49 protein-coding genes, 2 tRNA genes and 2 pseudogenes (2 of these 53 running past the window's edge) are annotated in these 56658 nt (G+C 68.2%); 19 read left to right on the top strand and 34 right to left on the bottom strand.

Annotation, left to right across the window (positions count from 1 at the left end; genetic code table 11):
• The 5 genes from gspG to ACFE71_RS00530 form a co-directional block, all read right to left on the bottom strand.
• Positions 1-133, bottom strand: partial view of a type II secretion system major pseudopilin GspG gene (gene gspG / locus ACFE71_RS00550; protein WP_375426861.1) — the start only. The gene continues 317 nt to the left of window position 1, outside the view; the window shows 133 of its 450 coding nt (coding positions 1-133); its start codon is at positions 131-133; its stop codon lies off the left edge, out of view.
• A gap of 2 nt (positions 134-135) precedes the next feature.
• Complete coding sequence (gene gspF, locus ACFE71_RS00545; RefSeq protein ID WP_375426860.1) at positions 136-1362, bottom strand: type II secretion system inner membrane protein GspF; 1227 nt, start codon at positions 1360-1362, stop codon at positions 136-138.
• The gene (locus ACFE71_RS00540) at positions 1355-2911 is read right to left on the bottom strand and encodes a GspE/PulE family protein (RefSeq protein ID WP_375426893.1); all 1557 of its coding nucleotides are present in this window, start codon (positions 2909-2911) and stop codon (positions 1355-1357) included. The genes gspF and ACFE71_RS00540 overlap by 8 nt, the downstream gene beginning before the upstream one ends.
• A 235-nt stretch (positions 2912-3146) precedes the next feature.
• Positions 3147-5351 carry a type II secretion system secretin GspD gene (gene gspD / locus ACFE71_RS00535; protein ID WP_375426859.1) on the bottom strand — a complete coding sequence of 735 codons (2205 nt, stop codon included), beginning with the start codon at positions 5349-5351 and terminating at the stop codon, positions 3147-3149.
• Positions 5348-6169 (bottom strand): type II secretion system protein N, encoded by an 822-nt coding sequence (locus ACFE71_RS00530; protein WP_375426858.1) that lies wholly within the window; start codon positions 6167-6169, stop codon positions 5348-5350. Before ACFE71_RS00530 ends, gspD begins: the two co-directional genes overlap by 4 nt.
• A 115-nt stretch (positions 6170-6284) precedes the next feature.
• On the opposite strand from ACFE71_RS00530, the pseudogene ACFE71_RS00525 reads away from it, so the two are divergent.
• Positions 6285-6941 (top strand): annotated as a pseudogene (locus ACFE71_RS00525) (prolyl hydroxylase family protein).
• Positions 6942-6983: 42 nt separating this feature from the next.
• Here the strand turns inward: ACFE71_RS00525 and ACFE71_RS00520 are convergent.
• From ACFE71_RS00520 to lon, 5 genes are all read right to left on the bottom strand, one after another.
• The gene (locus ACFE71_RS00520; protein ID WP_375426857.1) at positions 6984-9734 is read right to left on the bottom strand and encodes a TonB-dependent receptor domain-containing protein; all 2751 of its coding nucleotides are present in this window, start codon (positions 9732-9734) and stop codon (positions 6984-6986) included.
• Between the two features lie 61 nt (positions 9735-9795).
• A complete protein-coding gene (locus ACFE71_RS00515) occupies positions 9796-11415 on the bottom strand; it encodes a hypothetical protein (RefSeq protein WP_375426856.1) in 1620 nt (539 codons plus the stop codon).
• 414 nt (positions 11416-11829) lie between these two features.
• Positions 11830-11904: transfer RNA gene (locus ACFE71_RS00510), tRNA-Val, on the bottom strand.
• A gap of 54 nt (positions 11905-11958) precedes the next feature.
• The gene (locus ACFE71_RS00505) at positions 11959-12231 is read right to left on the bottom strand and encodes an HU family DNA-binding protein (RefSeq protein ID WP_375426855.1); all 273 of its coding nucleotides are present in this window, start codon (positions 12229-12231) and stop codon (positions 11959-11961) included.
• 146 nt (positions 12232-12377) lie between these two features.
• The gene (lon, locus tag ACFE71_RS00500) at positions 12378-14804 is read right to left on the bottom strand and encodes an endopeptidase La (RefSeq protein ID WP_375426854.1); all 2427 of its coding nucleotides are present in this window, start codon (positions 14802-14804) and stop codon (positions 12378-12380) included.
• 107 nt (positions 14805-14911) lie between these two features.
• Here lon and ACFE71_RS00495 point away from each other — a divergent pair, with 107 nt between their 5' ends.
• The gene (locus ACFE71_RS00495) at positions 14912-16597 is read left to right on the top strand and encodes a M1 family metallopeptidase (RefSeq protein WP_375426853.1); all 1686 of its coding nucleotides are present in this window, start codon (positions 14912-14914) and stop codon (positions 16595-16597) included.
• On the opposite strand, the gene ACFE71_RS00490 is transcribed toward ACFE71_RS00495, so the two are convergent.
• The 7 genes from ACFE71_RS00490 to ACFE71_RS00460 form a co-directional block, all read right to left on the bottom strand.
• Entirely contained in the window at positions 16594-17052 is a 459-nt protein-coding gene (locus ACFE71_RS00490) for a DUF2243 domain-containing protein (RefSeq protein WP_375426852.1), read from the bottom strand. The genes ACFE71_RS00495 and ACFE71_RS00490 overlap by 4 nt on opposite strands.
• A complete protein-coding gene (locus tag ACFE71_RS00485; RefSeq protein ID WP_375426851.1) occupies positions 17042-17323 on the bottom strand; it encodes a hypothetical protein in 282 nt (93 codons plus the stop codon). Before ACFE71_RS00485 ends, ACFE71_RS00490 begins: the two co-directional genes overlap by 11 nt.
• A gap of 44 nt (positions 17324-17367) precedes the next feature.
• Positions 17368-18633 (bottom strand): ATP-dependent Clp protease ATP-binding subunit ClpX, encoded by a 1266-nt coding sequence (gene clpX, locus ACFE71_RS00480; RefSeq protein WP_375426850.1) that lies wholly within the window; start codon positions 18631-18633, stop codon positions 17368-17370.
• Between the two features lie 113 nt (positions 18634-18746).
• Positions 18747-19436, bottom strand: coding sequence for an ATP-dependent Clp endopeptidase proteolytic subunit ClpP (gene clpP / locus ACFE71_RS00475; RefSeq protein ID WP_375426849.1), 690 nt, complete (start codon positions 19434-19436; stop codon positions 18747-18749).
• 56 nt (positions 19437-19492) lie between these two features.
• Positions 19493-20425, bottom strand: a complete 933-nt coding sequence (locus ACFE71_RS00470; RefSeq protein ID WP_375426892.1) for a glycosyltransferase family 2 protein — start codon at positions 20423-20425, stop codon at positions 19493-19495.
• A gap of 121 nt (positions 20426-20546) precedes the next feature.
• Positions 20547-22202, bottom strand: a complete 1656-nt coding sequence (gene tig, locus ACFE71_RS00465; protein ID WP_375426848.1) for a trigger factor — start codon at positions 22200-22202, stop codon at positions 20547-20549.
• A 72-nt stretch (positions 22203-22274) separates the two neighbouring features.
• Positions 22275-22359: transfer RNA gene (locus ACFE71_RS00460), tRNA-Leu, on the bottom strand.
• A gap of 117 nt (positions 22360-22476) precedes the next feature.
• Here ACFE71_RS00460 and ACFE71_RS00455 point away from each other — a divergent pair.
• From ACFE71_RS00455 to ACFE71_RS00445, 3 genes are read left to right on the top strand one after another with little or no spacing between them, the layout of a single operon-like run.
• Positions 22477-22614 carry a hypothetical protein gene (locus tag ACFE71_RS00455; RefSeq protein WP_375426847.1) on the top strand — a complete coding sequence of 46 codons (138 nt, stop codon included), beginning with the start codon at positions 22477-22479 and terminating at the stop codon, positions 22612-22614.
• An 11-nt stretch (positions 22615-22625) separates the two neighbouring features.
• Positions 22626-22958: a hypothetical protein gene (locus tag ACFE71_RS00450; protein ID WP_375426846.1), complete on the top strand. Its 333-nt coding sequence runs from the start codon at positions 22626-22628 to the stop codon at positions 22956-22958.
• 20 nt (positions 22959-22978) lie between these two features.
• Positions 22979-23182, top strand: coding sequence for a hypothetical protein (locus ACFE71_RS00445; RefSeq protein ID WP_375426845.1), 204 nt, complete (start codon positions 22979-22981; stop codon positions 23180-23182).
• A gap of 17 nt (positions 23183-23199) precedes the next feature.
• Here the strand turns inward: ACFE71_RS00445 and ACFE71_RS00440 are convergent, their stop codons facing one another.
• The 8 genes from ACFE71_RS00440 to gatC form a co-directional block, all read right to left on the bottom strand.
• Positions 23200-23814, bottom strand: coding sequence for a hypothetical protein (locus tag ACFE71_RS00440; protein ID WP_375426844.1), 615 nt, complete (start codon positions 23812-23814; stop codon positions 23200-23202).
• A 2-nt stretch (positions 23815-23816) separates the two neighbouring features.
• The gene (locus ACFE71_RS00435; protein WP_375426843.1) at positions 23817-24992 is read right to left on the bottom strand and encodes a M48 family metalloprotease; all 1176 of its coding nucleotides are present in this window, start codon (positions 24990-24992) and stop codon (positions 23817-23819) included.
• Between the two features lie 8 nt (positions 24993-25000).
• Positions 25001-25762: a hypothetical protein gene (locus ACFE71_RS00430; protein ID WP_375426842.1), complete on the bottom strand. Its 762-nt coding sequence runs from the start codon at positions 25760-25762 to the stop codon at positions 25001-25003.
• 98 nt (positions 25763-25860) lie between these two features.
• Positions 25861-27333, bottom strand: coding sequence for an Asp-tRNA(Asn)/Glu-tRNA(Gln) amidotransferase subunit GatB (gene gatB / locus ACFE71_RS00425; protein WP_375426841.1), 1473 nt, complete (start codon positions 27331-27333; stop codon positions 25861-25863).
• On the bottom strand, positions 27330-27743 hold the full coding sequence (locus ACFE71_RS00420) for a type II toxin-antitoxin system VapC family toxin (RefSeq protein ID WP_375426840.1): 414 nt from the start codon (positions 27741-27743) through the stop codon (positions 27330-27332). Before ACFE71_RS00420 ends, gatB begins: the two co-directional genes overlap by 4 nt.
• On the bottom strand, positions 27740-28045 hold the full coding sequence (locus ACFE71_RS00415; RefSeq protein ID WP_375426839.1) for a hypothetical protein: 306 nt from the start codon (positions 28043-28045) through the stop codon (positions 27740-27742). Before ACFE71_RS00415 ends, ACFE71_RS00420 begins: the two co-directional genes overlap by 4 nt.
• A 40-nt stretch (positions 28046-28085) precedes the next feature.
• A complete protein-coding gene (gatA, locus tag ACFE71_RS00410; protein WP_375426838.1) occupies positions 28086-29570 on the bottom strand; it encodes an Asp-tRNA(Asn)/Glu-tRNA(Gln) amidotransferase subunit GatA in 1485 nt (494 codons plus the stop codon).
• Positions 29570-29857, bottom strand: a complete 288-nt coding sequence (gene gatC / locus ACFE71_RS00405; protein ID WP_375426837.1) for an Asp-tRNA(Asn)/Glu-tRNA(Gln) amidotransferase subunit GatC — start codon at positions 29855-29857, stop codon at positions 29570-29572. Before gatC ends, gatA begins: the two co-directional genes overlap by 1 nt.
• Before the next feature lie 66 nt (positions 29858-29923).
• On the opposite strand from gatC, the gene ACFE71_RS00400 reads away from it, so the two are divergent.
• Both ACFE71_RS00400 and ruvX read left to right on the top strand, forming a co-directional pair.
• The gene (locus tag ACFE71_RS00400) at positions 29924-31039 is read left to right on the top strand and encodes a DUF3089 domain-containing protein (RefSeq protein WP_375426836.1); all 1116 of its coding nucleotides are present in this window, start codon (positions 29924-29926) and stop codon (positions 31037-31039) included.
• Complete coding sequence (ruvX, locus tag ACFE71_RS00395) at positions 31036-31503, top strand: Holliday junction resolvase RuvX (RefSeq protein WP_375426835.1); 468 nt, start codon at positions 31036-31038, stop codon at positions 31501-31503. Before ACFE71_RS00400 ends, ruvX begins: the two co-directional genes overlap by 4 nt.
• A 4-nt stretch (positions 31504-31507) precedes the next feature.
• Here ruvX and ACFE71_RS00390 read toward each other — a convergent pair whose 3' ends face one another.
• Positions 31508-32179: an energy transducer TonB gene (locus ACFE71_RS00390; protein ID WP_375426834.1), complete on the bottom strand. Its 672-nt coding sequence runs from the start codon at positions 32177-32179 to the stop codon at positions 31508-31510.
• A gap of 162 nt (positions 32180-32341) precedes the next feature.
• On the opposite strand from ACFE71_RS00390, the gene ACFE71_RS00385 reads away from it, so the two are divergent.
• A complete protein-coding gene (locus tag ACFE71_RS00385) occupies positions 32342-33766 on the top strand; it encodes an aldehyde dehydrogenase family protein (RefSeq protein WP_375426833.1) in 1425 nt (474 codons plus the stop codon).
• A 297-nt stretch (positions 33767-34063) separates the two neighbouring features.
• Positions 34064-34234, top strand: a complete 171-nt coding sequence (locus ACFE71_RS00380; protein WP_375426832.1) for a hypothetical protein — start codon at positions 34064-34066, stop codon at positions 34232-34234.
• A gap of 9 nt (positions 34235-34243) precedes the next feature.
• On the opposite strand, the gene ACFE71_RS00375 is transcribed toward ACFE71_RS00380, so the two are convergent.
• Positions 34244-34843 (bottom strand): helix-turn-helix transcriptional regulator, encoded by a 600-nt coding sequence (locus tag ACFE71_RS00375; protein ID WP_375426831.1) that lies wholly within the window; start codon positions 34841-34843, stop codon positions 34244-34246.
• 117 nt (positions 34844-34960) lie between these two features.
• Here ACFE71_RS00375 and ACFE71_RS00370 point away from each other — a divergent pair, with 117 nt between their 5' ends.
• From ACFE71_RS00370 to ACFE71_RS00360, 3 genes are all read left to right on the top strand, one after another.
• Positions 34961-35137 (top strand): hypothetical protein, encoded by a 177-nt coding sequence (locus ACFE71_RS00370; protein ID WP_375426830.1) that lies wholly within the window; start codon positions 34961-34963, stop codon positions 35135-35137.
• A complete protein-coding gene (locus tag ACFE71_RS00365; protein ID WP_375426829.1) occupies positions 35134-35436 on the top strand; it encodes a hypothetical protein in 303 nt (100 codons plus the stop codon). Before ACFE71_RS00370 ends, ACFE71_RS00365 begins: the two co-directional genes overlap by 4 nt.
• A 189-nt stretch (positions 35437-35625) precedes the next feature.
• The gene (locus ACFE71_RS00360) at positions 35626-36663 is read left to right on the top strand and encodes a DNA topoisomerase IB (RefSeq protein ID WP_375426828.1); all 1038 of its coding nucleotides are present in this window, start codon (positions 35626-35628) and stop codon (positions 36661-36663) included.
• A gap of 129 nt (positions 36664-36792) precedes the next feature.
• Here the strand turns inward: ACFE71_RS00360 and putA are convergent, their stop codons facing one another.
• Positions 36793-39864 carry a bifunctional proline dehydrogenase/L-glutamate gamma-semialdehyde dehydrogenase PutA gene (putA, locus tag ACFE71_RS00355; protein WP_375426827.1) on the bottom strand — a complete coding sequence of 1024 codons (3072 nt, stop codon included), beginning with the start codon at positions 39862-39864 and terminating at the stop codon, positions 36793-36795.
• 122 nt (positions 39865-39986) lie between these two features.
• On the opposite strand from putA, the gene ACFE71_RS00350 reads away from it, so the two are divergent.
• From ACFE71_RS00350 to ACFE71_RS00340, 3 genes are all read left to right on the top strand, one after another.
• Positions 39987-40421, top strand: a complete 435-nt coding sequence (locus tag ACFE71_RS00350) for a MaoC family dehydratase (RefSeq protein ID WP_375426891.1) — start codon at positions 39987-39989, stop codon at positions 40419-40421.
• A gap of 118 nt (positions 40422-40539) precedes the next feature.
• The gene (locus tag ACFE71_RS00345) at positions 40540-41715 is read left to right on the top strand and encodes an acetyl-CoA C-acyltransferase (protein WP_375426826.1); all 1176 of its coding nucleotides are present in this window, start codon (positions 40540-40542) and stop codon (positions 41713-41715) included.
• 365 nt (positions 41716-42080) lie between these two features.
• Entirely contained in the window at positions 42081-42557 is a 477-nt protein-coding gene (locus tag ACFE71_RS00340) for a pyridoxamine 5'-phosphate oxidase family protein (protein ID WP_375426825.1), read from the top strand.
• A 38-nt stretch (positions 42558-42595) separates the two neighbouring features.
• Here ACFE71_RS00340 and ACFE71_RS00335 read toward each other — a convergent pair whose 3' ends face one another.
• The gene (locus tag ACFE71_RS00335) at positions 42596-43801 is read right to left on the bottom strand and encodes a polyhydroxyalkanoate depolymerase (RefSeq protein WP_375426824.1); all 1206 of its coding nucleotides are present in this window, start codon (positions 43799-43801) and stop codon (positions 42596-42598) included.
• Between the two features lie 116 nt (positions 43802-43917).
• On the opposite strand from ACFE71_RS00335, the gene ACFE71_RS00330 reads away from it, so the two are divergent.
• Together ACFE71_RS00330 and ACFE71_RS00325 are read left to right on the top strand one after the other, a co-directional pair.
• Entirely contained in the window at positions 43918-45699 is a 1782-nt protein-coding gene (locus ACFE71_RS00330) for an ABC transporter transmembrane domain-containing protein (protein WP_375426823.1), read from the top strand.
• A gap of 32 nt (positions 45700-45731) precedes the next feature.
• Positions 45732-46399 (top strand): annotated as a pseudogene (locus tag ACFE71_RS00325) (hypothetical protein).
• Here the strand turns inward: ACFE71_RS00325 and ACFE71_RS00320 are convergent.
• Positions 46400-46702, bottom strand: a complete 303-nt coding sequence (locus tag ACFE71_RS00320) for a hypothetical protein (protein WP_375426822.1) — start codon at positions 46700-46702, stop codon at positions 46400-46402. It abuts the pseudogene before it with no gap.
• A 142-nt stretch (positions 46703-46844) separates the two neighbouring features.
• The gene (locus ACFE71_RS00315; protein ID WP_375426821.1) at positions 46845-49070 is read right to left on the bottom strand and encodes a ribonuclease R family protein; all 2226 of its coding nucleotides are present in this window, start codon (positions 49068-49070) and stop codon (positions 46845-46847) included.
• A gap of 134 nt (positions 49071-49204) precedes the next feature.
• On the opposite strand from ACFE71_RS00315, the gene glpD reads away from it, so the two are divergent.
• Positions 49205-50671 (top strand): glycerol-3-phosphate dehydrogenase, encoded by a 1467-nt coding sequence (glpD, locus tag ACFE71_RS00310; protein WP_375426820.1) that lies wholly within the window; start codon positions 49205-49207, stop codon positions 50669-50671.
• Between the two features lie 113 nt (positions 50672-50784).
• Here glpD and aspS read toward each other — a convergent pair whose 3' ends face one another.
• Positions 50785-52566 carry an aspartate--tRNA ligase gene (aspS, locus tag ACFE71_RS00305; RefSeq protein WP_375426819.1) on the bottom strand — a complete coding sequence of 594 codons (1782 nt, stop codon included), beginning with the start codon at positions 52564-52566 and terminating at the stop codon, positions 50785-50787.
• Positions 52567-52735: 169 nt separating this feature from the next.
• Between aspS and rnd the strand changes: the two genes are divergently transcribed.
• On the top strand, positions 52736-53908 hold the full coding sequence (gene rnd / locus ACFE71_RS00300; protein ID WP_375426818.1) for a ribonuclease D: 1173 nt from the start codon (positions 52736-52738) through the stop codon (positions 53906-53908).
• On the opposite strand, the gene ACFE71_RS00295 is transcribed toward rnd, so the two are convergent.
• Both ACFE71_RS00295 and ACFE71_RS00290 read right to left on the bottom strand, forming a co-directional pair.
• Entirely contained in the window at positions 53905-55407 is a 1503-nt protein-coding gene (locus ACFE71_RS00295; protein WP_375426890.1) for a Ppx/GppA family phosphatase, read from the bottom strand. The two genes, rnd and ACFE71_RS00295, sit on opposite strands and share 4 nt — an antisense overlap.
• 5 nt (positions 55408-55412) lie before the next feature.
• Positions 55413-56658: the 3' portion of an RNA degradosome polyphosphate kinase gene (locus ACFE71_RS00290; RefSeq protein ID WP_375426817.1), read on the bottom strand. The gene runs 920 nt beyond the window's last position; the window shows 1246 of its 2166 coding nt (coding positions 921-2166); its start codon lies off the right edge, out of view — the gene reads right to left on this strand; it ends in the stop codon at positions 55413-55415.

Below are 56658 nucleotides of genomic sequence, written 5' to 3'. Positions count from 1 at the left end.
CGCCGGAGGGCAGGACGTTGAGCGCGACGATCGTGGCGAGCAGGCCGATGATGACGACCACCACCATGAGTTCCACGAGGGTGAAACCGCTCTCGCGACGGTGGCGCTTCTTGGGATCGGTACGCTGGGACATGTTCACTGACCGGCTAGAGTGTTGAGTTGGAGGATCGGCAGCAGGATCGACAGCACGATGGTCGCGACGATGCCGCCCATCAGCACGATGATCGCGGGCTCGAGGAGCGAGAGCGCCGTCGCGGTGAAACGGTCGAACTCCTTTTCCAGGTAATCGGCGGAGCGTTCGAGCATCTCGTCGAGCCGTCCCGCCGCTTCCCCGCTCGCGGCGAGATACGTCAGCAGCGGGGGAAAGACGCCGGTGCGGCGCATCGCGGTCGACAGGCTGCCGCCGCCGCGGATGTTTTCGACGATCTCGTCGGAGGCGGCGCGCAGGCGGCGATTGTGGATGGTGCCCGCGGTCAGCGTCAGCCCCTCGAGCAGCGGCAGCCGGCTGGCGACCATCGTGCCGAGCGTCCGCGCAAGCCGGGCGGCGTGGAGGTCGCGGATCAGCCGGCCGAGCAACGGCAGCCGCAGCATCCGGCTGTCGAAGGACAGGCGGATGGCCGGGTTCTTGAGCGCGTACCAGGTCCCTAAAGTCACCAAGGTCACGCCAAGGATCAGCAGCCACCAATAGCCGACCAAGAAGTCGGACAGGGCGATGACCATCCGGGTCAGGAGGGGCAGCTCCTGGCCCACGGTGTCGAACTGTTCGACGACCTGCGGCACGACGAACATCATCAGCGCCAGCACGACGCCCATCGCGACGACCGCCAGGATGATGGGATAAGCAAGTGCTGTCAGTATCTTGCCGCGTATTTCGGCCTGACGTTCGAGGAGCGCGGAGAGGCGTTCGAGGATGGTCGGGAGCGTCCCCGAGCTCTCGCCGGCCGCGACCATCGCGCGGTAGAGCGGGGGAAAGGACTTGGGCGCGCGGGCCATCGCGTCGGCGAGACGACGACCCTCGACGACGCCGGCATGGACCTGGGCGACGATCGCGCGGACGCTTTCCTGCTCGGTCTGGCGGGTGATGGTGCGGAGCGACTCCTCGAGCGGAGAGACGCTGTTGAGCGTGGCGAGCTGGCGGGTGAAAAGGGTCAGCTGCTTTCCCGACATCTTGGCTGCGCCGAGCTGGAGCCCGAAGAGCGGGCGGCCCTTGGCGGGCGGCGGCGCGGTGCCCGGCTCGATACGGACGACATACAGCCGCTTGGCGTCGAGCGCCGATCGCGCCGCGTCGAGCGTGGCGGCGGCGAGATGCCCCCGCCGCTCCTGCCCGCGCGTGTCGATCGCAAGATAGTCGAAGTCAGCCATCGACGGCGACCAGTTCGGGGACGACGTCCGGCACGTCGGTCGCATCGCGGCGGGCCACGCGGACGGCCTCCTCCGGGGTCGTGACCCCGCGTCGCACCAGCTCGCGCGCCGCGCTCGCCAGCGTGTCGCTGCGGGCGAAGGCGTGGGCGGCGATCGCGGCCTCGTCGCCGGTCTCGTTGATCAAGCGGCGGATCGTGTCGTCGACGCGCACCACCTCGAACACGCCGACGCGGCCTTTATAGCCGGTCTGGTTGCAGGTGGCGCACCCGGTCGGTTGGTAGACGACCGCGTCGGGTTCGATCCCGATCATCGGCGCGATCGTATCGCGGGCGGGAACGGCGCGGCGGCAGTCGGGGCACAGCCGGCGGACGAGGCGCTGCGCGATGACCGCGCGGAGCGTCGAGGCGAGCAGGAACGGCTCGACCTTCATGTCGCGCATCCGCGTGATCGCGCCGACCGCGTCGTTCGTGTGCACCGTCGACAGGACGAGATGCCCCGTGAGCGATGCCTGGACCGCGATCTCGGCGGTCTCGCGGTCGCGGATCTCGCCGACCATCACGACGTCCGGATCCTGGCGCAGGATCGCGCGCAGGCCCGCCGCGAAGGTCAGCCCGACCTTGGGATTGACCTGCGTCTGACCGACGCCGTCGACCGCGTACTCGACCGGGTCCTCGACCGTCAGGATATTGCGGCTGCCGTCGTTCAGGCGACGGAGCGCGGAATAGAGCGTGGTGGTCTTGCCCGATCCGGTCGGCCCGGTGACGAGCAGCACACCGTTGGGCTCGGCGAGCACGTCGGCCAGCACGCGCTCGACCGCGGGGGTGAGGCCCAGCGCCTCCATGTCGATGCCGGCATTGTCCTTGTCGAGGATGCGGAGAACGACGCGCTCACCCGCGCGGCTGGGAAGCGTCGAGACACGCACGTCGAGGAGCTTGCCCCCGAGCGTCAGGCCCATGCGCCCGTCCTGCGGCACGCGCCGCTCGGCAATGTCGAGGCGCGACATGACCTTGATGCGGCTGACCACGACGGGTGCGACGTGCGGCGGCATGCGGAGCGTCTCGCGCAGCACGCCGTCGATCCGCATGCGGACGACGAGACCGGACTCGTAGGGTTCGATATGGATGTCCGACACGCCGTTCCGCGCGGCGTCGGCGATGACGCCGTTGATCAGGCGAATGGCGGGGGCGTCGTCGGCGGTGTCGAGCAGGTCCTCGGCGGTCGGCAGGTCGCCCGCGAGCAGGTCGAGCTCGTCGCCCATCCCGACCGCAGCGAGCGCGTTGGCCTGGCCGTCCATCGCATACGCGTCGGATAGCAGGCGGTCGAAGGCGGGGGCGTCGACAATCTCAACGTCGAACGGTCGCGCGAGATGGCGGCGGAGCTCGATCAGCGCGCGCGGGTCCGCACCCTCGCGCAGGCCGATCGTGAGCGGGCCGTCGACTCCCGTGTGACGCAGCACGGTGCCGAAGCGGCGAGCGAACAGATACGGGATCGCCGGGACCGGAACGATCGGCGCGACCGAAGGCGCGGCGACCACGCGGTCGGTGGCCACGGTATCGGCGGCGAGTTCTAGCGCGTCCGCCTCGGTCGCATGGGCGGCGTGGAGGATGGCCAGCGCTTCGTCGCCGTCGTCGCCGCCGCGGCGGATCAGCACGTCGCGCTCGGTCGCCGCGTCGCCGAACGCGAGCGCGCCGTCGGGCGCGGCGGTCGTCGGCGGGGAGCGCGGCTCGGTCACGCCGCCTCCATACTCCCGCGCAGGCGTCGCGCGAAGCCGTCAAACCGGTCGCTCACCGCGTCCGCACCCGCCTGGTGGTCGTCGTCGATCGAAGCTGCACCGGCGCGGCGATGTTCGGGTCCTCGACGTTGCCCGGGCTCGGCGCGGACGGGATCGGGGGCGCCGCGCCCATGTAATCGCGCACCAGCTGGTCGATCGAGGGCTCGGCGTTCGGGATCGCATAGCCCTGGAGCTGGCGGAGATAGCCGTAACGCTGTTCGGTCATGCGGCGGCTGTCGGCGGCGGTGCGCAGGATCGTCGGGCGGATGAACACCATCAGGTTGGTCTTGGTCCGCGATCGCGCCTTCGAACGGAACAGCCCGCCGATGCCCGGCAGGTCGCCCAGGAACGGGATCTTCTCGATCGTGCGGCGCTCCTCGTCGGACAACAGGCCGCCGATCACCGCAATCTGGCCGTCATCAACGGTGAAGGTGTTCTCGATTGCCCGCTTGTTGAGGATCAGCTCCGAATTGTCGGCGGAGACGGGTCCGGCGATCGAGCTGATCTCCTGGCGGACTTGCAGCTTGATCACGCCGCTGGCGTTCACCTGCGGCCGGACATCGAGCTGGATACCAACATTCTCGCGCTGCACCGTCCGGAACGCGTTGTCGAAATTGTTGCTCAAGGCCTGTCCGGTCGTGATGGGAATCTCCTGCCCGACCAGGATCGACGCCTGCTGATTGTCGAGCGTGAGAAGATGTGGCGCCTGGAGCAGGTTGGAGGCGGTGTCGCTCTTCACCGCGTTGATGATCGCCCCGAAGATCGTGTCGCCGACCGCACCGCCGAACCCGGCGAAGCCGCCGCTGGTGCCTAGGATCGACTGGATCGCCGTCTGCGCCAGCTGATCGCTCGCAGCGTTGTTTGTGCCCGTGATCACGTTATTCCCGTTGATCGTCGTCGTCTGAGTGCCCAGTTCGCGCGCGCCGATCGCGCCGGCGATGGTCAGGATGTTGGGCGCGGTGTTGGCGTAGGTCGACGCCGCGAACGCGCCGCCCGACAGGTTGCCGAGCAGGAATTGCGCGCCAAGCCGCTGGGCGGTCGCGTCCGACACCTCGGCGATGATCGCCTCGACCAGCACCTGCTCGCGCCGGGTGTCGAGCTGGCTGATGACCTCGTTCAGCTGGCGCTGGATGTCGGCCGGCGCGGCGATGACGATCGCGTTCGCGCCGGCGAAGCGCGTGACGACGGCGGCGGTGCGCCCCCCTTGCGTCGAGATGGCGGGCTCGGCCCCGGTCTGGCCACCGCCTCCGCCGCCGGACGAGGCTTGGACCGGCGGTGGTGATGAGGGCGCTACGCCCGCGCTGTTGTTCGCGCCGCCGGTCCCGCCGCCACTGAAATTGCCGCGGCCGAGCGTCTGTTGCGTCGGCTGGTCGGGGGTCTGGCCGACGAGCTGCTGGAGGACGGGCAGGAGCTGTTCGGCGTCGGCGTTCTGGAGGAACACGACCTTGATCTCGGTCCCGTTGCGCGCCTTGCGGTCGAGCTCGGCGGCGATCGCGGCGAGGCGCGCGACGGTGGGCGCGTCGCCCCTGAGCGCGATCGAGTTGGCGCTCTCGACCGCGACGACCGAGGCGGACTGCGCGCCCTGCGCTCCCCCTTGGGCGCCCGCCTGCCCCAACGCCTGCAGCGCGACGGCGATCTCGCGCGCGCCCGCGTTCCGGAGCGTGACGACGCGGGTCGAGGCGTTGTCGGTGTCCACCCGGCGCAGCACCTCGCGGATGCGGCGGATGTTGTCGGCGAAATCGACGAGCACGATCGAGTTGCCCGCGCGGTTGGCGGTGACCGATCCCTGCTGGCTTACGAGCGGGCGCACCGTGTCGAGCGCGGACTGCGCGTCGATCGAGCGTAGTCGGACGATCTCGGTCACGAAGGCGTTGCGCGACGCGCCCGCGGAACCCACCCGCGTGGGCTGGGTCGCCGCACCGTCGAGCGGCTGGACGCGGAACGCGCCGTTGCCGGTCGGCACCGCGATCAAGCTGTTCGACCGCAGCGTCGACAGGAACACCTCGAGATACTCGGTGCGCGACAGCGGGCGGTCGGTGACGACGGTCACCTTGCCCTGCACCCGGCTGTCGATGATGAAGGTGCGGCCCGTCACCTTGGCGGCATCGGCGATGAAGGCGCGGATGTCGGCGTCGCGGACGTTCAGGGTCGTTTGGGCCGTCAGCTGAGTGGCCGCCGCGAGCGCTATGGCGAGGAACGGTAGGCGGAGGTTGGTCATTGCGGCGGGGCGATCGTGATGGCGAGGGGCAGCGTCTGGCCGCCGCGCTCGACGCTGATGGGAAGGTTGCCGCCATTCGCGAAATCGCGCGCGACCCGGTCGATGTCGTCGGGGCCGGTCACCGGACGCCCCGCGATCGAGACGAGCACGTCGCCGTTCTGGAGCCCCGCCTGCGCGAACACCGCGCCGGTACCTTGCGATCGGAGGACGAGGCCGCTCACCCGCCCCGCGTCGATGCGCGGGATGAAACCGACCTCCTGGCGCAGGCTAGCGACGGGAACGCCCGCGGGACCGGGCGCGCCGCCGGCGGTCGCGGGCGCGCTCGGCTGGACGGGCGTGACCTGGGTCGACTGATCGAGGAACAGGTCCTCGCTCGCCCCGCCGCGGTCGAGCGTGATATGGTCGAACGCGACCGCGGTCAGGCGGACGCCGGGCGACACTTCCTCGCCGACGGATATGCTGCGCTGGAGACCGTCGGGTCCCGCGACGATCGCCGCGCCGCGCCCGGTCGCGTCGTCGATGCGGATGCCGAACAGCTTCAATTGCAACGAGGTGACGACCGCGGGACCGGCGGCCGCGCCGCTGAGCCGGAAGAAGGGGTCGAACGAGGTGAGCGTATCGACGGGCGATCCGGGGATGACGACGGGGGCCGGACGCCATTCGCCCAGGGGATCGACGGGGGTCGCGATCGCCCAGAACAGCCGGGCCAGCTGCGCGGCGAGCACGGCCATCAGCACCAGCTCGGCGAGCGAGTAGAGGTTGACGACGGGCAGCCGCCCCAGCCAGCGGCGCGCGCGCGCGTCGAGTTGCAATCGCATCGAGTGTCTAATCCAACCCCCAGGGCGGCGCTACGTGTGCCATGTTACAGCGGTGCGTCAAAGGGGGGCGCCGATGATCTTGCGGTGCGGCGGGCGGTCGTTGCACGGTGGCGTCATGGCGGCGATCCTTCCCCTCGGCTCGGGCCACCCGTCGGAGCCCATCGTCGCGCACCTGTCCGCGCGAGGGAACGTGCAGCGGGTACCGAGCCCCAAACTGACGCTGTTCATCAGGCGCGCGTTCCTGGCACCCGACGTGTGCGCGGCGTTGACGGAGCGGATCGACGCGGTGCGGCGGCCCTCGACGATCGCCGATCCGAACGGCGACGCGTCGTATCGGACGAGCGAGACGGGCGACCTGGACGGGGCCGATCCGCTGGTCGCCGAAGTCGAGGCGCGGATCGCGGCGCTGACCGGGCTCGACCCCGCCCACGGCGAGCCGATCCAGGGGCAACGCTACGCGGTCGGGCAGGAGTTCAAGGGCCATACCGATTATTTCGAGCCGAGCGGGGCCGATTACGACCGGTATTGCGCGGCGTCGGGCAACCGGACCTAGACGGTGATGATCTACCTGAACGAACCCGAGGCGGGCGGCGCGACGCGGTTCAAGGCGATCGACAAGATCGTGCCGCCCGAGACGGGCAAGCTGCTGGCGTGGAACAACCGCCGCGCCGACGGGAGCCTGAACCCCGCGACCCTGCATCAGGGGATGAAGGTGCGCGCCGGGATCAAATACGTCGTGACCAAGTGGTTCCGCGAGGGCCCTTGGGCATGAGCGTCCATCCTCTCCCGCCTTCGCGGGAGAGGATGGACGACGTCAGAGCGTGACGCTCGCGCCCAGCGAAAAGATTCGGCCCAGGCGGTAGCGGTTGTTGTCGACCTGCTGGCCGTTGTCGAACGTCTGGAACTCACGGTAGCCGGTCCCGGTCAGGTTGCGCGCCTCGAACTTCAGGTCGATCTGCTTGTCCACATAGGGCAGCCGGATCCCTTGACGCGCGACGAAATCGAGCCGGATGCCGGGCCGCTCGATCAGGTCGGGTAACCGTACGCCGGACTGGACCGGGCCCCGGTTGGTCGCTCGATTGCTGGCGTAGGTGAACAACACCGTCAACTGCGACAGCTTGGTCGTGTCCTCCAGCCCGAGCTGCAGGTTGACGAGGTGCTCGGACTGGCCCGTCAGCGCGGCGCCGTCGCGGAACAGCGTGCTGGCGGCGATGGTGCGGACCTGGTTCGTCGATTGGACGACGTCCGGGATCAACTCACCACCGACCTTCAGTTCCGACTTGGTGTAGGTGTAGTTGGCGATCGCCACCAACCGGCGCGTCGCGAGGAAGTCGTAGCCGAGCCCGCTCAGCGGCACGAACTTCTGGAGCTCCGCCTCGCCGCCGTAAAGCGTCGCCTGCGGCGCGTTGGCGAACCCGGTCTGGAGCCGGTCGCCGCCGCCGAAGAAGGCGACCGCCTCGACGGGCTTGTCGATCCGCTTGTAGAAGCCCGACGCGCCGAAGCGCTGATCGCGCGCGAAGAACCATTCGTACCGGAGCTCGGCGTTGTAGAGTTCCGAGTCGACGAGCAGCGGGTTGCCGAAGAACAACCGGTCCGACTCGAAATCCTGATATAGCTGCGGCGCGAGTTCGCGGAATTGCGGACGTGCGAGCGTCTTGGAGAGGTGGCCACGGACCTGCATGTCGTCGGCGAGGTTGTAGGTGAGCGTCACCGCCGGCAGGAAATAGTCGTTGTTCAACCGGGTGCCGACGAAGGCGCCGATCGGCACGACGCTTTGCTTGGCCGTCTCGTACCGCACGCCTACCTGCGCGCGCAATTTCGAGGTGATCTCGCCTTCGACCTGCGCATAGCCGGCGTTGATCTTCAGCGACGCGTCATAGGCCGCCGACCCCTGCGAGGTGGACTCGTTGACCAGAGTGATGCCGTTGGTCTGGACGTTGAAATCCGACAACAGGAAATCCGGGCGGAGCTGCGCGAACGTTTCGTCCAAGGCCTGACGGTTCCGGCCGAAGAAGCGAAAGTCGAAGCGCGACGACGTCCGTGCGGTGTCGCTGTAGAAATATCCGGCGGACAAATTAAAAGGCGTATCGAACGGCACCGCCCAGCTAAGGTTCGCTTGGCCGGTATAGAGCCTTTCGTCGAGCTCGCTGAAGTCGAGCTCGGCGAACGAATTGCCGCTGAGGACGTTTACGTAGTCGTCGACCGCCGAGCGGAATTCGTATCGGAACGACCGCTCATAAGGGCTGTCGCGCCGCGTCTTGGCGTACGCGCCGCGCGCGTCGAGCGAAACCGCACCGATCTTGAACTCGCCGACGAGCTGGGTGTCGATCAGCTCGCGCTCGAACCAGCGCGTCGCCTGATCGAGCAACGGCTGCCGGCCGACGTTCGGATCGCCCAACCCCAAATTGCTCGTCGATCCGCGCGCCAGCCGACCTTGCTTCAGCGTGTCGTGGATATAAAGATTGGTCCACCGGATGCGGTTGTCGCCGAACTCGGCCCCGAAACCGAGCAAGCCGTTCACCAACGCTCGGTTGTCGGTGAGACCCGTCTGGAAGTCGCTCTCCAAGCCGCCGGCGGCGTCGGTGGCCACCTGTTGCCGGATCGACCGGGTACGCCACCCGTTCGACAAGCCGGCCGCGCCGATCACGCCCAGACGGACCGATCCGACATCTACCGACGACCCGAGGCTGACCTCGTACGAATAATTGGCCGGCAGCTGATTGTTCTGCAGAAGCAACGACGTTTGCGCATTGTTAAGATTGATCGCATCGGCCGTGCCGACATCGCGCCCGCCGCTGCCCGCCGCCTTGATGAAGTTCGGCACCTTCCGGGTGCCGCTGTCGAAACCGGTCCAGTCGTGATCGCCGCCGTCATAGACATAGCCGACCTCGCTCGTCGTGACCGTGTCGGCCCCGATCGAACCGCCGATCTGCAGGAAGCTCTCGTCCGGCACGGCGCGCGTGGTCAGGTTGATGACGCCGCCGCCGAACTCGGCCGGATAATTGACCGAATAGGTCTTCTGGACGACCGCCGACGCGGTGACGTTGGTCGGAAAGATGTCGAGAGGCACGACGCGGCGCAGCGGCTCGGGGCTCGGCAACGGCGAACCGTTGAGGAGCGACGACGAATAACGATCGCCGAGACCGCGGACATAGACGAAGCCGTTGCCGACCAGCGACAACCCGGTCACGCGGCTGAGCGCGCCCGCGATGTCGCCCTCGCCCGTCCGAGCGATGTCGGCGGTCGATAGGACGCTGACCACTTCGGCCGAGCGCCGTTGGACGTTGGGGATGCGCGATCCGGTGACGACCACCTCTTCGGCCGGCGCCGCGCCGCCTGGACCGGAAATCTCGACCTGCTCCTCCGCCGGAGCGGTATCGCCCGCCGACGGCTGGAGCGCCTGCCCGCCGGGCGCGCTCGTCTGGTCCCCCATGCCGGTGGGGGTGCTGCCGACGCCGCCGCTGTTGGTCGGCGCGGCGGTCCCACCGGACGCCTGCCCCCAGGCGGCGGCGGGCGCGAGCGCGGTGCTGGCGAGGAGAACGGATAGGATCGTGGTCGTCTTCATGGCTGCCCCGGACGCTGGAATGAGTGGGCGGGCGACCCCCTCGGTCGCCCGCCGATGCCGGTCAGGTCGCGGGCGCGGCCGTGCAGTTGGTGCTGTTCGGGCCGAAATTCGCGCGGTTGGAGTTGCAGGTCCAGCGCTGGAAGCTGGTGTCGTTGGCCCCGTTCACGGCTCCCAGGAAGTTGGTGGAGACCAGGAACGACGTACCCGTCGGGTTCAACGTGGCCGCGTTGAACGCCGCCGCCGTCAGCGCGGCACCGGTGGGCAGGAAGCCGTTGAGGATCACGCCCGCCGCCTCGTTGTTGCCCGAGCTCGGCGTCGCGGTGAAGACGGCGCGTTGTTCGTCCTCCGTGACCGTGACACTATTTACGACTAGCGTCCGGCCGTCGTCTCCAAGCGAGGTAAACGGGGTCGCACAGTTGAACAGCACCGAGTTGAAGATGGGCGGGCCCTGATCGTCGACGGCGGCGTTCGCGGGCCGGATCGTCGACTTTCCGCCATTGTCCGTGGTGCCCGCAACGATGTTCAAGCACGCGCGCGGCGCCGTCACCAACCCGTTCACGAACCGCGCATCCGCGCCGCCGCGTAGGCGAATGGCGGCGGTGGTCGCCGTCGACGTCGACACGAAGGTGAAGTTCGCCAGATTGTAGCGCTGACGCGGCAACGCGTCCTCGGCGTTGTTCGAATCGATCTCCGTCGAGAAATTGTCGCCGGTCGTGTTGTTGGGACGCTGGATGGCGAGCACGAACTGCGCGAAGCCCTGCCAACCCACGTCGGTGTCCAACCCGTCGTCGTCCGCGCCGGTCAGCGCCAGATAGCGGAGGTTCGTGCGCCCGCCGAAGATCTCGACCCCGTCGTCCGAACTGTTGTGCACTTGAACTCGGTCGATCGTGGTGCCCGACCCGGTCCCCGCCAGCGTCAGGCCCTGGAGTTCGTTGTTGGGGCTGATGATCGTTCCCGAATACCGGATCTGAACGTAGCGGACGATCCCGGAATTGTCGGTCGGCGTCGCGCCGCCGTAAAGCGCGGTGGTCGTGCCTTCGACCAGATTCTCGCATTGGGCGGTACCGCCGACGATACCGGAACCCAGGCAATTCGAGATGGGCGCGCGGCCGGCCATGATGATGCCGCCCCACAATCCCTGGCTCTCGTCGGTCACGGTTCCGGCCAGGTTCTGTTGCGCGGTGAATATGATCGGAAGCGCCTCCGTTCCCTCGGCGACCATCCGCGACCCGCGATTGACGACCAGGAAGTCGTTATCGGTGTTGGTCGTGTTCGCGTAGACCACCGCGCCCGGAGCGATCGTCAGCGTCCCGCTAGTTCCGCCGACCGTGGTTCCGGCGCCCCCGACGTCGACGCCCACATCGACGCGTCCGTTCAGCTCGTACGCCACGCCGGTCGCGCGCGGCAACGACAGCGCGCCGGTGATCGACGACGGCAGCCGACAGCTGCGGTACGTATTGGCGATCGTGCCGACCGACTCGGTCCCCGCCGGACACGAGGCGGCCGGGCCGCTCGTCGGCGTCGGACTCGCGGTCGGCGAGGGTGCGGGGGCCGGAGTGGCCGGCACGACCAGCACGCCTTCGCCCGGCGAGGCGACGCTGTCCGATCCGTCGCACGACGCGAGCGCGAGGCAGGCGGTGCCCGCCAGAAGAATGCGGTTGATCCGCTTGAAGCTGGCCATTGAAATAACTCCCCGGTCGATCGTTAGCGTACGGGCGGTCGCCCGGGATCGACATGGGCTTACCCACCGACCTCAGCGGCCCGGTTAGGACAGTCGCATGACGGGTCCGGGTCCTTTCGGCGTCTTGGATGTGACCGGACGATTACGAATGTGTGACGGCGAACGATCGGAAGGGCGGATCGGTCGCTCGCCAGGCATGGCCTTCAAACCTCGGCCGCCGGCGTCATGAGCTGCGCCATTCCTCGCCGTCCTCCACGAATCCTTTGATTCGGCCGTGCGTTGGATTTGTTGGAGCCCCGCCGCGCCCGGCCCGGGTGTCCTGTTCCGCGCCCCGCCGGCCGCATACCGGCGGGGCGATAACGCATTCAATGGACACGAAACGACCCGCCGATCTTGCGACCGGCGGGCCTGTCTTGGTGGGCGCGACAGGGATTGAACCTGTGACCCCACCCGTGTGAAGGGTGTGCTCTACCGCTGAGCTACGCGCCCGAAACCCGTTCGGAAGCGGCGCGTCTAAACGCGGCCCCCCCGCCTGTCCAGCTTCTAGTTGACCGAGTCCTTCAGGCCCTTGCCCGCCTTGAACTTGGGCTGGGTCGACGCCTTAATGCTCATCGGTTCGCCCGTGCGCGGGTTGCGCCCGGTGGACGCCTTGCGCTTGGAAACGGTGAAGGTGCCGAAACCGACCAACCGCACTTCGTCGCCTTTCTTGAGCGCGCCCGAGATCGCGTCGAACACCGATTCGACCGCCTTTACCGCGTCACCCTTCGTCAACCCCGACGTATCGGCCACGGTCGCGATCAATTCCTGCTTGTTCATACCCCGAAAATCCCCTGCGAAATTGATTGCGATCGAGGGTCGCATTCCCGGCCGCGAGGGGTCAATAAGCCGGGGGCTCCCCATGGTGTCAAACGAAACCGCCGCCGTTCGGGGTGAACGGCGGCGAGTCGCGGCTTTGGTGTGCCTTAGTGGTGCAGTTCGCCCCCGACCGGCGCGACGCCCACGGGCGGCATCGCGGCGAGCTCGTCCGCATCCGTCCAATCGATAGCCTCCAGCGGCTCGGTGAGCGCGAGCCGCAGCACCTCGTCGACATGCGAAACCGGAATGATCTTCAGCCCGTCCTTGATCGACGCGGGAACGTCCGCCAGGTCCTTCTCGTTCTCCTGCGGGATCAGCACCGTCTCGATACCGCCGCGCAAGGCCGCCAGCAGCTTCTCCTTCAACCCGCCGATCGGCAGCACGCGGCCGCGAAGCGTGACCTCGCCCGTCATCGCGATTTCCTTGCGAACCGGTACCCCGGTCAACGTGGACACGATCGAGGTGACGATCCCCACGCCGGCCGACGGGCCGTCCTTGGGCACCGCACCCTCGGGCAGATGGATATGGACATCCTTGCGCGCGAACAGGCTGGGCTTGATCCCGTAACTGGGCGCGCGCGCCTTGATGTAGCTGAAGCCGGTCTCGATCGACTCCTTCATGACGTCGCCCAATTTGCCGGTGATCTTGGCCGCGCCTTTGCCCGGCACCGTCACGCTCTCGATCGTCAGCAGCTCGCCGCCGACCTCGGTCCAGGCGAGCCCGGTGACCGCGCCGATCTGGTGCTCGGTCTCCGACAGGCCATGCCGGTACTTCTGCACGCCCGCATATTCGTGAAGGTTGTCGGGCGTGATCACGACGCTCGCCATCTTGCCCTCCAGGATGCGGCGCAGCGCCTTGCGGCACAACTTGGCGATCTCCCGCTCCAGCGTCCGGACGCCGGCCTCGCGCGTATATTGCTGGATCAGGGCGCGCAGGCCCGCATGCGTCAGCTCGAACTCACCCGGCTTGAAGCCGTGCGCTTCCATCTGCTTGGCGACGAGGTGACGCTCGGCGATCTCGACCTTCTCATCCTCCGTGTACCCCTCCAGCCGGATGATCTCCATCCGGTCCAGCAGCGGCTGGGGAAGGTTGAGCGTGTTGGCCGTGCACACGAACATCACGTCGGATAGGTCGATGTCGATCTCGAGATAATGGTCGTTGAACTTGCCGTTCTGCTCGGGGTCGAGCACCTCGAGCAACGCCGACGCCGGATCGCCGCGGAAATCCTGGCCGAGCTTGTCGATCTCGTCGAGCAGGAACAGCGGGTTCGACGCCCCCGCCTTCTTCAGGTTGGTGACGATCTTGCCCGGAAGCGAGCCGATATAGGTGCGCCGATGCCCACGGATCTCCGCCTCGTCGCGCACGCCGCCGAGCGACTGGCGGATGAACTCGCGCCCCGTCGCCTTGGCGATCGACTTGCCAAGCGAGGTCTTGCCGACGCCCGGCGGGCCAACGAGGCACAGGATCGGGCCTTTAAGCTTGTTGGTCCGGACCTGCACGCCAAGATATTCGACGATCCGGTCCTTGACCTTGTCGAGCGCGTAGTGGTCCTCGTCGAGCGTCACCTGCGCGGCGGCGATATCGCGCTTGATCTTCGACTTCTTGCCCCAGGGCAATCCCAGCAGCACGTCCAGATAATTGCGGACCACCGTCGCCTCGGCCGACATCGGGGCCATCGTCTTGAGCTTCTTCAGCTCGGACGTCGCTTTCGACCGCGCCTCCTTGGACAGCTTCAGCGTCGCGATCTTGTGCGTCAGCTCGGCGATCTCGTCGCCGTCGCCCTCATCGCCCTCGTTGCCCAGCTCGCGCTGGATCGCCTTGAGCTGCTCGTTTAGATAATATTCGCGCTGCGTCTTCTCCATCTGGCGCTTGACGCGGCTCTTGATCTTCTTCTCGACCTGCAGGACGCCGAGCTCGCCCTCCATGAGCGCGAAGGCACGCTCCAGCCGCTTGGCGGGATCGGCCTCGGCCAGGAGCAGCTGCTTCTCGGGCACCTTGACCTGGATGTTGGCGGCGACCGCGTCGGCGAGGCGCGAGGCATCGTCGATCTCGCCCAACTGCGCCGCAGTCTCGGCGGGGAGCTTGCGGCCGAGCTTGGCGTAGTTCTCGAACTGCGACACGACCGATCGCATCAGCGCCTCGATCTCCGTCCCCTCGACCCCCAAATCCTCGACGGGCGAGATGTCCGCGGTGAGGAACCCGTCCGCCTCCGCGATGGCATCCAGGCTAGCGCGCGCCTTGCCCTCGACCAGCACGCGCACCGTGCGGTCGGGAAGCTTCAGCAGCTGGAGCACCGTCGCGGTGACGCCCAGGTCGTGGAGATCGGCGCGACCCGGATCGTCCTCACCCGGGTCAAGCTGCGCGACGAGGAAAATCTCCTTGTCCGCCGCCATCGCCGATTCGAGCGCCGCGACCGACTTGTCGCGGCCGACGAACAGCGGGACGATCATGTGGGGAAAGACGACGATATCGCGCAGGGGCAGGACGGGAAGGAATTGGGTCGTGGGAATTTCGGTTTCGGGGGATTGGGTCATGAACACTCCGACGGGGCCGTACGGCACCCTTGCCCTTGACATATGGGACGTCTCGGGACCGTCATCAATCGCGTGTTCCGCCGGTCGTCCGGCTATGCGACAGATGGATGATGACGCCGCTCCTGCTCCCCCTCACGCTCCTTGCCGCCGACATCCCACCGAAGAAGGGCGAGCCGCCGCTGACCGAGCAGACCAAGCGGTCGGGCGGCGCGGTCGATCCCGAACAGGCCAAGTTGCGCTTCGACGCGGCCGACCTCGCGATCGAGCTGCTGCCCGCGACCAGGGCGCTGGCCGGGGTGGCGACGCTGAGCTTCACCGCGCGGGCGGAGTTGCGGGAGCTACGGATCGACCTGAATCGCAATCTTCCCGTGAGCGCGGTTGCGATCGACGGCGCGGCACTCGCGCCCGGCGGCTGGTCGAACCCGGACGGACAGCTGCGGGTAACCCTCCCCCGCCCGGTCGCGGCGGGGCGCGCCTTCACCACCCGGATCATCTATGGCGGCACGCCGCACGTCGCGGTTCGCGCGCCGTGGGACGACGGCGTGGTCTGGTCGACGACGCCCAAGGGCGAGACCTGGTTCGCGACCACCACGCAAGGGTACGGCTGCGACCTGTTCTGGCCCTGCCTCGACTACCCGACCGCCGAGCCGTTGGTCGTCACGCTCCACCTGACCGTGCCCGCCGGGCTTTCGGTCCCGTCAAACGGCAAGCTGCTCGGAGTGGATAAGTTATCGGACGGGCGGACCCGTTGGAACTGGCGAGTCAGGAATCCCAACACCTACGGCATCGCGCTTAATATCGGTCCGTATCAGGAACTGAGCGCCCCTTACCGCAGCCGTTACGGGAACACCGTTCCGCTTCACTTCTGGCATCTCCCGGCCAAGCGGGCGCAGGCCGAAGGCCTGTTCGCCGAGTTCGCGCCGACGCTCGACTTCTTCGAGACGGTGATCGGCCCCTATCCCTTCGCGGACGAAAAGCTGGGCGTCGTCGAGACACCGCATCTCGGCATGGAGCATCAAACGATCAACGCTTACGGGAACGACTACAAGAAAGCGGTCGAGGGTTTCGACTGGTTGTTCCACCACGAACTCGCCCACGAATGGTTCGCCAACCAGCTCACCGCCGCCGACTGGGACGATTTCTGGCTGCATGAGGGCTTCGCGACCTACATGCAGCCGCTCTACGGCCGCTGGCGCGAGGGCGAGGCGCGCTACGCCGCGATGATGGATATCCAGCGTCAGCGTATCCTGAACGACGCGCCGATCGTCAGCGGTCGCGTCCGCACTTCCGAGGAAGTGTACGAGACCAGCAAGGGCGGGCCGGGGAGCGATATCTACTTCAAAGCGTCGTGGATGCTCCACACCCTGCGCGGGCTGATCGGCGATAGGGCGTTCTTCAAGGCGACCCGGCGGCTGGTCTATGGCCGCCCCGATCCGAAGCCGGGCAACTTCCGCCCGCGCTTCGGCACCACGCGCGAGTTCGAGGGATATGTCCGCGACGCGACGGGGCGCGATTACCGGTGGTTCTTCGACGCTTATCTACGCGCGGCCAAGTTGCCCGAGTTGGTGCAACGACGCGAGGGCGCGACGCTGCTGCTTGAGTGGCGATTGCCCGGTGGCGGCGCGTTTCCGATGCCGATCGAGGTGCAGATCGAAGATCGAGTAGAGCCGGTGGCGATGACTGGCGGTCGGGGCCGGGTCGCCGTACCGCCGGGCGCGCACGTCATCGTCGACCCGAACGCCCGCGTCCTGCGCCGGTTGCAGGCGGTCGAAGCGATGCGGAGCCGTCGCTAACTGTCGATTTGGCGCGTCAGCATCCACCCGGTCGCGGCAAGGGCAACGCCCGAGACCAGGAACACCCAGTCCCACACCGACGGCCCTAGCCGCTCGACGACGTGATGCAGCGCGAGCAGGTGGTGGTCGATCACGCCTTCGATTAAGTTGAACGACCCCCAGCCGAGCAACAACGCGCCGCCGAACATGCGGCCGGGCACCCGCGCGCTCCCGCCCCGCGCGCGCCAGAGCAACGCGACGCCGAGCGCGGTCACGCCCCAGACGAAGGCGTGGAAGACGCCGTCCCACACCATGTTCACCTTCGCCCCGACGAGCGTGTCGGGCGGGATGCGCGCGGAGAGCATGTTGTGGATCTGCAGGATTTGATGGAACAGAATGCCGTCCACGAAGCCGCCCATCCCGATGCCGATCGCCACCCCGGCGCGCACCACCGCGCGGCGCGCGTCAGCGATCACGGCGCGCTTCGGGCACCAGCCAGATCGCGGCGAACAAGACCGGCACCGGCGCGAGCGCGAACGTGGCGTTGAGCAGCAAGTCCGGCCCGAACAGCGTCGCACGAACCTGCTCGGCCGTGTCGCCATGGCAAAGCGTGCAAGCCCAGGCGGAGTCGGAGGTAAGGAGCATCGCGGAGGCGAGGAGGAGACGAACGATCACCGCTGGTGGACGCGCGGCGCTCGCGGCGGTTCCGCCCGTGTACCCGGTCCCGCACGCCAAAAGGGCGGACACGACCTACGTCACGCCCGCCCTGACCGGCGCACGGCGGCGATCCCCTAAGCCGCCTCGCCGCCCTTCTTCTTCTCGGCATAGACGCGGATCGGCTCCTTGCGGCCCTCGATCACGTCCTTGTCGATCATAACCTCGTCGACACCGTCCATGCCCGGCAGGTCGAACATCGTATCCAGCAGGATTGACTCCAAGATCGACCGCAGCCCACGCGCGCCCGTCTTGCGCTCGATGCCCTTCTTGGCGACGGTGACGAGCGCGTCGTCGGTGAAGCCGAGCTCGACGTCCTCCATCTCGAACAGCTTCTGATACTGCTTGACCAACGCGTTCTTGGGCTGCGTCAGAATCTTGACCAGCGCGTCGACATCCAAGTCCTCCAGCGTCGCGATCACCGGCAGGCGGCCGACGAACTCAGGGATGAGCCCGAACTTCAGCAGATCCTCCGGCTCGGTCGAACGCAGGATCTCGCCCGTCCGCTTCTCCTCGGGCGAGGCGACATACGCGCCGAAGCCGATCGACTTGCCCTGCAACCGGTCGCCGATGATCTTCTCGAGGCCCGAGAACGCCCCGCCGCAGATAAACAGGATATTCGTGGTATCGACCTGCAGGAACTCCTGCTGCGGATGCTTGCGCCCGCCCTGCGGCGGCACCGACGCGGTGGTGCCCTCCATCAGCTTGAGGAGCGCCTGCTGGACACCCTCGCCCGAAACGTCGCGCGTGATGGACGGATTTTCGGCCTTGCGGCTGATCTTATCGATCTCGTCGATATAGACGATTCCCCGCTGCGCTCGCTCGACATTGTAGTCGCTCGCCTGGAGCAATTTCAGGATGATGTTCTCGACATCCTCGCCAACGTAACCCGCCTCGGTCAGCGTCGTCGCGTCCGCCATCGTGAACGGCACGTCCAGAATGCGCGCGAGCGTCTGTGCGAGCAGGGTCTTGCCGCAACCGGTCGGCCCGACGAGCAGGATGTTCGACTTGCTCAGCTCGACGTCCGCGCCCTTCGCACCATGATTTAGTCGCTTATAATGGTTATGGACCGCCACCGACAGCACGCGCTTGGCGCGCTTCTGGCCAATGACGTAGTCGTCCAGGACGTTGCAGATCTCCTGCGGCGTCGGCACGCCGCCGTCCTTCTTGGACACGAGCGACGATTTGGTCTCCTCGCGGATGATGTCGTTGCACAGCTCGACGCACTCGTCGCAGATGAACACGGTCGGTCCCGCGATCAGCTTGCGCACCTCATGCTGCGACTTGCCGCAGAAGGAGCAATAGAGGGTGCTCTTCGAGTCGCCACCGCTCAGCTTCGTCATTGAATCACCTCTGGCGCGCTCGGAAACACGCGCTTCGCTATCGGGAACGGCAATGTAACGCCGCTCCCCCGACACACAAACGAAATACGCCCAAGCGGCGGTAAACTCTCCGCCTAGGCCGCCGCGGCCATATCCTCGGTCGGCTGCGGACGCTTGTCGAACACCTCGTCGATCAGGCCGAACGCCTTGGCCTCGTCAGCCTGCAGGAACGTATCGCGGTCCATGCGGCGCTCGATCTCCTCGATTGGCTGGCCGGTATACTGCGAATAGAGCTCGTTCATCCGGGCGCGGATACGCAGGATTTCGCGCGCCTGGATCTCGATGTCGGACGCCATGCCCTGTGCGCCGCCGGACGGCTGGTGGATCATGATGCGCGAATTGGTCAGCGCAACGCGCATTCCCTTCTCGCCCGACGCGAGCAGGAACGACCCCATCGACGCGGCTTGGCCGATGCACACCGTGCCCACGCGCGGGCGGATATATTGCATGGTGTCGTGTATCGCCATGCCCGCCGTCACCACGCCGCCCGGCGAGTTGATGTACATGAAGATGTCCTTCTTCGGATTCTCCGATTCGAGGAACAGCAACTGCGCGGTGATGAGCGAGGCCATGCCGTCCTCCACGCCGCCCGTCACGAACACGATCCGCTCGCGCAGCAGGCGCGAGAAGATGTCGAACGACCGCTCGCCGCGGTTCGACTGTTCGATGACGATGGGGACGAGCCCGGCCTGGGTCTGCGCCAAGCCGACGCCGGCGGACGCCAACGGGCTCGCGAAATCGCCGGACTCGAACGGATTATGCATGTGGAGACTCTCTGATGTCGGGACGAACACATACATCGCGCGGGCCGCGAGGGAGTTCAAGCCCCGCGACCGGGCGCTGGATAGGTCAGGTATGCGAGCCGCCGCACCTCGCGCCGACCGCGCACCACCGTGTCGAGAATCAGCCCCGCGAACAGGTTGAGCGCGGCGAGGATGATGAGCCCCGTCACCCCGATCGCGGTCGGGAAGCGCGGCACGAGCCCGGTCTCGGCATAGGTGATCCCGAGCGGGACCGCGAGCGCGACCGCTACCGCCATCAACAGCACGGCGAGAGTGCCGAAGAACCATAGCGGCCGCTCGATGCGGTACAGCGTCGCGATTGTCGACAATATGCGCCAGCCGTCGCGATAGGTGCTGAGTTTCGACTCGGAGCCCTCCGGCCGCGCGAAGTACGGCGTCTCGATCTCGGCGCACGGCATCTTCAGCTCGAGCGCGTGGACGCTGATTTCCGTCTCGATCTCGAACCCCGCCGATAGCGAGGGAAAGCTCTTCACGAACCGACGCGAGAAGACGCGGTAGCCCGACAGGATGTCGGTGAAGCTCCGCCCAAACAGCCGCGCGAGCATACCCGTCAGCAACGCGTTCCCGAACCGGTGCCCACGCCGATACGCGGCTGCCCCCTCGCCGATCCGGCTGCCGACGATCATGTCGAGTTGTTCGTCAATCAGGCTGTCGACCAATTTGGACGCGGAGGCGGCGTCGTAGGTCGCATCGCCGTCGGCCATGACGTACACGTCGGCGTCGATGTCGGCGAACATCCGCCTGACCACGGCGCCCTTGCCCTGGATGCGCTCGGAGCGGACGACCGCACCCGCCGCGCGCGCGACCTGGATCGTCCGATCGCGGCTGTTGTTGTCGTACACGTACACCGTCGCGCCCGGCAGCGCGGTGCGAAAGCCGGCGATCGTCCGCGCGATCACCGCCTCCTCGTTATAGCAGGGCAGCAGCACGGCGATGCGCGGTTCGGTCACTGCCACTCACCCTTCTCCGTCACCCCGGACTTGTTCCGGGGTCCATCGCGGTTCGAACCCGCGCCTGGCCGAGTACGCTCAACGATGGATGCCGGAACAAGCCCGGCATGACGGAGAGAGCTTAAGCTTCCGCGACCTTCGGCTTGCGCGGCGCACGCGGCTTCTTTGCGGCGGGCGCGACATCGTCCTCGGCTGTGGCACCCTCGGCGGCTTCGGCCGCGACCGGGCTCGACTCCAGGACCTGCGTCTCGGCCGAGAGCGGCGCGCCCTTCTTCGCGCGAGGATTTTTGGCCGGGGCGGCCGCGGGCTGCTCGGTTACGACTGGCGTCGCTTCCTCGTAGGCGCTCACGATCTCGGCCCCGTGATCCTCGCCGCCGACCTGATCATGCGCGTGGTCATGCCCGTGATCGTCGTCGTGATGGTGGACGTGCGTACCCGTCGCGAAGCCGTCCTCGCTCTCGATCGCCGCCTCCAACTCCTCGCGCGTCGCCTCGCGGTCGGTGATCTCGGCGCGCTCGAACAGGAAATCGACGACCTTGTCCTCGTACAAGGGCGCACGGAGCTGCGCGGCCGCCATCGGTTCCTGCTGAATATACTTGATGAACTGCTGACGCTGTTCCGGGCCGTATTGCTGAGCAGCCTGCGCGACCAGCCGGTTCATCTCTTGGCTCGTGATCTCAACGCCGTTCGCCTGGCCGATCTCGGACAACAGCAGCCCCAGCCGCACGCGGCGCTCGGCGATGCGGCGGTAATCGTCGCGCTCGGACTCCATCTCCGCGCGCGCGGCTTCCGGGTCGGCCTCGTGCGTCGTCTCGTGCTCCAGCTGACGCCAGATCTGGTCGAACTCGGCCTCCACCATCGACGGCGGCACCTCGAAATCGTGACCCTCGGCGAGTTGGTCGAGCAACTTGCGCTTCATGTGGGTTCGCGTCAGGCCGTTATGCTCCTGCTCGACTTGGCCCCGCACCAGCCCGCGCAGCTGCTCCAGGCTTTCCAGACCCAGATTCTTGGCGAGCTCCTCGTCGATCGCGCTCTCGCCCGCGACCTTCACCGACTTGACCACCAGATCGAAGGTAGCCTCCTTGCCCGCCAGCTCCTTGGCCTGATAATCGGCCGGGAACGTCACGTCGATCCGCCGCTCCTCGCCCGCGACCGCGCCGACGACTTGGTCCTCGAAGCCGGGGATCAGCCGACCCGCGCCGATCTCGACGCCCATGTCGGTCCCCGTGCCGCCCTCGAACGCGACGCCGTCCGCCGTCTTGCCAATGAAATCGACGGTGACGAGGTCGCCCTGCTCCGCCGCCTTGTCGCCGGCGTCGTCCCACTTCTTCTGGCCCTCGGCGAATTTGTGCAGCTGCGCGTCGATAGCCTCGTCGGGCACCGCGACCGTCAGCCGCTCGAGCTTCAGCCCGTCGATCGCGGGCGCGGGCACCTGCGGCAGCACCTCCAGTGAGACGACCACCTCCGCGTCGCCGCCGGGCGCGAACCCCTCCGCCAACTCGACCGACGGTTGCATCGCCGGGCGCAACTGCTTGTCCGCGAGGAGCGATTGGACGCCCTGCTGGATCGATCCCTGCAGCGCGTCCTGCATAAGCGCGGGGCCGTGCATCTTGCGCACTAGGTTGGCGGGGACCTTGCCGGGGCGAAAGCCGGGCATCTTCATCTGCGGCGCCATGCGCTTCAACTCGGCGTCGACACGGGACTCGATGTCGCCGGCGGTGATGGTCAGGCGATAGGCGCGGCGGAGGCCCTCGTTCAACGTCTCGACAGTCTGCATCTCGCGCCTTCCGGTGTCATCTGGGGTGTTCTGGAGCGTTCTTGGGGCCCGGCCGCTCGCGCAGGGCGGGACTGGTGCGGGCGAAGGGACTCGAACCCCCACATCTTGCGATACTTGGACCTAAACCAAGCGCGTCTACCAGTTCCGCCACGCCCGCACAGATTGGACCCGCCGTAGCGCGCGGCCCTATACCAACGCCCACCCGCTCGGCAAGCGCCGGAAAGGCAACCGCGACGCCCCGCGCGCGTTGTAGCGCGGAGAAGGAGCACCGACCATGGCCACCCAGCCCCCACCTGAAACGCCCACGCCCTCGCCCGTGCCCGAGTTCGATCCCCCCGCCCCCGACTTCGACCAGCCCTCGCCGGGCATGCCCGCGAGCGACCCGGGCACGGCGCAGCCCCCCGAATTCTGAGGAGGGAAGCGATGGAGAAGATCGACGACACGAGCCCCGACCTGTTCGCTGATGCCGATGATGGTGTTGGCGCGGGTTCTGGCGAGGGCACAGCGCAGGTCGGCGGCGATCCGGGCGAGACGATGCCCGGCGCCGAACCCGACCCGGGCGACATGAACCCGTTCGGCGACCCGGACGAGGAGGGCGAAGCGGCCCCCGGCGGCGACGCCCCGATCGCGGCCGCCCAAGTTTCCACGGCGGCCTCCAGCGGCGTCCGCCACCGCGAGGCGGACGACACCGGCGACATCGGCTCGACCGACGGCATGACCGCCAGCTTCGGCGGCCTCGCCGGCACCAGCCGCTAGGGCGTCAGGAAGGACCGACCATGACCGACACCGACCGCGCGCCCGACGACGGAAACGACGCCGACGACCGCTCCGACATCGAGCAGGTCGTCCAGGCCCGCTCCGACGCCGTCGATCGCGGCGAAGGCGGCGACGAACCCGACCCCATGACCAGGACCGGCGACTATGCCGGGGTCGCGGGCACCGGCGGCGAGGTCAAGAACCAGGACCGCGACGCGCAATAGGCCACGGCCCGGCTCGCTTATTTCTTCGCTGCGGCACCTAGCGCGGCGCTCGCGGCTAACGCGCGGTAGGCCGCGACGTCGCGGTCGAAATAATGCAGTGTCGGCGCTTCGAAGGCGATCATGTACAGCTTGCCGTCGACCACCGCGCCCATCGCCTCGCCCGTGCGCCGGATCTCCTCGTCCTGCACGGTGAAGTTGTATCGGAAGCGGAAGCCCGGACGCCCCATGAACGTCGCCGGCCCAGCCTCGTCGATCCCGAACAGCGGCGTGCCCACCGCCACGCGGTAGCTCGACTCGAACAGCTGGACGATCTCGGGCGCGAGCATCTTCCCGCTGAATTTCGGCAGCGGCTTGTTCTTCTTGTCGACCTCGCGAAATAGTGTCTGCCCCGCGCCGATGCCTGCATAGAAGGTGACCTCGTTCAGCGATTGTCCGTCGAGCGTCCACGCCTCCGCGTTGCGCCCGACCTTCGAGCCGAGCCGATTCCAGTCGACCGTGGGCGTAACCGTCAGCGTCGACGAGCGCACCGCGACGGGTACCCCCTTCGGCATCAGCTTGAACCCCGCCATCGCCGGCCCCGCCGCCGCCAGCATCAACGCACCCGCGATCGCGAGCCTGTTCTTCCCCGTCATCGTCATACCCCCGTCAACATGGTCATCATCGCCCGGTCGCTCGCGCCCGGCTTGATCTCCAGATAGCGCCCAATCGACGCCTTGCCCCGAACGGCCTGGCCGACCCTCAAATAGCACAGGCCCAGCCCGCGATGCGCTTCGGCGGGCGCGGTGCCCGCGGCGAGCGCGCTCTCGTAAAACCCGACGGCCCGCTCGTAATCGCCCGCCGCACCCCGCGCCCGGTACAACTCGGCGCGCGCATAAAGCAGGTCGGGCGTCCAGCGGCCGCCCGCCAATTGCGCCAGCAACAGCTCGGTCCCCCCAAAATCGTTGATCTTCACCTGATCGTCGATGAAGTCCGCCCAGAACGGCGCGAGCGCGGCGCGGTACCGATCCGCCCCCAGCTCGCCCGCCCGCCCCGCCGCCTGTGCATCGAGCGCGGCGATCCGCTCCGCGCTCGGCGGATGGCTCGCGAACATGCCGCCCTCCGACCGCTTGCGCCGCTTGCGCGCGGCGGCGGTCGCCTCCGCCTCGGCGTTGATCTGCCGCCAGATGCCCGGCGCGGCGTTGGGATCATAGCCCGCCGCCGTCATCGCGGTCACCGACGCCGCGTCGGCGTCGCGCTCCATCTCGCGCGAGAAGCCGAAGACCGATCCGATCATCCCCAGCTGCGCCGCGCCGATCGCGCCCGCCGCCAGACCGCCGACGGGCAGGATCGACAGGAACGCGACCGCGTTCGTCTTGCTCTTGATGTTGCGGAACAGCCGGAGCGAGTGCCGCTCCTTATAATGCGCGTATTCATGCGCGAGCACCGCCGCCAGCTGCGCCTCGTCGCGGACGCGCAGGAACAACCCCGACCAGACCTGCATCACGCCGTTGGGCATCATCGACGCGTTGAAATAGGGCGTGCGCGTCACATACACGCGCGTCGCTCCGCACTCCTTGTCACCGACGGTGCGGCACAGGACCGACCTGATATATTCGTTCAGCGCAGCGTCGCGGATGACGAAGTTCGACGCCTTCAGCCGCCGCTCGGCCTCGTCCGCCTGCATCCACAGCCCGCGCTCGTCCTTGTCGTCCGGCCCGCCCGAGGGCGCGATGACGATTACGTCGCGGCCCTGCGATGGCGCGGGGGCGGCCTGCGGAGCCGCCGCGACGAGCAGCGCCCAGCATAGCGGTGCGAGGCTGGTTGGGCGCATGTCGCCGCTCAGCGCGCGGCGACGGCGGCGGTCTGGACGGGACCCTGCCCCGGCTTGGTCGGCAGCGACGCCATCACGACATCGACCATCGCCTTCGCGCCCTCGGGCGTGCGGACATCGCCCTCCGACCCGCGCAGCAGGTCGAACCAGACGACATTGCCCGTCGAAAGCTCGACCAGCGAGGCGTAATAGATGTGCTGCCCGCCCTTCGTGATCACGCAAAAACCGACCAAGCACCCCAACATGCCCGCGACCTGCGCCGCCTTGCGCCCGGCGGTCGCGAAATTATCGCGCCCGACGAAGAACAACGCGTAATTGGCCCCCGTCGCTTGGCCCAGCGCTCCCGCGCCCGGCCCGAGCATCCAGTCGAACCGATCCTTCTTGGTCGGCAGCTTCGCGCCCTGATATTTGTGCGTCAGGATCGCCGTCGCGACGGCGCGGTGAAGCGCCTCATAGTCGGTGACCAACTTGCCCGCCTCGCCCTCCGGTTCCGGCATCACCGTCATCCCCAGCCCGCGCGCCTTGCTGTGCGCGTCCATCGCGACGAGCAGATTGTCGCGCGCGGCCTTGGTCCAGTTGGCATTCGGCTCGATCGCGCCGCCCGCTTGCAGCTGGCCGACCTGCACGTCGGGCCGCATCAGCACGATCGAGACGGGCTTGTCGGACGGCAACTGGTAACCCGACGCGGTCAGCTGCTTCGGACCGGCGATCGCCGCCGTCGGCGCCATGACCATGGCGACAGCCACCGACCAACCGAACACGCGCTTCATGTCTTTCCCCCCGGCTCTGATCCGACCCCCCGGTCGAATCATCTAACCAACGGTAGGTTAACAAATCAGTTCTGCGGTGCAAGCCAGTCTCGGCGCGCTCAGCTCAGCGCCCTCTTCAGCAGCTCGTTCACCACGCCCGGGTTCGCCTTGCCGCCCATCGCCTTCATCGTCTGACCGACGAAGAAGCCGAACAGTTTGTCCTTGCCGCCGCGGTAATCCGCGACCTTTTCAGCGTTCGTCGCCATGATCCCGGCGATGGCCGCCTCGATCGCGCCGGTGTCGGTCACCTGCCTCAGCCCGCGCTCCTCGACCACCGCGCCCGCGTCCTGGCGCGTTTCCAGCATCACCTCGAACACCTGTTTGGCCAGGCTGCCCGACAGGGTGCCGTCCGCGACCAGCCCGAGCAGTTCCGCGGCCTGGCGCGGCGACACCGGGCTCGCCTCCATCCCCAGCCCCAGCCGGCCTAGCGCGCCGAACAGCTCGCTCCCGACCCAATTCGCCGCCGCCCGAGGCTCCGCGCCCGCCTCCAGCAGCGCGTCGAACCAGCGCGCCGTCTCGACCTCGGCGGTCAAGACGTTGGCGTTGTAGGGCGTGACGCCCGCCGCCTCGTACCGCCGCCGCTTGGTGTCCGGCAGCTCGGGCAACGACGCGCGGCACTCGTCGAGGAACGCGTCGTCCAGCTCGAGCGGCAACAGGTCGGGATCCGGGAAGTAGCGGTAATCGTGCGCGTCCTCCTTGGACCGCATCGACCGGGTCGCGCCGCGATCGGGATCGAACAGCCGCGTCTCCTGGACGACCTGGCCGCCCTCCTCCAGCAGTTCGACCTGCCGCCGTGCCTCGAACTCGACCGTCGCCATCACGAACCGGACCGAGTTGACGTTCTTGGTCTCCGTCCGCGTCCCCAACGGCTCGCCCGTCCTGCGCACGCTGACGTTGACGTCGGCGCGCATCGACCCCTCCTCCATGTTCCCGTCGCACGACCCGACATAGCGCAGCACCGACCGCAGCTTGCGCAGATAAGCTCCGGCCTCCGCCGGCGACGCGAGGTCGGGCCGCGACACGATCTCCATCAACGCCACGCCCGACCGGTTCAGGTCGACGTACGACCGTGTCGGATGCTGGTCGTGCATCAGCTTGCCCGCATCCTGCTCGACATGGATGCGTTCCACGCCGATCGTCTTGGTCGCCCCGTCCGGGTCCTTCTCGTCCAGCGCGATCTCGACCGCGCCCTCGCCGACGAGCGGATGGTAGAGCTGGCTGATCTGATATCCCTGCGGCAGGTCGGCGTAGAAATAGTTCTTCCGATCGAACCGCGACCATCGGTTGATCTTGGCGTCCAGCGCCATGCCGGTCCGCACCGCCTGGCGGATGCACTCGCGGTTCGGCACCGGCAACATCCCCGGCATCGCCGCGTCGACCAGCGACACCTGCGTGTTCGGCTCCGCACCGAAAGCCGTCGCCGCGCCGGAGAACAGCTTGGCGTTGGAGGTCACCTGCGCATGGACCTCCAGGCCGACCACGACCTCCCACTCACCGGTGTCGCCCTGGATGCGGTAATCGCTCGTCGTCATGAAGGCGTGTCCAGAGTGATGAGGGGGAGATTAGGAAAGTAGCGAGCGTACAGCGACGCATCTCGCGTCAGCAGCACCGCGCCTAGCTGCTCGGCGTGCGCACCGATCAGGAAATCCGCAAGGATCGCGTCGCGCTCGCGGTGCTGGCGACGATAGGAGCGGAAGGCTTGCCCGGCGGCGAACGCCGCCTCGTCGTCGAGAGCTATGATCTCGATGTCCAGTTGATCCATCGCCGCGACCAGCCGATCAAGCGATGGGAAGTTCGACGCGATCTCCGCGACTACGACATTGTTGATGATCACCTCCCGGCCGGCTTCGGACAGCGCTCGCAGCTTCTCGCGCGACCAGTCGGACCACGCGTCATCGACATTGATAACGTCGATAATGATGTTGCAATCGGCGAAGATCATCCTTGCCGCCCGCCGCGCAGCTCGGCCATCACCTCCGCGGTGGACTGCCCGGTGGAGTAGCGACCGTCCCCGATCTCCCTAAGCGCAGCTGCGATGCGCTCGCTGCGCGCGTCAGGCGTCTCGCCGCGCCGCCGCGCCTGTATGCGTGTCAACAACACGACTTCTCCGTCGTCGTTGATGCCGATCACGAGGCGCGCGCCAGGGATCAGGCCCGCCGCCTTCCTGACCGGCTCGGGAACCAACACTTCGCCGTCGGCCGACATCTCGACCTCGAAGTTTGCGACTGGTGCATGGACGTTCATGAGTGGCCTCCGCGTCCGCTCTATCGCAATCGCCGGGGTCTCACCACCAAGCGTCTGGCCGTGCCGTGAATCCCGCTCGCTCCTCCAACGCCAGCCCGGCGTTCAGCACGCCCTGCTCGTCGAGCGCGCGGCCGATGATCTGCAGGCCGAGCGGCAGGCCCTGCTTGTCGAGACCGCCGGGCACCGACATGGCGGGTAGCCCCGCCAGCGACGACGGCACCGTGAAGACGTCGTTCAGGTACATCGCGATCGGGTCGGCCGACTTCTCGCCCAGCGCGAACGCCGCCGATGGCGCGGTCGGGGTGAGGAGCACGTCGCACCGCTCGAACGCCTGCTCGAAATCGCGCGCGATCAACGCCCTGACCTTCTGCGCCTGGGTGTAATAGGCATCGTAAAAACCCGCCGAGAGCACATAGGTGCCGATCATGATCCGGCGCTTGACCTCCGCCCCGAAGCCGTCGGCGCGCGTCGCGGCGTACATGTCCTGCAGCCCCGCCCCCTCGGGCAGGTCGCGCAGGCCGTATCGCACGCCGTCATAGCGGGCGAGGTTGGACGACGCCTCGGCAGGCGCGATGATGTAATAAGCGGGTAGCGCGTACTTGGTATGCGGGAGCGACACCTCGACGATCTCCGCGCCCGCGTCGCGCAGCCAGTCGATCCCGGCCCGCCACAGCGCATCGATCTCCTCGGGCATGTCATCAACGCGGTATTCCCTGGGGATGCCGACGCGCTTGCCGCGCATGCTCGCCGACAGCCCGTCCTCCCAGCGCGAAACGTCGAGCTGGAGCGAGGTCGCGTCCTTGGGATCGAACCCGCTCATCGCCTCCAGCAGGATCGCGCAATCGCGCACGTCGCGCGCCATCGGCCCCGCCTGGTCGAGCGACGACGCGAACGCGATCGTCCCCCAGCGCGAGCAGCGGCCATAGGTGGGCTTGATCCCAGCGATGCCGGTGAACGCCGCGGGCTGCCGGATGGAGCCGCCCGTATCGGTGCCCGTCGCACCCGGGCATAGCCGAGCGGACACCGCCGTCGCCGACCCGCCCGACGACCCGCCAGGCGCAAGCGTCGCGTTGCCGCCGTCCGACCGCCGCCACGGCGACAGCACGTTGCCGAACGCGGAGGTCTCGTTCGACGACCCCATCGCGAACTGGTCCATGTTGAGCTTGCCGAGCATTCCCGCGCCCGCGTCCCAAAGGTTTCGCGTGACCGTCGACTCGTAGGGCGGCGTGAAGCCTTCCAGGATCAGGCTCCCGGCTGTGGTCGCGACACCCTTCGTGCAGAACAGATCCTTGATCCCGAGCGGCACCCCCGCGAGCGGCGCGAGCACCTCTCCGGCAGCCCGCGCGGCGTCGGCAGCCTTGGCGGCGGCGATCGCGTGGTCGGGCGTCTCGACCAGGAACGCGTTGAGCGTCCTGGCGCGGCTCACCTTCACGATGAACGCGTCCACAACTTCGCGCGCCGAGAACCAGCCCAGGCGAATCCCGTCGCGCAGAGCCGCGACGCCAAGATCGGTGATGTCGCTCACTACTCGATCACCTTGGGAACCGTGAAGAAGCCATGCTCGGCCTGAGGCGCGTTGGCGAGCACCGCATCGCGGACGCCCCCGTCGGTGACCACGTCGTCCCGCAGCCGGAGCGTGTTCGGGATCACCGCCGTCATCGGCTCGACGCCGCTCGTATCGACCTCTCCCAGCTGCTCGATCCAGCCCAGGATGTTGCCCAGCTCGGGCGCGAGCTTGGCCGCGTCCTCGTCGGTGATCGCGATGCGGGCGAGCTTCGCGATGCGTTTCACGGTTGCTTCGTCGACTGACATGACCGGGCGGCTACCGCGCAGGTCGCGGCGTTGCAAGCGCGTGTCCGTTCGGGCACGGGCCCCGGCATGGTCCGCAAGTTCCTGTACGTCGTGGCGTTCCTCGTCGCGCTCGCGATCGCCGGCGCCTTCGCCTACCGCCTGTACGGCAACGACATCATCCGCGCCGCGCTCGTCCCCTCTGAGCCGTTCCGCGCTCAGCCGCGCGTCGCCGCGCGCGCCTATGACGACCCGGGCATGTGGGTCGCCCGCCCCGATCTGCCGAACAACCCGGCCCTGTGGACTCCCGAAGGCTACCGGCCGGGCACGACCCGCCCCGCCGCGATGTTCTTCATCCACCCGACCTCCTACGTCTCGCGCGACGCGTGGAACGGCACGATCACGGGCGACGGCGAGACGAACTTTCGCACGAACGTCTTCGTGCGCGGCCAGGCGAGCACGTTCAACGAGGTCGCCGACATCTACGCGCCCCGCTACCGACAGGCGACCTTCGGCGCGTTCCTGACGAGCGAGGCCGATGCGCAAAGGGCGCTGGCCCTCGCCTACCGCGACGTCGCCGCCGCATTCGACGCGTTCCTCGCCCAGGTCGACCGCGCACGCCCCCTTATCCTAGCCGGTCATAGCCAGGGCGCGCTCCACCTGACGACGCTCCTGCGCGAGAAGGTCGCCCGCGACCCCGCGCTCCGCCGCCGCGTGGTCGCCGCCTACGTCGTCGGCTGGCCCGTCTCGCGCGCGACCGACCTCGCCGCGCTCGGCTTGCCCGAATGCCGCGCCGCCGCCGATAGCGGCTGCCTGCTGTCGTGGCAGAGCTTCGCGGAGCCCGCCGACCCGTCGCTGGTCGTCGATACCTACGACGCCACCACCGGCTTCGACGGCCGCCCCCGGCGCGGCACGCCGATGGTGTGCACCAACCCGATCACCGGCACGGCGGACGGCGCGGCTCCGGCGACGGCCAATCGCGGCGCGCTGGTTCCGTCGGAGGACCTGTCCACCGCCACGATCGCCGCCGCCGCGATCCCCGCGCGCTGCGACCAAGGGCGCGGCTTCCTGCTGATCGGCGAGCCACCCAACCTCACCAAGTACGTGCTGCCGGGCAACAACTATCATGTCTATGACTACAGCCTGTTCTGGGCCGACGTCCGCGCCGACGCCGCGCGGCGGCTCGCGACTTTCTCAGGACGGTGATAACCACCGATCGCGCCGCGTTCCTCGAAGCGGTGCCAGGCGGCCGCCTGCTAGGGCTTGATGTCGGCACCAAGACGATCGGCACAGCTTTTTGCGACGGGGGGTGGAGCTTCGCCAGCCCTGCCATCCTGATCCGCCGCACCAAGTTCCAGAAGGACAAGATCGCGCTGATCGACCTCATGCGCGGGCAGTCGGTGGCCGGGCTGGTGATCGGCCTGCCGATCAACCTCGACGGCACCGAGTCCCCTCGCTCGCAATCCACCCGCGCCTTCGCGAAGAATGTCGAGGACCTCGGCCCCGTCTTTCTATGGGACGAGCGGTGGTCGACTCAGGCGGTGACGCGCGTCTTACTCGAACAGGACGCCAGCCGCGCCAAGCGGGCCGAGCTCGTCGACAAGATGGCCGCCGCCTACATCCTTCAGGGAGCGATCGACGCGCTGACCTCGGGATCGCCGGCGACCTGAGCGGCTATTCCAGCGTCCAGCGGACGTTGCGGAGCGCGGCGGTCGACGATGTCGGTGCCCCCGACGCGTCGCGCGCGGGCTCGAACCGGCCGTTGCGCGTCGCCAGCCGGCAGGTCGCCTTGTCCAGGTCGTCGTTGCCGCTCGACGAGGTGACGCGGCAGGCGATCACGCGCCCATCCGTGCCTACGTCGACCGATACGCTGACCCGCCCCTCCGCGCCCGCACGCCTGGCGGCGGGCGGGTAGCTGTCCTGCGGGAACCACCGTCCCTGATCACCACTCGGGCGGAGGCCGCGCGACAGGTTCACGCTTGGCGTCGGCGGCACGGGTGGCGTCGGCGGCTCGATCCGGATCGGCCCGGGCCCCGGTACGGGCGGTATTGGCAAGGTCGTGGTGGTAAGGTCTACGCGGGTAGGCGTCGGCACTTCGGGGATCGGCGCCTGGATCGGCGGCGTCGTCGTGCGCGGAACGACGATCTCGTCGCGGGGCGGCGGCGGCGTCTCGACGGGGTCGGGCGGCGGGGCGATCTCGACATTGGTCGCCTCGAACGTCTTGTCGATAGGCGGCGCGAACTTCACGACCAACCCCGACAGCAACGCCGCGCCTAGCCCGACATGGACGAGGACGACGGAGCCGATCGCGACGGTCGGGTTCCGCTTCTGGTCGGCATAGGCCATGGCTACTCTCCTGCTCACGCCCGACGCGGCCCAACCGCCCCGGGAATATATAATGTTACGTTGTAACACTACACTGTCAAGCGTCCGCGCATACCGTTTCCGATTGCAACCGACCCCGCCCAGCCGCATTGATCCGGCAACCGACCGACCCGGAGAGCCGCCATGAAAAGCCACCCGAACCATTACATCGACGGTAAGTGGGTCGCCTCCGACGGCGGCCGCTCCTACCAGGTCATCGACCCCTCGACCGAGCAGCCGATCACCGAGATCACGCTCGGCAGCCCCGCCGACGCCGACCGCGCCGTCGCCGCCGCCCGCCTCGCGTTCGAGAACTGGTCACAATCGACCGTCGCCGAACGCTCCGAGCTGCTCGGCCGTATCATCGAGGAATACAAGAAACGCCTCCCCGATCTCGCCAAGGCGATGAGCGAGGAAATGGGTGCCCCGATGGGCCTCGCCACCGCCGCGCAAGCTCCGACCGGCCTCGGTCACTTCGCCGCCACGCTGAAGGCGCTCGGCGAGTTCACCTTCGAGGAGCGGGTCGGCCGCGCCAAGGTCGTCCACGAACCGCTCGGCGTCGTCGCGATGATTACCCCCTGGAACTGGCCGCTCAACCAGATCTGCGCCAAGGTCGCCCCCGCGCTCGCCGCCGGCGACACGATGGTGCTGAAACCCTCGGAGGAAGCGCCGACCTGCGCGATCATCCTGGCCGAGATCATGGACGCGGCGGGCGTACCCCCGGGCGTGTTCAACCTGGTCAACGGCGACGGCCCCGGCGTCGGCGCGACGCTGTGCGCGCATCCCGATGTCGACATGGTCAGCTTCACCGGCTCCACCCGCGCGGGCATCGCCGTCGCGCAGGCCGCCGCCCCCACCGTCAAGCGCGTCCACCAGGAACTAGGCGGCAAGGCCGCGAACCTGGTGCTCGAGGGCGCGGACCTGGCCACCGTGCTGCCCGGCACGGTCGTCGGCGTGCTCGCCAATTCGGGCCAGAGCTGCATCGCCCCCACCCGCCTCCTCGTCCATGAAAGCCAGGTCGCCGAAGCCACCCGGTTCATCAAGGGCATGATGGAGCAGACGACCGTCGGCGACCCCGCCGAGCTGGGCCAGCATATCGGCCCCGTCGTCAACAAGGCGCAGTTCGACAAGATCCAGGGCCTGATCCAGTCCGCGATCGACGAGGGCGCGACCCTTGTCACCGGCGGCACAGGCCGTCCCGACGGCCGCAACGCCGGCTATTACGTCCGCCCGACCCTGTTCGCCAACGTCACACCCGACATGCGCATCGCGCAAGAGGAGGTGTTCGGCCCCGTCGCGACGATCACGACCTACTCGGACGAGGCGCAGGCGATCCGCATCGCCAACGACACGCCCTACGGCCTGTCCGCGACGATCTCCGGCGACCCCGCCCGCGCCGCCGCCGTCGCGCCTAAGCTCCGCGCCGGCCTGGTCACGATCAACTCCTGGAGCCCCGACATCGCCGCTCCCTTCGGCGGCTACAAGCAATCGGGCAACGGCCGCGAGAACGGCCGCTACGGCCTGACCGACTTCATGGAGGTGAAAACGGTCGTCGGCGCGCCCGCATGACCCTGCTGCTGGCGCTCGCGGCCGTCCAGGCGCCATCCGCTTGGTCGTACGACCGCGCCGCCATGCTCGCGCTTACCCCGCTCGCGTCCGACCAGGACATGACCGGGGCCTGACGTCCGCTCGCCGACCGCGGATGCTCCGCACAAGCCGCTGACCCGATCCGCGATTGGCGCGTTCATGCTGTCGGCGATGCTAGGGCCAGCCATGCAAGGTCGCTTACGAATGCCCGGCTTGATGTAGGATCGAGCCGGTTTCCTTCGGCTGGCGTCCCCGCGCAGGACGTGGCAGGGGCGCGCCATGCCCCGCTCCCGCCCCTCCGCCGCTGGCGGCGTCCTCGTCGCGATCGGCACGATCCTCGGCGCGGTGATCGGCGTGTCGCTCCAGCAACCCACGCTGGGGATCATCATCGGCGTCGCGATCGGCGCGGCGCTGGCCGTCGTGATCTGGCTACGCGACCGGGCGCGCTGACCGCCGAGTTCAACGCGGCGCCCCCATCCGCCATACGACCCGGCCAACCACCTCGATCTCCCCGACCGGCACCGTCGCCGCCGGATTGTCACTGACGGCGGTCAGCCTGCCTTCGCCCGCGCCCACCCGCTTGACCATGATCGCGCCCTCGATCCGGATCACGTATACGCGTGCCGTCGCGGCCGGCGCGCGATCCGTCAGATCGACGATCAGCTGGTCGCCGTCGAGCAGTCCCGGCTCCATCGAGTCGCCGCGCACCGTGATCAACCCCGCTTTACCCGGTCGCAACCGCAACGCGCGCGCCAGCTTCCCGTCGACCCCGTCGATGCCGAGCACCAGTTCACCGTCGTTGTAGGCGCCCGGCCCCGCCGACGCCTCGATGTCGAGGCGCGGCAACGCGAACGACGCATCCCCGTCGACTGGCCCGTCGGCCGGCCCGCCGAGCGCCGCCTCCGACACGCCAAGCATCGCCGCCAGCACCCGGCGATCACCTTCCGCCAACAGCCGCGGACTGCCGCGCGTGACATACTGGTGCAGATAGGCCGGATTGCGCCTGATCGCGCCCGACAAGGCCGCCAGGCTCAGCCCACCCGCCGCCGACGCGCGCATCAACGCCGTCCTCGGATCGTCCTCCAACACATCGCAGGCCTACCTCTGGGAAATATCCTAGACAAGTTGGATTCTGCGGAACAGACCGGGAACGCGGTCGGTCTGAGGAGTCGCATGATGTCGCTGTTATGGGAGATCAAGGCCTATTGCCGACGGACGGAAACGCCGCCGACGAAATTCGGCAGGCTCGCCGTCAACGATCCGCGGCTGGTCGGCGACCTAGCGCGCGGACGCCGGCCGGGGCGGTCGATCGAGGCGCGCGTAAAGGCCTTCATCGCCCGGCAAAACCATTGACCGCGCGTCCCTTCCGCGATTTGGCGGCGCTTCTCGCTCGTGCGCTCGTCGCGCATGCGCGCGACCGAAGGTGCGGTTTCGCGATCGGTGACGCCACCGGCCGACCATGGGCCAGCGCCACGTTCGAGGGCGAACGCGTCTCGATCGAGCTGCGCCGGGTCGATCCGGGCGCGGCCTGGCTCGCCGATCTGCCCGACGCCGACCTACTTGTCCGGGGGCACCATGTCGCCGATCTCGTCGTCGAACGGCTCGGTCCCACGACCATCCGGATCCACGCGCTGCTGCTGCGCGACGCCTAGTCAGGGGCGCGCACGCGGTGCGCCTGATCGGCGCGGCGTTCGTCGGCATCGCCCCTCAACCGTTCGTGTTCATGCTCGTCGGCACCCGATCGACCTCGACACCCGTCTCGGCCGCCTCCGTGCCGAAGCCCGCTTCCGTCCCACACGCCCCCGGAACACGAAAGCCGTTCCGATCATTCCATCGACGGCATGAACACCCTCCCCGACCAGATCGTCTATACCGACGACAGCACCCCCGGCATCACCCGCGAGAGACTGGAGGATGGTTGGGCCTACACCCACCCCCAGGGCGGGCCGATCGCCGACGCGGACGAGATCGATCGCCTGAACAAGATCGGCCTCCCCCCCGCCTACAAGGACGCCTGGTTCTGCGTGAAGGCGAACGGCCACATCCAGGCGGTCGGCTGGGACGAGAAGGGCCGCAAGCAGTACCGCTATCACGCCGGCTTCCGCGAAGCGCAGGAGGCGGCCAAGTACGAACGCACCGCCGCCTTCGGCCGCGCGCTGCCCAAGCTCCGCCGCAAGGTCGAGGCCGATCTCGCCATGCGCGCGCTGCCCAAGGACCGCGCCGTCGCCGCCGTCGTCCGCCTGCTCGACCGCGGCAACCTGCGCGTCGGCAACGAGGACTACGTCAAGACGAACGAGTCCTACGGCGCGACCACGCTCCGCAAGAAGCACGCCGAACTGCGCGGCTCGACGCTGAAACTCCAGTTCAAGGCCAAGTCCGGCAAGATGCGCGCCCTCCGCATCACCGACCGCTCGCTGTCGAGCGTCGTCAAGAAATGCCAGGACCTCCCCGACCAGCATCTGTTCGGCTATCTCGACGAGCACGGCGCGGCCCACCCGGTCAGCTCGTCGGACGTCAACGCCTACATCAAGGATGCGACCGGCGAGGATTTCACCGCCAAGAACTTCCGCACCTGGGCCGCCAGCCTTATCGCCTTCGAGGCGCTGGCCGAGGCGCGCGAGGACATGACGCTCAAGACGCTCCTCGCCCCCGTCGTCGAGAAACTCGGCAACACCCCCGCCGTGGCGCGCCGCTCCTACGTCCACCCCCATCTCATCGACCTTGTGAAGGAGGGCCAACGTGAATTCCGCGCCGCGCTGAAACTTCCGCGCACCGCCAAATACCTGACCCGCACCGAACGCGGCCTGATCCACTTCCTCGAACGCGACGTCGTCCCCGTGATTGAAGAAGTCGCCGAGGAAGCCATGGAGGCGGCTTGAAAGCCACTCTGGCTCCGACTCTCTCCCGATCCGTCACCCCAGGCTCGACCCGGCGTCTTGCTTCCTACACGCAACCGGCGTTGTCCTCCCCAACTCCCTAAAGATGAGGGGCTCTTTCCTTTCCGAACCTCAGATCCCGCCCTCGTCCAGCGACAGCAACGTCGCGTTCCCGCCCGCGCTGGTCGTATCCACCGACACCGCCCGCTCCAGGCAGAACCGGTATAAATAGTGCGGTCCCCCCGCCTTCGGCCCGGTCCCCGACAACCCCTCGCCCCCGAAAGGCTGCGACCCTACGACCGCCCCGATCATCGACCGATTGATATACAGATTCCCGACCCGCGCCGTCGCTTCCACCAGCTCCGCCGCCTGCGCGATCCGGCTGTGCAGCCCCATCGTCAGCCCATGCCCCTTGGCGTTCACCCGCGCGATCGTCTCCTCCAACGCCCCCGCCTTCCACGTCGCGACATGCAGCAGCGGCCCGAACCACTCGCGGTCCAGCTCCTCCACCCGGTCCAGCCGGATCAACGTTGGCGGCACGAACAGCCCATCCTCGGGCGCGTCCACCGTCTTGACCCAACGCCCGCGCGCCTCCTCGCGGTAGCCCATCAGCCGATCATACGCCGCCTGGTCGATCACCGGCCCCACATCGGTCGCCGGATCGCCCGGATCGCCGACGCGCAGCGTGTCCATCGCCCCGGCCAGCATATGCAGCACGCCCTCGGCCACGTCCTCCTGCACCAGCAATAGTCGTAACGCCGAGCAACGCTGCCCCGCCGACCGGAATGCCGAGGTCACGACATCGGCCACCACCTGCTCCGGCAGCGCGGTCGAATCGACGACCATGCAGTTGATCCCGCCCGTCTCCGCGATCAGCGGCACGATCGGGCGATCATCATCCTCCACCAGAGTCCGCGCGATCCGCTTGGCGGTCGCGGTCGACCCGGTGAACGCGACGCCCGCGATCCGCGGATCGGCGGTCAGCGCCTGCCCCACTTCCGGTCCGCCCGGCGTGAACTGGAGCACGTCGCGCGGCACCCCCGCCTCCCACGCCAACTCCACCGCGCGCTTACCCGTCAAGGGCGTCTGCGGCGCGGGCTTCGCGCATACGGCATTACCCGTCACCAACGCCGCCACCGTCTGTCCCAGGAAGATCGCCAGCGGGAAGTTCCACGGCGCGATCGTCGCCCACACGCCCCGACCTTCCAGCCGCAGGACGTTCCGCTCCCCCGTCGGCCCGGGCAGCTCGACCGGCTGAAGTTTCGCGCGTGCCTCGGCGGCGTAATAACGACAAAAATCGGCCGCCTCGCGCACCTCCCCGATCGCATCGGCCAGCGTCTTGCGCGCTTCGTGCACGAGCAGCGCCATCAGCTCGTCCCGGTGCGCCTCGACCAGATCGGCCAGCCGATCGAGCACCGCCGCCCTTTTCTCGACCGAGGTCGCGGACCAGCCCGGAAAGGCTGCACTGGCCCGTCCGATCGCCGCGCCGACAGCTGACGAAGCGCTCCCCTCCCGCTCGCGGGAGGGGCTGGGGGAGGGCCCGCCCCCTACACCCGCAAGCTGCCGTTCGCCAGCGACCTGCCCTCCCCCAACCCCTCCCGCAAGCGGGAGGGGAGAAGACGTAACCGCCACCGTCCGCTCCAGCACCCCCCGGTCGCTCAGATCCAACCCCGCGCTGTTCCGCCGCTCCGCCCCGAACAGCGCCTCGGGCAGCGGGATCGACGGATGCCGCGTGCCCCCCACCCCTGCGATCCGCACGACCGGATCGGCCAGGATGTCCGCCTCGCTCAACCCCTCGTCCGCCAGCTGGTGCACGAAGGACGAGTTCGCCCCGTTCTCCAGCAACCGCCGCACGAGATACGCCAGCAGGTCGCGGTGCCCCCCGACCGGCGCATATATGCGGCACCGATAGCCGTTCTCCGCGACCAGCCGCTCATATAGCCCTTCGCCCATCCCATGCAGCCGCTGGAATTCGAAGTCGCCCCCTCTTCTACCATCAGGCTTGCCCGCCCATTCCACGATCGTCGCCACCGTCAGCGCGTTATGCGACGCGAAGGCGGGCCGGATGTTTTCCGCATCCAGCATGTCGCGCGCGACCGCCAGATACGACACGTCCGTCGAAGCCTTTCGCGTGAACAGCGGGTAGTCCGCCAGCCCCTCGACCTGCGTCCGCTTGATTTCGCTATCCCAATACGCGCCCTTGACCAGCCGCACGTTCATCGGCCGCCCCAGCGTGTTCGCCCAGGCGATCACCGGCCGCGCGCGCTTGCTGTAGGCCTGCACCGCCATCCCGAACCCGTCCCAGCCCTTGAGCTTGGGCGAGCGCGCGACCGATCCGATGATGTCGAGGCTCATCTCCAGCCGCTCCGACTCCTCGGCGTCGACCGTCAACGCGATGCCCAGCCCCGCCGCCCGCACCGCCAGCATCTCCAGCATCGCGGTCAGCTCGGGCACGCACTCGTCCCACCGCGCCACCTCGTAACGCGGATGCAGCGCCGACAGCTTGACCGAGATCGAGTGCCCCGAACCCGCCTCGCGCCCGACCGCGTCGATCGCCCGGCCATAGGACTCGAGGTATCGCTCGGCATCCTCCCGCGTCCGCGCCGCCTCGCCCAGCATGTCGAAGCTGGCGGTGAAGCCCCGGTGCTCGGGCCGCCGCATCCGCTTCGATGCTTCCTCGATCGTCCGGCCCATGACGAAGATCTCGCCCATCATCTTCATCGCCACGCCAACCGCCTGCCGCACGAACGGCTCGCCCGCCCGGTTCATCAGCCGGCGGAGCGGGCCCGTCTCCCCTTCCCCGACCAGCGCGCGCCCGACCACCAGTCCCCAGGTCGCCGAGTTGACCAGCGCCGAACTCGACTTGCCCGTATGCGCTCGCCAATCCGCGTCGCCGATCTTGTCCGCGATCAGCAGGTCGGCCGTTTCCGGATCGGGGACGCGCAGGAACGCCTCCGCCAGGCTCAGCAGCGCGACGCCTTCCGACGAGTTCAGCCGGTATTGCTGCAGGAACCGGTTCACCCATCCCTTGGCCTGAGCCGCGCGCAGGTCGACCAGCATTCCCCGCGCCGTTCCCATCACCCGCTCGCGCGCCTCGGCGCCCAGCCGCGCCCGCTCCAGCAACGGCTTTAGAACATCGGGTTCGGGCGCGCGGTGCAACCCGCGCATGGTGGCGCGGGCGTCGGCGGGTGCGGTGGTGGCCATCTTCGTGCTTCCGGTCGGGTGAGGCTTGCGGAAACGGCTCCGCGCGGCCTAGAGGTTCCACGCCGCGCTTAGCGCCGAACCAAACAGATGGGGACCCCGTGGCGACATACACGCCCGCCGAGATGACCGCCCGCATCGGCACCGAGACCGTGTCCGACTGGGTCGAGGTCACGCAAGGCATGATCGACAAGTTCGCCGACGCGACGGGCGATCACCAGTTCATCCATGTCGATCCGGCGGCCGCCGCCATGACCCCCTTCGGCGGCACGATCGCGCACGGGTTCCTGACCCTGTCACTGATGCCGCTCCTCTCCTCCAAGGTTCCGGATGCGCCGCGACTCGCGGGGGCTCGGATGGGCGTCAACTACGGCGGCAACAAGGTCCGCTTCATCACCCCCGTCCGTTCGGGCGCGAAGGTAAGAGGCCGCTTCAAACTGTTAAGCTTCGACGAGAAAAAGCCCGGCCAGTTCCAACAATCCAACGAGTTCACCGTCGAGGTCGAGGGCGCGGACAAGCCCGCCCTCATCGCCGAATGGATCGCCCAGGTCTTCGTCTGATGTCTTCTCCCCTCCCGCTTGCGGGAGGGGTCGGGGGAGGGCCTGTCATGCCCACCTCCGCACACACCCTCCCCCAACCCCTCCCGCCAAGCGGAAGGGGAGCAAAAGGAAGAAAACCATGCGCTCCGCCGTCATCGTCTCCACCGCCCGCACCCCCATCGGCCGCGCCTATCGCGGCGCCTTCAACAACCTGCCCTCCCCGACCCTCGCCTCCCACGCGATCAAGGCCGCCGTCGATCGCGCCGGCATCGACGGCGCGGAGGTGCAGGACGTCGTCTTCGGCTCCGCGCTCCAGCAGGGCCACCAGGCCGGCAACATCGCCCGCACCTCGCTGCTCCGCGCCGGCCTCCCGACGACCGTGTCCGGCATGTCGCTCGACCGCCAGTGCGCGTCGGGCCTGATGGCGATCGCCACCGCCGCCAAGCAGATCGTTGTCGACCATATGGACGTGACGATCGGCGGCGGCGTCGACTCGATCAGCCTCGTCCAGACCCCGCAGATGCGCGTCGCTCCCGATCCCGAGCTGCTCGCGATGCACGCCGACATCTACATGCCCATGCTCCAGACCGCCGAGATCGTCGCCAAGCGCTACGGCGTCGACCGCGACGCGATGGACGAGTACGGCCTCCGCTCGCAGCAGCGCACCGCCGCCGCGCAGGCCGCGGGCAAGTTCGACGACGAGATCGTCCCCGTCACCGCCACCATGGCCCTCGTGAACAAGGATACCAAAGAGGTAACCCACAAAGTAATCACCCTCGCCAAGGACGAAGGCAACCGCGCCGACACCACGCTGGAGGGCCTGAAGTCATTGAAGGCGGTACTCCCCGACGGCACGATCACCGCCGGCAATGCCAGCCAGCTCTCCGACGGAGCCTCCGCCGCCGTGCTGATGGAGGAATCGGTCGCATCCGCTCGCGGCCTGAGCCCGCTCGGCCGTTATATCGGCATGGCCGTCGCCGGCACCGCCCCCGACGAGATGGGCATCGGCCCCGTCTTCGCGATTCCCAAGCTGCTCGAGCGTTTCGGCCGCAAGATGGACGATATTGGCCTGTGGGAGCTGAACGAGGCCTTCGCGGTGCAGGTGCTCTATTGCCGCGACAAGCTCGGCATCCCCGACGAGCTCCTGAATGTCAACGGCGGCGCGATCTCGGTCGGACACCCCTACGGCATGAGCGGCGCCCGCATGACCGGCCACGCGCTGATCGAGGGCAAGCGCCGCGGGGCCAAGCACGTCGTGGTGACGATGTGCGTCGGCGGCGGCATGGGCGCGGCCGGGCTGTTCGAGGTGCTGTGACGCCCGCGATATTGAAAACGTAACGGCTAATCGATATACAAATCGCGGGCGGTGTCATTCCCGCCTCCTTGTGAGCCCCGGTCGTGTCAGCGTCCGGGGCTCAATCATTCGGGACCCGAGTGTCAGCCCGAGCCCCGCCCGGCACCCTACCTGTTGCGCGCCACCTCGATGACCTTCAGGACCAAGGTCCCAAAGGCGAAGAGTACGCCCAAGATCAGGCACAAGTCGGTCAACGTCATTCAACACCTCCTTGTGCGACGGCTTGATTGCCGCCGTCGCTGCTCATGCCGCCCGCGCCCGACCCGCGCAACCAACCCCGGCCCGCGTCGTTCTCCACCCGAACCGATCATAAAGGGAGCACACGCATGGCCGACCACGACAGCCCGCAGGAGATCGCCGCCAAGTTCATCGCCAAGGTGAAGGAAAGCCCTTTCATCATGCTCGGCCTGATGAACGGCGAGCATTCGGAGCCGATGAACGTCAAGATCGATGACGATCAACCCAACGCGTTGTTCGTGTTCGCGGGCAAGGACAACCGCGCGGTCAAGGGCGGTGACGCCATGGTGCAGTTCGTCGGCAAAGGTCACGATTTCTTCGCGTGCCTGAAGGGCACCGTCAGCCAGGACAACGATCCCGTCCAGATCGACAAGCTCTGGGACAACCGCATCGAGGCTTGGTTCCCGAACGGCAAGGCGGACGCGACGCTGCTACGGTTCGACGTGGATTCGGCCGAGTTGTGGGAAACCGATATCTCGCTCAGCGGTCGCGTGAAGATGTTGTTCGGTGGTTCGATCACCTCGAACGAGTCGTCGAGCCATGCGAAGGTCGATTCCATCGCGTAAGCCTGATCGAGGGGCGGCCGGGGCCGCCCCTCGATCGATCAACCGTGTATCTTCATCCAATCCTCGACTACCGGCGCGATCTTGTCGCGCCAGCGTGAACCGTTGAAGATCCCATAGTGACCGGCGCCCTCCGCCATCAGATAACGCTTGCGATCATCCGACAGGCTCGTCGCCAGCGTCAGCGCCGATTTGGTCTGTCCCAACCCGGAAATGTCGTCGCGCTCACCCTCGATCGCCAGTAGCGCCACGTCGGTGATGGCGCCGACATTTACCGGCCGGCCGCGATGCATCATCTCACCTTTTGGCAGCGCGTGGGACTGGAACACCACATCGATCGTCTGAAGGTAGAACTCGGCGGTCATGTCGCATACCGAGCGGTACTCGTCGTAGAACGCCTTGCTCGCGTCCGCGCTCTCACCATCGCCGCGGACCAAGTGCTTATACATTTCGAAATGGCTCAGCATGTGATCCCCAAGATTCATCGACATGAACCCGGCGAGTTGCAGGAAGCCCGGATAGACGCGTCGTCCCGCGCCCGGATGACCGGACGGCACGGTCGCGATCACGTTCTGCTCGAACCAAGCGTGCGGACGCTCCGTGGCGAGCGTGTTGACGGACGTCGGAGCCTCGCGCGTGTCGATCGGCCCGCCCATCATCGTCAACGTCCTCGGCCGACACGGATGCGCGTCGGCGCTCATCAGCGCCGCAGCCGCGAGGCAGGGGACGGACGGCTGGCAGACGGCGAGCATGTGCGCGCCCGGCCCAATCGCCCCCATGAACTCGATCAAGTAATCGATATAGTCGTCGAGGTCGAAACGGCCATCCGTCAAGGGTACGAGCTTCGCGTCGCGCCAATCCGTGACGTACACGTCCGCGCTCTGGAGCATGCGCGCCACGGTGCCGCGAAGCAGGGTCGCATAATGGCCCGACATCGGCGCGACGATCAACAGCTTGGGCGCCCCCTCCACGCCCTCACGGCGAAACCGCTTCAGCTGACCAAACGGCTTGCGGAGTACGATCTCCTCGGTTACCGCCACCTCGCGTCCGTCGACCGTGATACGATCCAGCCCAAATTCGGGCTTGCCGCGCGGCTCCGCCGTGTGCGCGAACACTTCCAGCGCCGAAGCCAGCACGTCACCGCCGCCCAGATAGGCGGGATGACGCCACATCTCCGCGCCCCAGCCCGCCATCATCCCGGCGGTGGTCATCAGCGAACGCTGCATCTCGTATGCGTTGTAAAGCATCCATGATCCTTTGGCCCAAGATGGGTTGCGGAACCGGTAACGCAAATGTCGCGCCGGGCAATGGGCGGAGCCGGCGCGGCGTTGAGCCCTCCTGCTCACCCTGCTAGGCGCGGGGCATGTCGGAAAAAGCCAGCACGCCACGCGAACCCCGCCGTCGGCTGGGCAACCTCGCCACGGTCTGGCGCTACGCCACGCGCTACCCGCTCCAAATCGCCGCCGCGCTCGTCGCGCTCGCGATCGCCGCAGGGGCGACGCTGTTCATCCCCTACACCTTCAAGCAAGTCGTCGATAACGGCTTCGCCGCCGGCGCCGACCCGGAGCGCATCGCGCCGTACTTCGAGGGACTGATCGGCGTCGTCGTGGTGCTCGCGCTGGCGACGGCGGTCCGCTTCTATTTCGTGTCCTGGCTCGGCGAGCGCACCGTCGCCGATATCCGCGCCGACGTGCACCGCAACCTGCTCCGCCTCGCCCCGCGCTATTTCGAGGAGAACCGCCCGTCGGAGATCGCCAGCCGCCTGACCGCGGACACGGCGATCATTGAGCAGGTGGTCGGCTCGACCGTCTCCATCGCGCTCCGCAACCTCGTGATCGGCGTCGGCGGCGTGATCTACCTGTTCGCGCTCGCGCCCAAGCTCGCGGGCGCGCTCCTGCTCGGCATCCCGGTGCTGATCCTGCCTATCGTCGTGCTGGGCCGCCGCGTCCGCGATTATTCCAAGGACAGCCAGGACCGGCTCGCCGATATCGGGTCGATGGCGGTCGAGACGCTCGGCGCGATGAAGATCGTCCAGGCGTTCGGCCAGGAACGGCGCGAGGCCGACCGGTTCGAGGAGGCGGTCGGCCGCGGCTTCGCCAGCGCCCGGCGCCGGTTCCTGCTTCGCGCGGTGATGACCGCGATCGCGATCGGGCTGCTGTTCGGCGGCGTCGTCTGGATCATGTGGATCGCCGTCCAGGACGTCGCGACCGGCCGCTTCTCCGGCGGTTCGCTCACCGCCTTTGTGCTCACCGCCGGGATCGTCACCGGCTCGTTCGGCGCGCTGACCGAGGTCTGGGGCGACCTGCTGCGCGCGAGCGGCGCGGCCGCGCGCCTCGCCGAACTGCTCGCCGAACAACCCGAGATCGCGCCGCCCGCGCGGCCGATCACGCTGCCCGAGCCCGCCCGCGGCGCGCTGCGGTTCGATGCGGTCCATTTCCACTATCCGACCAGGCGCGAGACGGCGGCGCTCAACGGCTTCACTCTCGACGTGAAGCCGGGCGAGACCGTGGCCGTCGTCGGCCCCTCTGGCGCGGGCAAGACGACCTTGTTCCAGCTCGCCCAGCGCTTCTACGATCCCGACGCCGGCCGCGTGCTGATCGACGGCGTGCCGTTGACCGACGCCGATCCCGCCGATGTCCGCGCGCGCATCGCCATGGTCCCGCAGGAGACCGTGATCTTCGGCGCGTCGGCGCGCGACAACCTCCGCTACGGACGCTGGGACGCGGGCGACGACGAGCTGTGGGCCGCCGCCGAGGCCGCCAACGCCGCCGAGTTCCTCCGCGCGCTACCCGACCGACTCGATACCTTCCTGGGCGAGGGCGGCGCTCGCTTGTCGGGTGGCCAGCGCCAGCGCGTGACGATCGCCCGCGCGCTGCTCCGCGACGCCCCCATCCTCCTCCTCGACGAGGCGACCAGCGCGCTCGACGCCGAGTCGGAGCAGCTGGTCCAGCAGGCGCTGGAACGGCTGATGGCGAACCGCACCACGCTCGTCATCGCCCACCGTCTCGCGACCGTGCGCGCCGCCGAACGCATCGTGGTGATGAACGAGGGCCGCATCGTCGAGGAGGGCAGCCACGCCCAGCTCATGGCGCGCCCGGCGCTATATGCGCGGCTGGCCAACCTGCAATTCAGCGAGGCGGCCTGATCTATTCCCCCTCCCGCACGCGGGAGCAGAACATGAAGGATTTCGACGTCATCGTGTACGGCGCGACCGGCTTCACCGGGCGGCTCGTCGCGGACTATCTGGCTCGGACCTACGCCGGCCCAGAGCGCCCACGCTGGGCCATGGCGGGGCGCTCGCTGGCCAAGCTGGAAGAGGCGCCGGACCTGATCGGCGCGCCCGGCGACACGCCGCTCGTCGTCGCCGACGCGGACGACCCCGCCTCGATCCGCGCGACGATCGAGCGGACGACCGTCATATCCACCGCACCAAGTTCCTGCTCGGCCACCGCTACGGCGCGGATTTCCCCTATGACGAGATGATGATCGCCGGACTCGGTGACATGGGCAAGGCCGCGGCCGAGGCGATCGCCAAGCTCAACCCGTTCGCGGGCGACAAAGGCCCCAAGCCCGGCGAGGGTCCGTCCAAGGCGGAGCGCGACGCCGGCCATTACGACCTGCTGTTCGCGGGCCTGATGCCCGACGGCACGCGCGTCGACGCGGTGGTCACGGGCGACCGCGACCCCGGCTATGGCTCGACTTCCAAGATGATCGCGGAGGCGGCTTTGTGCCTCGTCCAGGACGTCGAGGGTGAGGGTGGCGTGTGGACGCAGGGCGCGCTGATGAGCCCCGAGCTGCGCGACCGGCTTCAGGCCAAGGCGGGGCTGACCTTCACGGTCGGTTGATCAGCCCCCGGCCGCGATCAGGCCCGCGATGACGGCGGCGACGCCCGCGATCAAGGCCCCCCGACGTCGGCGCGACGCATGAAAGGCGTCCAGCCCTGCCTCGTTCAGATGATAGCGGCCCGGCGCGGTCTCGACCACTACGCCGTCATCGCGCATCCGCGCAAAGACCCGCCGGTTGATCGAGTGGTCGTCGGGATCGTACGCGACGGCCCGGTCAGGCGAGGTCGCGCCCCGACTCTTCAGATCAGCGACCATTCGATGGCGGGCGCGGGCGATTAGGACGGGGATGATCTGTCCGGCCATGGCTAGCTCCTCCTTGATGAAATCACATGGAACGGTGGTGCACCACGCTCGACGGGGACGGCCGCTACAGGATCGCGGGCGAGATGGCTGCGGCGACCCGACCGCCGCGCGGACGATCATGCGTCCGGTCGAACCAGCCTGCTCACCGACGCCCGCCCTGGTGGCGGATGTTGGCGGGACGTCCACGCCGCTTGAGCACGCGCGGTCCGCCACGTCTGCGATCGGCTTCCGACGGAGCCGCCGCTCCCTTGCCGGTCGGCAATTCGAAGCGGAGCGCCCCCGAAATGGAGTTCGCCTCCGCCAAGCGCAGCTCCAGCCGTTGGCCAAGCGTGTAGAGCTCGCCGCTCGTCTCGCCGGTCAGCGTCCGCGCGGCCTCGTCGAAGCGGAAGTACTCACCGCCCAGATCGCGCACGGGCATTAGTCCGTCGCCACCGACGCCCTCGACCGTGGCGAAGAAGCCGTAATTCTGCACGCCGGTGATCCGCGCCTCGACGGTCTGACCGACGCGCTCCGACAGGAACGCGGCGACGTAGCGGTCGATCGTGTCACGCTCGGCTTCCATCGCGCGGCGCTCGAAACCGCTGATCGACTGACCGATCCGCTCCATCCCATCCGCCTCGCCGGTGGTCAACGCGCCGTCGCCGAGATTGTATGCCCGCACCAGCGAGCGGTGGACGAGCAGGTCGGCATAGCGCCGGATGGGCGAGGTAAAGTGGGCGTAGCTGCCCAGCGACAGCCCGAAATGGCCCGTGTTGGCCGGGCCGTAATAGGCCTGCGTCTGCGTGCGCAGGATCTGTTCCATGACCTGGGGGCGGAACTCGGACTCGCCCACCTTGTCCAGGATGCGATTGAACGTCTTGGGCAGGACGACCTGGCCCAGCGTGAAGGGGATGTCGAACGTCTCCAGATAGTCCTTGAGCGCGACCAGCTTCTCGCGGCTGGGCTGTTCGTGGTCGCGGTACATGACGGGCGACTTCTTCGCCTCCAGCGCCTTGGCGGCGGCGACGTTGGCGGCGATCATGTAATCCTCGATCAGCCGGTGCGCGTCGAGCCGCTCGCGCGGCGCGACCGACATGATCCGGCCCTTCTCGTCTAACACCACGCGACGTTCGGGCAGGTCTAGATCGAGCGGCTCGCGCTTCTCGCGCGCGGCGAGCAGGGCACGCCAGCAGTCCCACAGCGGACGGAGCGCGGTGTCGGTCAGCGGATGGACGAGCTCGCCGTCGATCGCGGCCTGCGCCTCCTCATAGGCAAGGTTCGCGGCGATGCGGAGCACGGCGCGGGTGAAGCGCCATGACTTCAGGGTGCCGCTCGGCGTCACCTGCAGGTGGCAGGCGAGCGCGGCCCGGTCTTCGCCCTCGACGAGCGAGCAGACATGCGCCGACAGGATCTCGGGCAGCATCGGCACGACCCGGTCGGGGAAATAGACCGAGTTGCCGCGCCGGCGCGCCTCGCGGTCGATCTCGGAGCCGGGGCGGACGTAGAAGGACACGTCGGCGATGGCGACGATCGCCTTCCAGCCGCCCGCGTTGGCCGGGTCGTCGTCAGGCGTGGCCCAGACCGCGTCGTCGTGGTCGCGGGCGTCGACGGGGTCGATCGCGACGATGGGCAGGTGGCGGAGATCCTGACGATCCTGACCTATGTCGAGGGTCGCCGCCTCCTCAGCCTCGGCGATCGTTTCGTCTGCGAAATGATCGGGGATGCCGTGCTTGTGGATCGCGATCAGCGAGAAAGAGCGTGGGGCGAAAGGATCGCCCAATCGCTCGGTCACGCGCACGGTGATGCGCGGTGAACGACCGGTCTTCTCGGCGAGCACCAGGTCGCCCGCCGCCGCGCCGCCGGTGTCGGACACTGCGAACTCGCGTCGTTCCTTCTTCTCGACACCGGTGAGCCAGAAGCGGTCGCCGTCGGCACGCAGGACGCCGAGCACCTGTTCGGACGCTTTGGCGAGCGTCTTCAGGGGATGCGCGATCCAGCCCGAGCCCGCCTCCTCCGTCCGGGCGAGGACGCGCTCGCCGATGCCGAGCTGGCCTCGCTTGCGCTCGCGGACGCGCAGGCGCGGCGGCGGGGTTTCCGCCTCCCAATGTTCGGGGACCGCCCAGACATTGCCGCCATCGTCGACATCGGCGACGCGGAGCACGGTGACCTTGGGCAGCCCACCCATCTTGTGGAACGCGCGGCCGGGGGCGGAGTCGATCAGTCCCTCGTCGGCCATGTCGTGAAGCAACGCCTTGAGCACGATCTTGTCCTGCGCGGAGAGGCCGAAGGCGCGCGCGATCTCGCGCTTGCCCGCGGGCTCGTCGGTGGAGGCGATGAAGTCGAGCACTTGCTGGCGCGTGGGAAGGCCAGGTGTCACGTTTCTGGGCATCGGTTGAAGATAGGTGCAAGCACTCCCCCCGTCACCCCGGCCTTGAGCCGGGGTCCCGCTTCTCGGCCCGAAGAAGCGGGATGCCGGATCAAGTCCGGCATGACGGAAGAAGAAACAGCAGGTAGGTGGAGGGCGTGGCGCAAACCTACGACCTCCTCATCGTCGGCGGCGGGATCAACGGCTGCGCGATCGCGCGCGAGGCGGCGTTGAACGGCTGGTCGGTGCTGCTGGTCGAGCGCGACGATCTGGCGCAGCACACCTCATCGGCCTCGACCAAGCTGATCCATGGCGGGCTGCGCTACCTTGAATATTACGACTTCCGCCTCGTCGCGCATGCGCTGGGCGAGCGCGAGCGGCTGGTGAAGGCGGGCCCGCACCTGATCCGGCCGATGCGCTTCGTGCTGCCGCATGCGAACGCGGTCCGGCCCTGGTGGTTGGTGCGCGCCGGGCTGCTGCTGTACGACCGGCTGGGCGGGCGATCGACGCTGGCGCGGTCGCGCGGACTCAAGCGCACCGACACGGCCTATACCGCGCCGCTGAAGGACGGGCGGCGGGGGTTCGTCTATTCGGACGCGTATGTCGACGACGCGCGGTTGACGCTGCTGAACGCGGTCGACGCGGCCGCGGACGGCGCGGAGGTGCTGACCCGCACCGCGCTGGACAGCGCCCGGCGCGAGGACGGCGTGTGGGCGGCGCGGCTATCGGACGGGCGCGAGGTGCGCGCGCGGGCGCTGGTCAACGCGGCGGGGCCGTGGGTGGCGGAGCTGCTGGGGCGGCTGAGCGTCAACGCCGGCGCAGGCGTCCGGTTGGTCAAGGGCAGCCACATCGTCGTGCCGCGGCTGTATGAGGGCGATCACGCCTACATCCTCCAACAGCCTGACCGCCGGATCGTTTTCGCCATCCCGTATGAGGGCGGGACGGAGATCGGCACCACCGACGTGCCCGTCGAGCGACCCGAGGACGCGGTGATCGACGACGGGGAGATCGCCTATCTGTGCGAGGCCGCGAACGCGCATTTCACACGGCAAGTCACGCCCGCCGACGTGACGAGCACCTGGTCGGGGGTGCGGCCCTTGTACGACGACGGGGCGAGCGAGGCGCGCGAGGTGACGCGCGATTACGTGCTGGAGCTCGACCAGACCGGCCCGGCGCTGCTGTCGGTGTTCGGCGGCAAGATCACCACCGCGCGTCACTTGGGCGAGGAGGCGATCGGCAAGCTCGCGCCCGCGCTGGGGCGCAAGGCGGCACGAGTCACGCGTGAGCGGAAGTTTCCCGGCGGCGATATCGGACCGTTCGACGAGTACCTAGCCGAGGTGCGGACCCGCTGGCCGTTCCTGGGCGACGCGCGGTCGGAACGGATGACGCGGGCCTACGGGTCGATGCTCCGCGATCTGCTCGCCGGGGTCGGAGACGAGGCGGGCATGGGCGAGGCGTTTGGCGCGGGGCTGACCGAAGTGGAGGCGCGCTGGATGCGGGAGCGGGAATGGGCGCGGACGCCGGAGGACGTGCTGGCGCGACGGAGCAAACTGGGGCTGCATCTGACGCCGGCCGAGCGGGCGCGGTTCGAAGTGTGGTGGGCGATAAAAGCCCCTCCTCTTTAGAGGAGGGGTTTGGGGAGGAGAACGCCCTCACCGAGTAGGTACCGGCTGACCCCACTCACAACCAGCCTGCTCCTCCCCCAACCCCTCCTCTGAAGAGGAGGGGCTTTAGAAAGTCACTCCGCCGTGCTCCGCAGGTTCAGTTCGCGCAGCTGCATCGCCGAGACCGGCCCCGGCGCGCCCATCATCAGATCCTCGGCGCGCTGGTTCATCGGAAACAGCACGACCTCGCGGATGTTGGGCTCGCCCGCCAGCAGCATCACTATCCGGTCGATGCCGGGCGCGGAGCCGCCGTGCGGGGGGGCGCCGAACTTGAACGCGTTGATCATGCCCGCGAAACCGCGGTCGACGTCGGCCTGACTGTAGCCCGCGATCTCGAACGCCTTGTACATGATCTCGGGCCGGTGGTTCCGGATCGCGCCGGACGACAGCTCGACGCCGTTGCAGACGATGTCGTACTGGTAAGCGAGGATGTCGAGCGGGTCCTTCGTCTCAAGCGCCTCCAACTCGCCCTGCGGCATCGAGAAGGGATTGTGGCTAAAATCCACCTTCTTGGTATCCTCATCCCATTCGAACATCGGAAAGTCGACGATCCAGCAGAACTCGAAGCGGTTCGGGTCGATCAGGTTGAGCTGCTCGCCCACCCGGGTACGCGCCAGACCGGCGAGCTTGGCCGCATGCGCCTTCTTGCCCGCCGCGAAGAACACGCCATCGTCGGGCCCGAGCCCGATCGCCTCGGCGATCCTGGCCATGCCCTCCTCGCCGTGGTTCTTGGCGATCGGGCCGCCCCACTCGCCGCCTTTGCGCGTCGCGTAGCCGAGGCCCGCAAAGCCCTCGGCTTGCGCCCACCCGTTCATGTCGTCGAAGAACTTGCGGCTCCGGTCGGCCGTATTCGGCGCGGGGATGGCGCGGACCACGTCGCCGCCCTCGACGATCGTCGCGAACCGGCCGAAGCCGGAGCCGCGGAAATGGTCGGACACGTCGGTGATGACGAGCGGGTTGCGCAGGTCGGGCTTGTCGTTGCCATATTTCAGCATCGACTCACGGTACGGGATGCGCGGGAACGGGAGTGCGGATACCTGCCGCCCCCTGCCCTGCCAGTCGGCGAACTCGGCGAACAGGCCGTGGAGCACGGGTTCGATCGCCTGGAACACGTCCTCCTGCGTGACAAAGCTCATTTCGAAATCGAGCTGGTAGAACTCGCCGGGCGATCGATCCGCCCGCGCGTCCTCGTCGCGGAAGCACGGCGCGATCTGGAAGTACCGGTCGAAACCCGCCACCATCAGCAACTGCTTGAACATCTGTGGCGCCTGGGGGAGCGCATAGAACTTGCCCGGATGGACGCGGCTGGGGACGAGATAATCGCGCGCGCCCTCCGGCGAGGAGGCGGTCAGGATCGGCGTCTGGAACTCGGTGAAACCCTGGGCGATCATCCGGTTGCGGATGCTGGCGATCACCTGCGAGCGAAGCATGATGTTGGCGTGGAGGCGCTCGCGGCGGAGATCGAGGAAGCGATAGCGCAGGCGAATGTCCTCGGGGTATTCGGCCTCGCCCGCGACGGGCATGGGCAGCTCCTGCGCGGCGGACTGGACGGTTGCCCCTTGCGCGAACACCTCGATCGCGCCGGTCGCGAGCGCGGTGTTGACCGTCGCCTCCGAGCGGCTCTTCACGACGCCGTCGATCGTGAGGACGGACTCGACGCGCACCTGCTCGAGCGCGGCGAGCGCGGGGGAGTCGCCGTCGGCGACGATCTGGGTGATGCCGTAATGGTCGCGCAGGTCGACGAACAGCACGCCGCCGTGATCGCGCTTGCGGTGGACCCACCCGGACAGGCGAACGGTCTCGCTGACGTTGCTGGTCGAGAGCGCGGCGCAAGTGTGGGTGCGGTAGGCGTGCATGTATCTTCTCTCTTCTCGTCACCCCGGCCTTGAGCCGGGGTCCCGCTTCTGTAGACGCGGCGGCTGGACAAAGCGGGACCCCGGGTCAAGCCCGGGGTGACGGAAGATAGGCCAGGCGTCCGTCCCACCCTCCTTTGTCAACCCGGCGCACCCGCGCTAGTGACGGCCGATGCACGTACACCCGCTCATCACCGACAGCGCGACGCTCGCCAACCTTTGCGTCCGCCTCGCCGCGTCGCCGTTCGTCACCGTCGACACCGAGTTCATGCGCGAGTCGACCTTCTGGCCCGAACTGTGCCTGATCCAGGTCGCCAACGAGGAGGAGGCCGCGGCGGTCGATCCGATGGCGCCCGGCATCGATCTGAAACCGCTGCTCGATCTGATGACCGACAACGAGGACGTGCTGAAGGTCTTCCATGCGGGCGGGCAGGATATCGAGATCGTCTATAATTTGACGGGCAAGACGCCGCATCCGCTGTTCGACACGCAGGTGGCGGCGATGGCGCTGGGTCAGGGGGAGCAGATCGGATATTCCAACCTGGTCGATAGCTGGCTGGGCGTGCAGATCGACAAGGGCGCGCGCTTCACCGACTGGGCCCGGCGACCGCTCGACGAAAGGCAGGTCGATTATGCGATCGGCGATGTGACGCACCTTTCGGCCATATTCCCGAAGATGCTGGAACGGCTCAGGAAGACCGGGCGCGGCGGATGGCTCGATCAGGAGATGGAGCGGCTGGCGGACCCGGCCCACTATGAGAACGATCCCGATCTCGCCTGGAAGCGGGTGCGGGTGAACAGCCGCAAGGCGGACGTGCTGGGGCGGTTGAAGGCGATCGCGCGGTTCCGCGAGCTGGAGGCGCGGGGGAAGGACCTGCCGCGCGGCCGTATCGTGAAGGACGAGACCCTGGCCGACTTGGCGGGACATGCGCCCAAGCGGCAGGCGGATCTGGCCAAGGTGCGCGGGCTATCGCCGGCCTGGGCGCATAACGATATCGGCGCGCGGTTGATGGCGGCGATCGAGGGCGCGCGACCGCTCCCCGACGCGGAGATGCCGCCGCGCGACGACCGCAAGCCGGGACTCGGCAAGGAGGGGTCGCTCGTCGCCGATCTGCTGAAGCTGCTGCTCAAGATCCGGTCGCGCGACATCGACGTCGCGTCCAAGCTGCTGGCGCGGAGCGACGAGCTGGAGGCGTTGGCGGCGGGGCAACGCGACGGACTGGCGATGCTGGAGGGGTGGCGGTTCGACCAGTTCGGGCGCGACGCGCTCGATCTGGTGGAGGGGCGGTTGGCGTTCGCGGTGGTGAACGGCAAGCTGAAGATGACGCGGGCGGAGGCGGTCTAGACCGCCAGCAGCGGCGCTCGATCGAGGAACGCGGCGAGCGCGGCGTGGCGTTTCTCGACCGCCTCGCCGTAGAGCGCGCGGTCGGCGGGAGCGAGGTGGAGCGTGAGCGCCGCGCCGTCGTCCACCAGACGCGACCGGTCCAGCGGTCCCGCGACGCCGCCGCTCAGGCGTTGACCGAGGCGGATCGCGAGGCCCCAGGCGATCGCCTCCCTGAGCCGGGGGGCGGTCGCGAGGCGATCCAGCGGCTCGGGCGTCGCAACGCCGCCGGCGAGCGCGGTGGCGAGGCATTGCGCGAGGATCGCGCGGCCCGCGCCGTCGATCGCCACCCAGGAGCCGTGCAGCGCGGTCTCGATCCCGCGTTCCGCGCGGAAATCGGGATTGGCGTGCCAGCCGACGTCGGCGAGCAAGCACGCGGCGTGACGCAGGCGCGCTCCGTCGCCGGGCGTCGCGGCGAACAGCGGCGCGATCCAGCGGTCGAGGAGGTCGCCATGCTCGGGAAAGCGGCCGAGCAGGCGACCTTCCTCGCGAGCGCCGACGATCAGCGGGTCCTGCGCGCGCGTCGCCGGATCGAGCGCGCCGTGGAGGAGGCCCTCGCGCAGGCCGAATGAGGAGACGATCGTGGTCGTCGCGCCAAGCCCGCGCAGCAACACGGAGAGCAGCGCGGCGGCATCGCCGAGCAGGCCCGCGCGGGTCGAGTTGACGCCGGCGATCTCGCGCAGCCGGGGACGCGGCAGGGGCGCGATGACGCCTTCCAACTCGGCGACGCGCGCTGCGGATAGGACATATTGGTGAATGACCGGAAGCGGGTACTCGGTCAGCGCCATATCGAATTTGGCCAGCGCGCGCCACGAGCCGCCGACGAGGTAGAGGGGCAGATCGCGCCCTTTCCCGCCCCAGCCCGCGCCCTCGACCATCGCGGCAACCTTGTGCTCGAAGGCTACCGGGCCCCATTCGCGAAGCCTGGCGATGCGGAGTACGCCGAGCGGGAGCGAGACGCGCTCGCCGACCCGCCCGCGCCCGACGCGGACCAGTTCCAGGCTGCCGCCGCCCAAGTCCCCGACGATGCCGTCGGCGTCCGGAATGCCCGACAGCACGCCCTCGCCCGCCGCCAATGCCTCCTGCTCGCCGGGCAGGATCTCGACATGGAGGCCGAGCAGCTCGGCCTGGGCGATCAACTCGCCGCCGTTCGACGCGTCGCGGACGGCGGCGGTGGCGACGGTGCGGAGCCGTTCGACCTCCATCACCCGCGCGATCGCGGCGAAGCGGGCCAATGCGGTGTGCGCCTTGCGTAGCGCGGCTGGCTCGATGGCGCCGGTGGCGGCGAACCCGCGGCCCAGGCCCGCCATCACCTTCTCGTTGAACAGGATGGCGGGAAGACGCGCGGGACCCTGATAGACGACGAGGCGGATCGAGTTGGAGCCGATATCGATGATCGCGGTCCGCGGGCGCGGCTCGATCGCGGACGGCGCACGGCTCGCCGGGGTCGTCCCGTTCCCGATCCTGCTCAACGCCTGCGCCGGAGCGACAGCGTGGGCACCCCATCGCTCGCGCCGAGCGCCGCGCCGCGTCCCGACAATGACGGGTTGGTCATGAAGTAGCGGTGGAGGTTGAACGGCCGCTCCCCCTTCTCGACACGGGTATAGTCGCCCTCCGGGCCGAGCACCCAGCTTTGCTCGTTGTCAATGAGATTGGCGACCATCACCTGGTCGAGGATCTGGTCGTGGACGGTCTCGTTGACGATCGGCAGCATGTATTCGACGCGGCGATCGAAATTACGCGGCATCCAGTCCGCCGACGAGATGAACACCTTGGCGCTGTCCCCCGGCAGCGCCTCGCCGCTGCCAAAGACCCATACGCGGCTATGCTCCAGGAACCGGCCGACGATCGACTTGACGTAGATGCGGTCCGACATGCCCGGTACGCCCGGACGCAGGCAGCAAATGCCGCGCACGACCAGGTCGATCTCGACGCCCGCCCCGCTCGCCTCATACAATTTCTCAATCAGTTCGGGATCGACGAGCGAGTTGACCTTGACCCAGATGCCCGCGGGACGGCCGGCACGAGCGTGGGCGATCTCGGCGTCGATCAGGTCGACAAGACGCGGGCGCAGGTCGCGCGGCGAGAGGGCGAGGCGGTGGAGCGCGCGCGGCTCGACGTAACCGGTGATGTAGTTGAACATCTGCGCCGCGTCCTGCCCAAGGTCCGGATCGGCGGTGAAGAAGCTGAGGTCGGTGTAGATGCGCGCGGTGACCGGGTGGTAGTTGCCCGTCCCGAAATGGCAGTAGGTGCGGAACTCGCCGCCTTCTCGCCGGACCACCATCGACACCTTGGCGTGCGTCTTCCAATCGATGAAGCCGTACACGACCTGGACGCCGGCGCGTTCGAGCGCGGACGCCCAATAGAGGTTTTGCTCCTCGTCGAAGCGAGCCTTCAACTCGACGATCGCGGTCACCGACTTGCCGGCCTCGGCGGCGGCGATGAGGGCGTTGATGATCGCCGACTGCTTGCCCGCGCGATAGAGCGTTTGCTTGATAGCGACCACATCCGGGTCGGCGGCGGCTTGCTTGAGGAAGGCGATCACCACTTCGAACGTCTCGTAGGGGTGATGGACCAGTATGTCCTTGGACCGGATCGCCGCGAAGCAATCGCCGGAGAATTCGCGGATGCGTTCGGGAAAGCGCGGGGTGAATGCGGGCCATTTCAGGTCGGGCCGATCCTCTTCGACCAGCGCGTCGAGATCGTTCAGTCCC

The organism is uncultured Sphingomonas sp. (assembly GCF_964237155.1).
Classification (GTDB): domain Bacteria; phylum Pseudomonadota; class Alphaproteobacteria; order Sphingomonadales; family Sphingomonadaceae; genus Sphingomonas.
The sequence above is the reverse complement of the archived record's forward strand: the minus strand, read 5'-3'. Positions and strand labels throughout refer to the sequence as shown.

Excerpts from the sequence above, each read along its gene's own strand:
- gspF (WP_375426860.1), bottom strand. The coding sequence starts at position 1,362 with ATGGCTGACTTCGACTATCTTGCGATCGACACGCGCGGGCAGGAGCGG.
- gspD (WP_375426859.1), bottom strand. The coding sequence starts at position 5,351 with ATGACCAACCTCCGCCTACCGTTCCTCGCCATAGCGCTCGCGGCGGCC.
- ACFE71_RS00530 (WP_375426858.1), bottom strand. The coding sequence starts at position 6,169 with ATGCGATTGCAACTCGACGCGCGCGCGCGCCGCTGGCTGGGGCGGCTG.
- ACFE71_RS00520 (WP_375426857.1), bottom strand. The coding sequence starts at position 9,734 with ATGAAGACGACCACGATCCTATCCGTTCTCCTCGCCAGCACCGCGCTC.
- ACFE71_RS00515 (WP_375426856.1), bottom strand. The coding sequence starts at position 11,415 with ATGGCCAGCTTCAAGCGGATCAACCGCATTCTTCTGGCGGGCACCGCC.
- ACFE71_RS00505 (WP_375426855.1), bottom strand. The coding sequence starts at position 12,231 with ATGAACAAGCAGGAATTGATCGCGACCGTGGCCGATACGTCGGGGTTG.
- lon (WP_375426854.1), bottom strand. The coding sequence starts at position 14,804 with ATGACCCAATCCCCCGAAACCGAAATTCCCACGACCCAATTCCTTCCC.
- ACFE71_RS00495 (WP_375426853.1), top strand. The coding sequence starts at position 14,912 with ATGATGACGCCGCTCCTGCTCCCCCTCACGCTCCTTGCCGCCGACATC.
- clpX (WP_375426850.1), bottom strand. The coding sequence starts at position 18,633 with ATGACGAAGCTGAGCGGTGGCGACTCGAAGAGCACCCTCTATTGCTCC.
- clpP (WP_375426849.1), bottom strand. The coding sequence starts at position 19,436 with ATGCATAATCCGTTCGAGTCCGGCGATTTCGCGAGCCCGTTGGCGTCC.
- tig (WP_375426848.1), bottom strand. The coding sequence starts at position 22,202 with ATGCAGACTGTCGAGACGTTGAACGAGGGCCTCCGCCGCGCCTATCGC.
- ACFE71_RS00455 (WP_375426847.1), top strand. The coding sequence starts at position 22,477 with ATGGCCACCCAGCCCCCACCTGAAACGCCCACGCCCTCGCCCGTGCCC.
- ACFE71_RS00450 (WP_375426846.1), top strand. The coding sequence starts at position 22,626 with ATGGAGAAGATCGACGACACGAGCCCCGACCTGTTCGCTGATGCCGAT.
- ACFE71_RS00445 (WP_375426845.1), top strand. The coding sequence starts at position 22,979 with ATGACCGACACCGACCGCGCGCCCGACGACGGAAACGACGCCGACGAC.
- ACFE71_RS00440 (WP_375426844.1), bottom strand. The coding sequence starts at position 23,814 with ATGACGGGGAAGAACAGGCTCGCGATCGCGGGTGCGTTGATGCTGGCG.
- ACFE71_RS00435 (WP_375426843.1), bottom strand. The coding sequence starts at position 24,992 with ATGCGCCCAACCAGCCTCGCACCGCTATGCTGGGCGCTGCTCGTCGCG.
- ACFE71_RS00430 (WP_375426842.1), bottom strand. The coding sequence starts at position 25,762 with ATGAAGCGCGTGTTCGGTTGGTCGGTGGCTGTCGCCATGGTCATGGCG.
- gatB (WP_375426841.1), bottom strand. The coding sequence starts at position 27,333 with ATGACGACGAGCGATTACCGCATCCAGGGCGACACCGGTGAGTGGGAG.
- ACFE71_RS00420 (WP_375426840.1), bottom strand. The coding sequence starts at position 27,743 with ATGATCTTCGCCGATTGCAACATCATTATCGACGTTATCAATGTCGAT.
- ACFE71_RS00415 (WP_375426839.1), bottom strand. The coding sequence starts at position 28,045 with ATGAACGTCCATGCACCAGTCGCAAACTTCGAGGTCGAGATGTCGGCC.
- gatC (WP_375426837.1), bottom strand. The coding sequence starts at position 29,857 with ATGTCAGTCGACGAAGCAACCGTGAAACGCATCGCGAAGCTCGCCCGC.
- ACFE71_RS00400 (WP_375426836.1), top strand. The coding sequence starts at position 29,924 with ATGGTCCGCAAGTTCCTGTACGTCGTGGCGTTCCTCGTCGCGCTCGCG.
- ACFE71_RS00390 (WP_375426834.1), bottom strand. The coding sequence starts at position 32,179 with ATGGCCTATGCCGACCAGAAGCGGAACCCGACCGTCGCGATCGGCTCC.
- ACFE71_RS00385 (WP_375426833.1), top strand. The coding sequence starts at position 32,342 with ATGAAAAGCCACCCGAACCATTACATCGACGGTAAGTGGGTCGCCTCC.
- ACFE71_RS00380 (WP_375426832.1), top strand. The coding sequence starts at position 34,064 with ATGCCCCGCTCCCGCCCCTCCGCCGCTGGCGGCGTCCTCGTCGCGATC.
- ACFE71_RS00375 (WP_375426831.1), bottom strand. The coding sequence starts at position 34,843 with ATGCGCGCGTCGGCGGCGGGTGGGCTGAGCCTGGCGGCCTTGTCGGGC.
- ACFE71_RS00370 (WP_375426830.1), top strand. The coding sequence starts at position 34,961 with ATGTCGCTGTTATGGGAGATCAAGGCCTATTGCCGACGGACGGAAACG.
- ACFE71_RS00360 (WP_375426828.1), top strand. The coding sequence starts at position 35,626 with ATGAACACCCTCCCCGACCAGATCGTCTATACCGACGACAGCACCCCC.
- putA (WP_375426827.1), bottom strand. The coding sequence starts at position 39,864 with ATGGCCACCACCGCACCCGCCGACGCCCGCGCCACCATGCGCGGGTTG.
- ACFE71_RS00350 (WP_375426891.1), top strand. The coding sequence starts at position 39,987 with ATGACCGCCCGCATCGGCACCGAGACCGTGTCCGACTGGGTCGAGGTC.
- ACFE71_RS00345 (WP_375426826.1), top strand. The coding sequence starts at position 40,540 with ATGCGCTCCGCCGTCATCGTCTCCACCGCCCGCACCCCCATCGGCCGC.
- ACFE71_RS00340 (WP_375426825.1), top strand. The coding sequence starts at position 42,081 with ATGGCCGACCACGACAGCCCGCAGGAGATCGCCGCCAAGTTCATCGCC.
- ACFE71_RS00335 (WP_375426824.1), bottom strand. The coding sequence starts at position 43,801 with ATGCTTTACAACGCATACGAGATGCAGCGTTCGCTGATGACCACCGCC.
- ACFE71_RS00330 (WP_375426823.1), top strand. The coding sequence starts at position 43,918 with ATGTCGGAAAAAGCCAGCACGCCACGCGAACCCCGCCGTCGGCTGGGC.
- ACFE71_RS00320 (WP_375426822.1), bottom strand. The coding sequence starts at position 46,702 with ATGGCCGGACAGATCATCCCCGTCCTAATCGCCCGCGCCCGCCATCGA.
- ACFE71_RS00315 (WP_375426821.1), bottom strand. The coding sequence starts at position 49,070 with ATGCCCAGAAACGTGACACCTGGCCTTCCCACGCGCCAGCAAGTGCTC.
- aspS (WP_375426819.1), bottom strand. The coding sequence starts at position 52,566 with ATGCACGCCTACCGCACCCACACTTGCGCCGCGCTCTCGACCAGCAAC.
- rnd (WP_375426818.1), top strand. The coding sequence starts at position 52,736 with ATGCACGTACACCCGCTCATCACCGACAGCGCGACGCTCGCCAACCTT.